52 protein-coding genes and 1 pseudogene (1 of these 53 running past the window's edge) are annotated in these 57,671 nt (G+C 44.8%); 32 read left to right on the top strand and 21 right to left on the bottom strand.

Going from position 1 to position 57,671, the window contains the following annotated elements; all coding sequences use genetic code 11:
* Positions 1-134 carry the 3' portion of a hypothetical protein gene (locus VJL_RS30180; protein WP_095760458.1) on the top strand. The gene continues 1 nt to the left of window position 1, outside the view, so 134 of the gene's 135 nt are visible here — the last part of the coding sequence; only part of the start codon is in view: it crosses the left edge, with 2 bases visible at positions 1-2; its stop codon occupies positions 132-134.
* A 71-nt stretch (positions 135-205) separates the two neighbouring features.
* Here VJL_RS30180 and VJL_RS02475 read toward each other — a convergent pair whose 3' ends face one another.
* The 3 genes from VJL_RS02475 to VJL_RS02465 all read right to left on the bottom strand — a co-directional run bounded on the left by VJL_RS02475 (position 206) and on the right by VJL_RS02465 (position 3,089).
* Positions 206-820, bottom strand: coding sequence for a glutaredoxin family protein (locus VJL_RS02475; protein WP_038875429.1), 615 nt, complete (start codon positions 818-820; stop codon positions 206-208).
* Between the two features lie 62 nt (positions 821-882).
* The gene (locus VJL_RS02470; RefSeq protein WP_042600010.1) at positions 883-1,722 is read right to left on the bottom strand and encodes a DMT family transporter; all 840 of its coding nucleotides are present in this window, start codon (positions 1,720-1,722) and stop codon (positions 883-885) included.
* 398 nt (positions 1,723-2,120) lie between these two features.
* Positions 2,121-3,089 (bottom strand): porin, encoded by a 969-nt coding sequence (locus tag VJL_RS02465; RefSeq protein WP_038875426.1) that lies wholly within the window; start codon positions 3,087-3,089, stop codon positions 2,121-2,123.
* Between the two features lie 567 nt (positions 3,090-3,656).
* Between VJL_RS02465 and VJL_RS02460 the strand changes: the two genes are divergently transcribed.
* Both VJL_RS02460 and VJL_RS02455 read left to right on the top strand, forming a co-directional pair.
* On the top strand, positions 3,657-4,682 hold the full coding sequence (locus tag VJL_RS02460; protein WP_038865316.1) for a porin: 1,026 nt from the start codon (positions 3,657-3,659) through the stop codon (positions 4,680-4,682).
* 205 nt (positions 4,683-4,887) lie between these two features.
* A complete protein-coding gene (locus tag VJL_RS02455) occupies positions 4,888-5,502 on the top strand; it encodes a fumarylacetoacetate hydrolase family protein (RefSeq protein WP_038875423.1) in 615 nt (204 codons plus the stop codon).
* Positions 5,503-5,510: 8 nt separating this feature from the next.
* Here the strand turns inward: VJL_RS02455 and VJL_RS02450 are convergent, their stop codons facing one another.
* The 3 genes from VJL_RS02450 to VJL_RS02440 form a co-directional block, all read right to left on the bottom strand.
* Positions 5,511-5,822: an AzlD domain-containing protein gene (locus tag VJL_RS02450; RefSeq protein ID WP_005435565.1), complete on the bottom strand. Its 312-nt coding sequence runs from the start codon at positions 5,820-5,822 to the stop codon at positions 5,511-5,513.
* Complete coding sequence (locus tag VJL_RS02445; protein ID WP_038875421.1) at positions 5,819-6,562, bottom strand: AzlC family ABC transporter permease; 744 nt, start codon at positions 6,560-6,562, stop codon at positions 5,819-5,821. Before VJL_RS02445 ends, VJL_RS02450 begins: the two co-directional genes overlap by 4 nt.
* A gap of 71 nt (positions 6,563-6,633) precedes the next feature.
* On the bottom strand, positions 6,634-7,461 hold the full coding sequence (locus VJL_RS02440; RefSeq protein ID WP_038875418.1) for an AraC family transcriptional regulator: 828 nt from the start codon (positions 7,459-7,461) through the stop codon (positions 6,634-6,636).
* Between the two features lie 252 nt (positions 7,462-7,713).
* Between VJL_RS02440 and VJL_RS02435 the strand changes: the two genes are divergently transcribed.
* Complete coding sequence (locus VJL_RS02435; RefSeq protein WP_038875415.1) at positions 7,714-8,346, top strand: LysE family translocator; 633 nt, start codon at positions 7,714-7,716, stop codon at positions 8,344-8,346.
* 81 nt (positions 8,347-8,427) lie between these two features.
* Positions 8,428-8,847 (top strand): GNAT family N-acetyltransferase, encoded by a 420-nt coding sequence (locus VJL_RS02430; RefSeq protein ID WP_038875413.1) that lies wholly within the window; start codon positions 8,428-8,430, stop codon positions 8,845-8,847.
* A gap of 95 nt (positions 8,848-8,942) precedes the next feature.
* Here the strand turns inward: VJL_RS02430 and VJL_RS02425 are convergent, their stop codons facing one another.
* Positions 8,943-10,637, bottom strand: coding sequence for a phospho-sugar mutase (locus tag VJL_RS02425; RefSeq protein ID WP_038875411.1), 1,695 nt, complete (start codon positions 10,635-10,637; stop codon positions 8,943-8,945).
* Between the two features lie 329 nt (positions 10,638-10,966).
* Between VJL_RS02425 and coxB the strand changes: the two genes are divergently transcribed.
* Genes coxB through VJL_RS02405 form a run of 4 tightly spaced genes read left to right on the top strand, consistent with a single transcriptional unit; the run spans position 10,967 to position 15,290 of the window.
* Complete coding sequence (gene coxB, locus VJL_RS02420) at positions 10,967-12,130, top strand: cytochrome c oxidase subunit II (RefSeq protein WP_080869674.1); 1,164 nt, start codon at positions 10,967-10,969, stop codon at positions 12,128-12,130.
* Positions 12,127-13,767, top strand: coding sequence for a cytochrome c oxidase subunit I (gene ctaD / locus VJL_RS02415; RefSeq protein ID WP_038875408.1), 1,641 nt, complete (start codon positions 12,127-12,129; stop codon positions 13,765-13,767). Before coxB ends, ctaD begins: the two co-directional genes overlap by 4 nt.
* A 21-nt stretch (positions 13,768-13,788) precedes the next feature.
* Positions 13,789-14,394, top strand: a complete 606-nt coding sequence (locus VJL_RS02410) for a cytochrome c oxidase assembly protein (protein ID WP_038875406.1) — start codon at positions 13,789-13,791, stop codon at positions 14,392-14,394.
* A gap of 11 nt (positions 14,395-14,405) precedes the next feature.
* Complete coding sequence (locus VJL_RS02405) at positions 14,406-15,290, top strand: cytochrome c oxidase subunit 3 (protein WP_009706156.1); 885 nt, start codon at positions 14,406-14,408, stop codon at positions 15,288-15,290.
* 2 nt (positions 15,291-15,292) lie between these two features.
* On the opposite strand, the gene VJL_RS02400 is transcribed toward VJL_RS02405, so the two are convergent.
* Positions 15,293-15,529, bottom strand: coding sequence for a DUF2909 family protein (locus VJL_RS02400; protein ID WP_005425979.1), 237 nt, complete (start codon positions 15,527-15,529; stop codon positions 15,293-15,295).
* Between VJL_RS02400 and VJL_RS02395 the strand changes: the two genes are divergently transcribed.
* Genes VJL_RS02395 through cyoE form a run of 4 tightly spaced genes read left to right on the top strand, consistent with a single transcriptional unit; the run spans position 15,528 to position 18,763 of the window.
* Positions 15,528-16,295 (top strand): SURF1 family protein, encoded by a 768-nt coding sequence (locus VJL_RS02395; protein WP_038875403.1) that lies wholly within the window; start codon positions 15,528-15,530, stop codon positions 16,293-16,295. The two genes, VJL_RS02400 and VJL_RS02395, sit on opposite strands and share 2 nt — an antisense overlap.
* Complete coding sequence (locus tag VJL_RS02390; RefSeq protein ID WP_038875401.1) at positions 16,292-16,828, top strand: redox-active disulfide-containing membrane protein; 537 nt, start codon at positions 16,292-16,294, stop codon at positions 16,826-16,828. Before VJL_RS02395 ends, VJL_RS02390 begins: the two co-directional genes overlap by 4 nt.
* An 11-nt stretch (positions 16,829-16,839) precedes the next feature.
* Entirely contained in the window at positions 16,840-17,859 is a 1,020-nt protein-coding gene (locus tag VJL_RS02385) for a COX15/CtaA family protein (RefSeq protein WP_038875398.1), read from the top strand.
* A complete protein-coding gene (gene cyoE / locus VJL_RS02380) occupies positions 17,852-18,763 on the top strand; it encodes a heme o synthase (protein WP_038875395.1) in 912 nt (303 codons plus the stop codon). The genes VJL_RS02385 and cyoE overlap by 8 nt, the downstream gene beginning before the upstream one ends.
* 486 nt (positions 18,764-19,249) lie before the next feature.
* Here the strand turns inward: cyoE and VJL_RS02375 are convergent, their stop codons facing one another.
* Positions 19,250-20,230 (bottom strand): OmpA family protein, encoded by a 981-nt coding sequence (locus tag VJL_RS02375; RefSeq protein ID WP_038865343.1) that lies wholly within the window; start codon positions 20,228-20,230, stop codon positions 19,250-19,252.
* Positions 20,231-20,690: 460 nt separating this feature from the next.
* Between VJL_RS02375 and aroG the strand changes: the two genes are divergently transcribed.
* The 3 genes from aroG to VJL_RS02360 all read left to right on the top strand — a co-directional run bounded on the left by aroG (position 20,691) and on the right by VJL_RS02360 (position 24,881).
* On the top strand, positions 20,691-21,743 hold the full coding sequence (gene aroG / locus VJL_RS02370) for a 3-deoxy-7-phosphoheptulonate synthase AroG (RefSeq protein WP_038875393.1): 1,053 nt from the start codon (positions 20,691-20,693) through the stop codon (positions 21,741-21,743).
* A 184-nt stretch (positions 21,744-21,927) separates the two neighbouring features.
* Positions 21,928-23,100 (top strand): MFS transporter, encoded by a 1,173-nt coding sequence (locus VJL_RS02365; RefSeq protein WP_038875390.1) that lies wholly within the window; start codon positions 21,928-21,930, stop codon positions 23,098-23,100.
* 218 nt (positions 23,101-23,318) lie between these two features.
* Positions 23,319-24,881: a methyl-accepting chemotaxis protein gene (locus VJL_RS02360; protein ID WP_038865349.1), complete on the top strand. Its 1,563-nt coding sequence runs from the start codon at positions 23,319-23,321 to the stop codon at positions 24,879-24,881.
* 126 nt (positions 24,882-25,007) lie between these two features.
* Here the strand turns inward: VJL_RS02360 and tkt are convergent, their stop codons facing one another.
* Complete coding sequence (gene tkt / locus VJL_RS02355) at positions 25,008-26,999, bottom strand: transketolase (protein WP_038875387.1); 1,992 nt, start codon at positions 26,997-26,999, stop codon at positions 25,008-25,010.
* Between the two features lie 79 nt (positions 27,000-27,078).
* Positions 27,079-28,029, bottom strand: a complete 951-nt coding sequence (gene tal, locus VJL_RS02350; protein WP_038873776.1) for a transaldolase — start codon at positions 28,027-28,029, stop codon at positions 27,079-27,081.
* A 465-nt stretch (positions 28,030-28,494) separates the two neighbouring features.
* Here tal and VJL_RS02345 point away from each other — a divergent pair, with 465 nt between their 5' ends.
* A complete protein-coding gene (locus tag VJL_RS02345; RefSeq protein WP_038873779.1) occupies positions 28,495-29,496 on the top strand; it encodes a sugar-binding transcriptional regulator in 1,002 nt (333 codons plus the stop codon).
* Between the two features lie 126 nt (positions 29,497-29,622).
* Positions 29,623-30,918 (top strand): glycoside hydrolase family 18 protein, encoded by a 1,296-nt coding sequence (locus tag VJL_RS02340; RefSeq protein ID WP_038875383.1) that lies wholly within the window; start codon positions 29,623-29,625, stop codon positions 30,916-30,918.
* Between the two features lie 66 nt (positions 30,919-30,984).
* Here VJL_RS02340 and VJL_RS02335 read toward each other — a convergent pair whose 3' ends face one another.
* From VJL_RS02335 to VJL_RS02315, 5 genes are all read right to left on the bottom strand, one after another.
* Complete coding sequence (locus tag VJL_RS02335; RefSeq protein ID WP_038875379.1) at positions 30,985-33,276, bottom strand: bifunctional diguanylate cyclase/phosphodiesterase; 2,292 nt, start codon at positions 33,274-33,276, stop codon at positions 30,985-30,987.
* Between the two features lie 21 nt (positions 33,277-33,297).
* Positions 33,298-34,128 (bottom strand): sulfurtransferase, encoded by an 831-nt coding sequence (locus tag VJL_RS02330; RefSeq protein WP_038875377.1) that lies wholly within the window; start codon positions 34,126-34,128, stop codon positions 33,298-33,300.
* Positions 34,129-34,183: 55 nt separating this feature from the next.
* On the bottom strand, positions 34,184-34,483 hold the full coding sequence (locus VJL_RS02325) for a hypothetical protein (RefSeq protein WP_038875508.1): 300 nt from the start codon (positions 34,481-34,483) through the stop codon (positions 34,184-34,186).
* Between the two features lie 151 nt (positions 34,484-34,634).
* Positions 34,635-35,108 (bottom strand): hypothetical protein, encoded by a 474-nt coding sequence (locus tag VJL_RS02320; protein WP_038875374.1) that lies wholly within the window; start codon positions 35,106-35,108, stop codon positions 34,635-34,637.
* Between the two features lie 12 nt (positions 35,109-35,120).
* Positions 35,121-37,235 carry an LruC domain-containing protein gene (locus VJL_RS02315; protein ID WP_038875371.1) on the bottom strand — a complete coding sequence of 705 codons (2,115 nt, stop codon included), beginning with the start codon at positions 37,233-37,235 and terminating at the stop codon, positions 35,121-35,123.
* A gap of 653 nt (positions 37,236-37,888) precedes the next feature.
* Here VJL_RS02315 and luxC point away from each other — a divergent pair.
* The 7 genes from luxC (at position 37,889) to ribB (ending at position 45,000) form a co-directional block, all read left to right on the top strand.
* Positions 37,889-39,322, top strand: coding sequence for a long-chain-fatty-acyl-CoA reductase LuxC (gene luxC, locus VJL_RS02310; protein ID WP_038875368.1), 1,434 nt, complete (start codon positions 37,889-37,891; stop codon positions 39,320-39,322).
* 15 nt (positions 39,323-39,337) lie between these two features.
* A complete protein-coding gene (locus VJL_RS02305) occupies positions 39,338-40,255 on the top strand; it encodes an acyl transferase (RefSeq protein ID WP_038875365.1) in 918 nt (305 codons plus the stop codon).
* Positions 40,256-40,290: 35 nt separating this feature from the next.
* Positions 40,291-41,358 (top strand): luciferase subunit alpha, encoded by a 1,068-nt coding sequence (gene luxA / locus VJL_RS02300; RefSeq protein ID WP_038873080.1) that lies wholly within the window; start codon positions 40,291-40,293, stop codon positions 41,356-41,358.
* Positions 41,359-41,384: 26 nt separating this feature from the next.
* Complete coding sequence (gene luxB, locus VJL_RS02295; protein ID WP_038875363.1) at positions 41,385-42,359, top strand: luciferase subunit beta; 975 nt, start codon at positions 41,385-41,387, stop codon at positions 42,357-42,359.
* Between the two features lie 85 nt (positions 42,360-42,444).
* Entirely contained in the window at positions 42,445-43,578 is a 1,134-nt protein-coding gene (gene luxE, locus VJL_RS02290) for a long-chain-fatty-acid--protein ligase LuxE (protein ID WP_038875360.1), read from the top strand.
* 5 nt (positions 43,579-43,583) lie between these two features.
* Positions 43,584-44,285: a flavin mononucleotide reductase LuxG gene (gene luxG, locus VJL_RS02285; RefSeq protein WP_038873089.1), complete on the top strand. Its 702-nt coding sequence runs from the start codon at positions 43,584-43,586 to the stop codon at positions 44,283-44,285.
* Positions 44,286-44,307: 22 nt separating this feature from the next.
* A complete protein-coding gene (gene ribB, locus VJL_RS02280; protein WP_038875358.1) occupies positions 44,308-45,000 on the top strand; it encodes a 3,4-dihydroxy-2-butanone-4-phosphate synthase in 693 nt (230 codons plus the stop codon).
* A gap of 136 nt (positions 45,001-45,136) precedes the next feature.
* On the opposite strand, the gene moeB is transcribed toward ribB, so the two are convergent.
* Both moeB and moeA read right to left on the bottom strand, forming a co-directional pair.
* Positions 45,137-45,886 carry a molybdopterin-synthase adenylyltransferase MoeB gene (moeB, locus tag VJL_RS02275; RefSeq protein ID WP_038875355.1) on the bottom strand — a complete coding sequence of 250 codons (750 nt, stop codon included), beginning with the start codon at positions 45,884-45,886 and terminating at the stop codon, positions 45,137-45,139.
* Positions 45,887-45,895: 9 nt separating this feature from the next.
* Positions 45,896-47,131: a molybdopterin molybdotransferase MoeA gene (gene moeA, locus VJL_RS02270; protein ID WP_038875352.1), complete on the bottom strand. Its 1,236-nt coding sequence runs from the start codon at positions 47,129-47,131 to the stop codon at positions 45,896-45,898.
* A gap of 286 nt (positions 47,132-47,417) precedes the next feature.
* Between moeA and folE the strand changes: the two genes are divergently transcribed.
* Both folE and VJL_RS02255 read left to right on the top strand, forming a co-directional pair.
* Complete coding sequence (gene folE / locus VJL_RS02265) at positions 47,418-48,071, top strand: GTP cyclohydrolase I FolE (protein ID WP_005373478.1); 654 nt, start codon at positions 47,418-47,420, stop codon at positions 48,069-48,071.
* A gap of 277 nt (positions 48,072-48,348) precedes the next feature.
* Positions 48,349-49,597 (top strand): annotated as a pseudogene (locus VJL_RS02255) (NRAMP family divalent metal transporter).
* A gap of 93 nt (positions 49,598-49,690) precedes the next feature.
* Here the strand turns inward: VJL_RS02255 and VJL_RS02250 are convergent.
* Positions 49,691-50,656, bottom strand: coding sequence for a TDT family transporter (locus VJL_RS02250; RefSeq protein WP_152436610.1), 966 nt, complete (start codon positions 50,654-50,656; stop codon positions 49,691-49,693).
* Positions 50,657-50,950: 294 nt separating this feature from the next.
* Positions 50,951-52,357 (bottom strand): H(+)/Cl(-) exchange transporter ClcA, encoded by a 1,407-nt coding sequence (gene clcA, locus VJL_RS02245; protein WP_038875343.1) that lies wholly within the window; start codon positions 52,355-52,357, stop codon positions 50,951-50,953.
* Between the two features lie 785 nt (positions 52,358-53,142).
* Between clcA and VJL_RS02240 the strand changes: the two genes are divergently transcribed.
* Positions 53,143-53,583: a hypothetical protein gene (locus VJL_RS02240; RefSeq protein ID WP_146067534.1), complete on the top strand. Its 441-nt coding sequence runs from the start codon at positions 53,143-53,145 to the stop codon at positions 53,581-53,583.
* On the opposite strand, the gene VJL_RS02235 is transcribed toward VJL_RS02240, so the two are convergent.
* On the bottom strand, positions 53,570-53,977 hold the full coding sequence (locus VJL_RS02235) for a helix-turn-helix domain-containing protein (RefSeq protein ID WP_038875337.1): 408 nt from the start codon (positions 53,975-53,977) through the stop codon (positions 53,570-53,572). The genes VJL_RS02240 and VJL_RS02235 overlap by 14 nt on opposite strands.
* Before the next feature lie 96 nt (positions 53,978-54,073).
* Here VJL_RS02235 and VJL_RS02230 point away from each other — a divergent pair, with 96 nt between their 5' ends.
* The 4 genes from VJL_RS02230 to VJL_RS02215 all read left to right on the top strand — a co-directional run.
* Positions 54,074-54,982: an aldo/keto reductase gene (locus VJL_RS02230; protein ID WP_038875334.1), complete on the top strand. Its 909-nt coding sequence runs from the start codon at positions 54,074-54,076 to the stop codon at positions 54,980-54,982.
* A 309-nt stretch (positions 54,983-55,291) separates the two neighbouring features.
* The gene (locus VJL_RS02225; RefSeq protein ID WP_038875330.1) at positions 55,292-56,296 is read left to right on the top strand and encodes a response regulator; all 1,005 of its coding nucleotides are present in this window, start codon (positions 55,292-55,294) and stop codon (positions 56,294-56,296) included.
* A complete protein-coding gene (locus tag VJL_RS02220) occupies positions 56,296-56,736 on the top strand; it encodes a PAS domain-containing protein (protein ID WP_038875327.1) in 441 nt (146 codons plus the stop codon). The genes VJL_RS02225 and VJL_RS02220 overlap by 1 nt, the downstream gene beginning before the upstream one ends.
* 90 nt (positions 56,737-56,826) lie before the next feature.
* On the top strand, positions 56,827-57,671 hold an 845-nt coding region (locus VJL_RS02215), incomplete at its 3' end, for an NAD(P)H-hydrate epimerase (RefSeq protein ID WP_038875324.1).

Genomic DNA, 57,671 nt, shown 5'->3' with positions numbered 1-57,671 from the left:
TGGGTTACGAACTTGGTGGCGTTTACATTGGTCAAATGATCGCAAAAGACGCGATGCACAAAGCGCTTTACGGTAAAACAAAGAAGAAGAAACCTTCAATGTTTGCTCGAGTAATGAAAAAGCTAGCGAATTAATAGGAAAAGCCCTGATTTGATATCAGGGCTTTTTGCTTTGTTAGAGATGTCGTGTTTCTGCTAGGTGATAATTATGCGCTTTGACTTGGGATCTCAACAACGTTGTTAGGCACTTTATCTAATCCCTTTTCCGCTAACCACTTTTCCAAGTTGTCTGCGCCTCCTATGTACTCTCCATCTAACCAAATTTGCGGCACCGTTACAGGTGTTTTCTCGCCAATGATGGCTTTCACTTCAGGTATCATTCGGTAAAGGGCTGCACTGTCTTTGACGACGTCATAGTATGTGTATTCTATACCCGTCTCATCCAGCAACTTTTTGGCTTTAACGCAGTAAGGACACGTCGCTTTGCCGTAGACAATATTGCCTTTAAGTTGATCGCGTTTAGTCCACTCAGCAATAACTGATTGAACAAGCACGCCTCGGTTTAGCGCTTCCCCTTGGCTGACGACTTTTCCTTCAACAACTAGGATAGGGGCGTGCCAAGCACCAAGTTTTAGTGGTTCCCACCAATGGGACAACCAATCTTTAACTTCTAGCTCTACGGAGACACCCGCTAATTCGTTTTCAAAAGTATCGGCAAGAATGTCTTTAGTTAGGGTGCATTCGCCACATGGAATATTAACCTTGAATGGTCCCCAGCTGCCTGCCCAACGATAAAGTGTCATTTTGATTGGCTGTGTCATACGATAATCCTCATTTCCTTTCCTGAAAATATAGAACTCAAAACCAAAGAAATTCTTTCAATTTACTTTCTTTTTTTTGCTTCCCAATGAGTGATGAAAGCAATTGAGCCAACGATAATCGCGGCACCCAACCATAATCGACCTGGTGGAACCCAGCTGAACACTAACCAACCGGCAAAGACATTAAGTGGTAATTTCGCGTGGTCAAAAGGTTGAACGAAAGACGCATCTGCTACGGCATAAGCTTTTACGACCGCCCATTGCGCTAAGGCGGTTAACACGCCAGCCGCAATGAGAATACCCCAAACATCCCACCCTTCTGGCATCACGAATGTTGGCACCGCAAGTATGATATTAAATGGTGTGATCAATAACAGTAGATAAACCACCATTGTTGACGGTGGATCATTGACTGATAATTTTTTCACCATCAGAGAGTAAGAAGCCCAGAAAAAAGCAGCGCCAACTGGCAACAGTGTCGCCCAGGTAAAAGAGTCAGACCAAGGCTCAAGGATGATCATTGCGCCAATAAAGCCAGTTAAGGTAGCGATCCAACGCGCTACCCCAACTTTCTCTTTAAGTATCAGACCTGAGCCTATAGTAGCAAACAAAGGCGAGGTCATTAACAACGCAATACCTTGCCAAATTGGCACTGGATACGCGAGTGCCCACAGCCATAGTTGGATCCCGATAACGGCAAGGAAAATACGTAGAGCGTGCCAACCAAAGTGGTTTGTGCGCAGTGATTGACGAATGCCTAGGGTGCGTAAATAAGGCAATATCGCAAAAAAGGCGATCGCGTATTGGAATAACGCAAAGGTCGTGGACGACACTCCAAAGTGTATACTCGCAACTTGAGCAAAACTATTAACGACGGCGAATGCTAAACCCGCGGTGAGCATCCAAGATGCACCTTGGACAGGATGATGATTCAATTGGATATTTCCGTTTTTAAAGAATGGCCAGAATCATACGTTCTATTCATAGGGTAGCCAATAAAAAAATGCCTCCCAGAGGGAGGCGACATTACCAATTTAAAGGACGTGCCTACCGAAGTAGGTACAAAGAACGAGAAGCACAAACGCTGCCATGCATTTGCTCGATTTAGTTATTGCAGCTAGTGTGCCAACTTTTAATTGGTTGATTTTAAAGGCCTAGATGAACATAGCTTGAGAAAGCCTAGAGGGAATGCACTAACTTCGGGATTAGGTGCATTAAAAGAAGGCAGGTTAGTGAGTACGATCAAAAAAGCCGACACAAGAGTGCCGGCCAAAAGACTCGCTATTAGGACAAGTTTTTATTAGAAGTCGTAACGTACGCCTAGACGTAGTGTGTCTTCACCTTCAGTTACCTTGCCTTCTCCATTCTTTTCTTCATCCAGCTGGTTCATGTAGTAAGAAAGGTAAGTACGGAAGTTGCTGTTAAGTTTGTAGTAACCAACCAGCTCAAAACCATCAACCGCGTCATATTTTGCTGCGCCATTTGGATCGTTCTCTTGGAAAGTGTATAGGCCAGCAACAGTAAACTTACTTGCTAATTTGTAGCTTGCTACAAGCTCGTAAGCGGTAAAGTCTTCAGAGTCATCAATGGCACCTTGAGAGTAAGTTCCTGCAAGGTATAAGTTTTCAAGAGAGTAGGCGATACCACCAAGAATTTGGTCTTCTGAGTTATCTTTATCTACATCGCCACCAGAGTAAGCAAGACCTAGGTCTAGGCCCATTGGTAGAGAATAAAGGCCAGAGATGCCGTATTTGTCTTGGCTGTCACCAGAGTTGGCTTGGTAAGTTGCTTGAACTTGTAGAGCATCAAATTCGCCACGGTAAGCGAATACGCTGTCTTGCTTATCAGAGGATGAATCAATAACTTGTTGAACACCTGAGAACTCAGTGATATCCGTCATATCAGAGATGATAACAGCAGCCATGTCTTGGCGACCTACCGAAAAATCACCTGCATCAGCACTTACACCAGCGTACATGTAACGGTTTTTAAACTCGCTTTTACCTGTTTTTTGTTCAGCTTCGTAAACACCAAAAGCAGATAGGCCATTACCGATATCTGTTTTACCTTTTAGATTTAGACGTGCACGAGATGCATCTTCCATAGTACCGTCAACTTCTGCACCGTCAGAACCGATGAAGTCGCCACGAAACTCCACGCGACCGCCAACTTTCAATTCAGTCCCGTCGTCTTTATACACGGTTGCTGCAAATGATGGTGCTGATACCAATGCTGTTAGAATCGCGGTAGTTAGTGCTGCCTTTTTCATTTTCTTATTACCCTAGTTGTAATCGATGAGCTTTCTTGCTCGATTTGTGTCGATGACGCTTAAGGTAAACCGCGAAAATGAAAGATAGATTTCTGTTACGTGATGATTCTATTGCATTTTTATTTCAAATGAGTGACAGGGGAGATATTGATGAAACCTTATAGAAAACAGGTTTTAGGTTTTTTTATGTTTCTGCTCCTTTAAGTGGACAGCCTAATTTTAAAAAAGTTCCTAATCATAATTTTCTTTTTGAAATGTAACAAAAATCCTCGTTAAACTCTGCGTTAATCACACAATTACAATAGCTTAGATAGTGATTTAGGCTTAAATGTAACAAAGTGTTTCTATTTTTGGGTGTTGTTTTCTTAAATTGTTGTCTGCTTATGGGTAAACGTTTGCCATTTTTCTTTTTTATTACATCTTTTCACTCTGCTCTTGGGAACTTCTGAAATACAGTGAGCAACAGTTGTTAAGCAAAAGTGACGCGACATTGGTGGAAGAGATGCCCCGGTCCACTTTTGTATAAGACTGACTTATAAACTAATGAATAAATACATGGATTTTATAATGAACAAAAAATTCCTAGCAGCAGCGATTGTTGCAGCAACATTCGGTACACAAGCAGTAGCAGTGGAACTTTACAACAACGACGGCACTACTTTCGCTATCGGTGGTCACGTATCTGTTAACCTAAACGGTTCAGAGCAAGGCGACACAGATGTAGGTACTAACTCTCCACGTATCAACTTCACAGCAACTCAAGACCTAGGCAACGGCTTCACAGCTGACGCTCGCGGTGAGTGGGCTCTTAACTACCTAGATGGCGGTGAAGAGTCATTCACTACTCGTCTTGGCTACCTAGGTCTAACTCACGACGTATACGGCCGTGCAGTTGGTGGTACTCAATGGGCACCTTACTACGATGTAGCTGGCGTTGCTGATATGCCAATCGCATTTGCGAACGACTTTATCTACGATGACCACGGTGCTCTAGGTACTGGTCGTGCGGACAAGATGCTTTCTTACCGCAACGCAATCGAGCTAGGTGAAGCTGGTGCAATCAACTTCGGTCTAGGTTGGCAAGGTGCTAAGACTGACGGTGCAGAATACGATGACCGTATGCAAGTTGCACTTTCTTACGCAATCATGGGCGCGAAAATTGGTTACACTTACAACGGTGGTGATATCCAACAAGCTAACTTTGTAGGCAAGCAATCTGCTGAATCTCACCTAGTATCTGCATCTTACGGTTCATACGGTCAAGGCCTATACGTAGCAGCAGTATACGGTTCAAACGAGAACATGAACTTCGGCACAAACGGCGCTCGCCTTGTAGACAGTGATGCGTACGAAGCGCTACTAGCATACGCTCTACCAAGCAGTCTAAACCTAAGCATCAACTACGAAATGGTTGAAGGTAAAGAGTTTAACCGCAGCAAAACTGAAACTGCACGTGAAGAGATGGCTGTTCAAGCAGAATACAACTTCACTTCTAAGTTTGTTGGTTACGCTGGTTACCAGTTCGACCTAAACGATGCTAACGATCGTAAAACAGACGACAAATGGGCACTTGGTGCTCGTTACTACCTATAATAGTAACCTGTCCTAGTTACTATAAAAGCCAGCCTCGTGCTGGCTTTTTTCATCTCTAATGTTTGATAAATGAGAGAGTTTCGCCTTGAAGGCGAGAGAGCAAAACGGGCTGAATGTCTTGTTTTTAACATTCAAGAGTGGGAACTAGTGTGGGCAACTCAATCAGTTAGATTATCATGTGCGTTTTGTTTTGCAGGGAAGAGCAATGAGCGTCATTCAGGTTGAAGAGAAGAAAGTCAAAGTTGGTAAAGTTCTGTGTGTTGGGCGTAACTATGTTGAGCATATTCAAGAGCTCAATAATGCCATGCCAGAACAAATGGTCGTGTTTAATAAACCGGCGACTTCCGTTTCAACCAAACTCACCTCATTTCATCAAGAGCCTTTGCATTACGAAGCAGAAATCTGTTTTCTGATCAAAAATGGTCAATACAATGCGGTTGGGCTTGGCCTAGATCTGACCAAACGCGGCTTACAATCGACCCTCAAAGAAAAAGGATTACCTTGGGAACGTGCTAAAGCGTTTGACGGTTCAGCAGTATTCAGTCGATTCCACTCTCTTAACGGTGTCGATATAGACGATCTCAACTTAGAGCTTTTGATTAACTGTGTTCATGTTCAAAAAGGGCACGTTAAACAGATGCTTTACCCACCAGTTAGTATTCTCGATGAGCTGAAGAGCTATACAACTCTAGAAGATGGCGATGTCGTGATGACAGGCACACCAAAGGGCGTGGGAGAAGTGCATCAAGGCGATGTCTTCCTTGGGCGTTTGAAGTGTGGAGACTTCACCTTGTTAGAGATTGAGTGGGTAGCTACTTAGTCGTGAGCTTACAACCAAATTCGAAGCAATAAGAACGCGACCATACTTACTATGGTGGTGAGCAAGACATTCTTGGTGAGGTACGCAATCGCAGCGGCTAATAGAGCAGCCAATAGAAATGGATTTTGCCATGTGACGCTCAGTTCACCCTCTGGCATAAATACAATTGGAGCCCAAATTGCGGTGAGTACTGCAGGGCTTGCGTAGCTCAACACTTTCTGAGTTCTTACGCCTAACCTAAGCGGTAACTTAGGTTCTAAGAACAGATAACGGCTGGTGAACACCAAGGCTGTCATGGCTAAGATAGACAAAAAGATCATTGGCGTTCCTCCTGTGTACTCTCAAGGTTTGGTGCTTTCGTCGTAAATTGTTCCACAAAATAGCCCGTCAACATGGCGAGAATGCTCGCGAACATCAAGCTTCCTTCTACTTGGTAGTAGTTCAGCGCCACTGAGCTAACTAATGCCACCAAGACACTGCATAACACGGGAATGCTTTTTATCGTTGGCACCACAATCGCGATAAAAGTGGCAGCAACGGCAAATTCCAATCCGAGCTCATTCAATTCAGGTATCAAACTGCCGGCAACGATGCCGGCAAGCGTTGCGAAGTTCCAGAAGAGATAAAAGCTTAACCCAGCGCCAAGGGCGTACCATCGATCAAATTGTTTATCGGATTGGTGCCCGACGATGGCAAATAGCTCGTCAGTGAGTAAGAAGCCAAGTGAAAGACGCCACTTTGCTGGCAAAGGCGAAATCTTACTGCGCATTGAAACGCTATAGAGAAAATGGCGAGAGGTAATGAAAAAAGTAGTCAGCAGCATCGTAGTCAAGCCAGCGCCTGCTTTAATCATCCCCATGGCTACAAGTTGGGCGGAGCCTGCAAACAGAATAGCGGAAAGCGCCTGACCTTCCAGAGGGTGTAAGCCAGTATCAATGGCAAATGAGCCGGCTAATAACCCCCAGGGCAACACAGCGATGCTCAATGGCATCATAGCGATGGTGCCTTGTAAAAAGAGCGAGGATTTTGAATTTTGATGAGTTGGCAAAGTAGTATCCATAACTTCAACTTAAATAGAAAAACATGCTGTTAAGGTAGACTGACCTCAGCACGCTGCCTTGTACAAAATTGCTAACAATGCTTGATGTACTGCCCAGGCGTTACGCCCATGGCTTTTTTAAAGTGACGATGCAAATGGCTTTGATCGTGAAAGCCACACTCTTGAGCAACATCAGAAGTCTTTTGTCCTAACTTGAGCAGTTTTTTCGCCATTCGGAGTCTCTGCTGAATTTGAAACGCGTGCGGCGGAAAGCCGAATTGTTTTTGAAACTCGCGCAACAAATGAAAAGGGCTTAATCCCGCCAATTTCGCAAGTTCTTCTAAAGAGACATCGGCTTGAGGGAAGTCTTCAAGAAACTCTTTGACCAGATGTACTTGCTTTTGCGCTTTGGTCGCATCTTGAAGAGAGGCTCGATGTGTACTGTGCTTGCTGGCAAGTTTGACCAACGTACCGTAGACAAGTGTCTCTCTTAGTAAGCGGTTATCGGATTTCTCTAGCGTATCGAATACCAACCGCAGTTGATTAGCGAGTTCTGGATCATAAACAACGGGTTGGGGGAAGTAGGGCTGTGCGACATTGGGTGCGCCGAGTTCTTCCCCGAGCGTTTGAAACTGCTCAGGTACGGGATACATGGCTTTGTATTCCCAACCGCCTTCTGACGCTGAGTGACCGTTATGCACCTCGTCGGCGTTGACAAGAATGATGCTGTCTTGCGGTGCAATATGATTTCCGCCAGTACGAAAGAACTGTTGCGCACCTTTTTCAATCACGCCAATGGTGTAGCCTTCATGGCTATGGCGAGAGAAATTTTGTTTTTCGTACTTTGCGTCGAGCAGCTCCAAGCCGCCCAGTTCTTGAGCAATCTTAAAAGTCGCGATTTCCTTATTCTTTTCTTTCATTTTCGTTCTGAATTGCTCAAGCGTAAATGGAGGGACAATGTCAACAGGAGTCTACCGGAACCATCCTGAGTATTTTTGTACAAAATTGCTATCAGTATTAAAAATAAATTCCAAAAAGGTTAATTGTTTTTAAAGTGAGCATTAAACCTTCTTTATTTTCTGATTTTAATATTCAATGGAGGTATTTGGTCTGGTCGTTGTTCAATCATTGGTATAAGATTCGCCGCCTGTTTTAAAAATCTAGTCCCAATCATGATCGATTTATCTGTACTCCCCGTTTATCTCACTGCTGTTGTTGCTCTCCTTTTATTACCCGGCCCAGACATGCTGCTGATTGCCAGTTCTAGTATGAGCTATGGCAAAAAAGTTGGTCTGTTTGCGAGCTTAGGCAACGCGACGTCCGGCGTGATCTTAACGCTGTTAGCGGCAATGGGCGTGTCGACCTTGATTGCAATGAGTCCAATCGCATTAAAAGTGCTCCATCTACTGGGGGGCGCGTACTTGCTCAAAATGGGCTGGGATTGTCTACGAGCGGACGTATCTGCTGCACCGGAGCTTGACCAGAAAAACAAAATGGCATCGACTTACTATCAGCGTGCCTTAATGAGCAATTTACTGAACCCCAAGGCGTTGGTGTTTTTCGTGATGTTTTTGCCACAGTTTGTATCTAGTAATATCACGGCATCTTCTGGTGAACAGATGTTGGCGCTAGGCTTAGTGCTGAATGTATTAGGCCTATTATTCAACATTTTACTGGTTGCTCTTGCTGGAACATTGGGGAAAGGTTTGGTTGAAAACGCTAAGTTCCGTATGTACCAAGGCAAGCTGATGGGATTAGTGTTTATTATTTTGGCAGTTTGGATGCTTAGTAGCTTCGCGATGTAAGAACAATCAGATTTTTATACAAAAGCCAGCACTCGCTGGCTTTTTGTTTTAGTATCACTCTGATTTCCAAGGAGTGGCAGTATGAAACTTGAATTTAAACTCAACCCAGAACAAAGCGATCTCGATTTTATCCGTGATGGCATCCGAGCGTATAACCGCATGCATTTACCGGATGGTGATGTAAATGCCATTGGCTGTTTTGCCCGTAATGACGAGGGTAAAGTGATTGGTGGACTCACGGGAGAGATATTCAATAACAACGTGTTCGTTGAATATCTTTGGGTAGATGCAGAGGCACGCACTTCGGGATTGGGAAGCAAACTGATTTCTCTACTGGAAGAACAAGCGAAATCACATGGGGTGACGCACTTGTATCTCGATACTTATAGCTTTCAAGCACTCGATTTTTACTTGAAATTGGGTTTTGAAAAAGTAGGGCAGTATTCAGGTTACCCAGCAGCAGGCATTGATAAACATTTCCTGCAAAAACAGATTGCTTGATTTGGTTTGAATTGAACAAAAAAAGAGGCGCTCGATGCGCCTCTTTTACTATTTACTATTTGCTGTTGTCACAGAGTCAATGTTTCAAACCTGAATTACAAGCTTTGTTGATGTGCTTCGATCAATGCGTTCATCTTCGCTTCCGCTGCTTGGTTAGCTTGCGCGTAATTCATCTCTGCTGGGAAGTCGCTGATCACTTCGTAATAACACTTCAACTTCGGTTCAGTACCTGAAGGGCGAACAATCACGCGTGATTTGTCTTCTAGGTGGTAAACCAATACGTCACTTGCAGGCAAGTCAATCGCTTCTGTTGGACAATCGGTCACAAATCGAAGTGATGACTTCAGATCTTCAATGACTTCAATGCGTTTACCCGCGATCTCTTTCGGTGGGTTCGCGCGAAGTTTGTCACCGATTGGTGGTGATTTAGGGTCAAGCGCAATGCTGCGTTGCGCGTTGAAGTAGAAACCGTGTTGGCGGTATAACTCTTCTAACTTATCCCACAGCGTTTTGCCTTGTGCTTTCAACTTACCTGTTAATTGAGAGAAAGCGACCAGTGCTGACAAGCCATCTTTATCCCAAACCTTGTTGCCTACCGTGTAGCCTAGTGCTTCTTCGTAAGCGAATAGGAACGGATTTGCATCTGTCTCTTGTGTCATTGCTACGTTGGTTAGCCATTTAAAGCCAGTTAACGTTTGGTAGTATTCTGCGCCATGTGCTTTCGCAATACTGCTCAATAGACGAGAAGACACAATGGTATTCCCAACAAGCGCGTTTGGTTGATCTTGCAGTAAGTAGTCACCAAACAATGAACCCACTTGGTCACCCGTTAGCATTTGGTATTCGCCATCTGGGCGTTTTACTGCCACGGCAAAGCGGTCTGCGTCAGGATCGTTCGCGCAAGCTATGTCGGCATTAACAGATTTACCCAGTGCCATCACCATGTCCATTGCACCTGCTTCTTCAGGGTTTGGGAAGTTTACGGTAGGGAACGTGCCGTCCGGTTCGCGCTGCTCTGGAACACTTGCCACTTTTTTAAAGCCAGCGTCTGCGAGCAACGTTTCTGCCATGTCCGCACCGACACCGTGCATTGCCGTGTAAACAATCGAGATGTCTGTGTTGCTGTTTGGTGTAAGCAGCGCGTTGTCGTTCATTGTCTTACGGTACGTTTGGTAGTACTCGTCTTCAAGCCAAACTAATAGACCTTTTTGCTTCGCGTCGTCGAGTGACATTAGAGGAAGCGGTTTTGTTGTCGCATCATCAATCTTGGCTGCAATACCAGAATCGTGTGGTGGAATGATTTGCGCGCCATTTTCCCAGTAGACTTTAAATCCATTGTACTCAGGTGGGTTATGGCTTGCGGTAACGACGACAGCCGCTGCTGCATTCAATTCACGCACACCAAAAGCAACAATTGGTGTTGCCGCTACTTTATAGGTTAGATAAACCTTGATACCTAAAGCAGTAAGAACGGAGGCTGTATCGTGTGCGAACTGCTTGGAATCTGGACGACCATCATAGCCAATCACGACTCCGCGAGAAGCGGCGTCTTTTACTTGTTCAATCAGGTAGTGACCGAGACCAGTTGCCGTTTCTTGAATCACTAAGCGGTTCATGCGGTTTGGACCAGCACCAACTTTACCGCGCAGACCTGCCGTACCAAATGCTAAGCGTGAGCCAAATCGATCTGTCAGTTCTTGTTCATTATTTGTATCGACTAGGTGCTGGAGCTCTTCGCGGGTTTTAGGGTCAGGGTCTCGTGCTAGCCACTGAGTAATTTGTGTTGTCATATTCATCTTTCCTTAGCAGGGGGAACCTACTTGTTTAGACACTTTAATTCGGAAAGTGTCCCAATGTTTTCTTTTTACTAATGTAAATGGTTCTCAATTACATTTCAAAGAGGGCAATCGATAAACCGAATTTATTTTTCTCTCTACACGAAATTTATTCACGGTTAATTTCTTGAAGAACTATTGAACTATAACTAGCCTTTTAACATAAATATAACAAAGAGTGCTGAAATCGTAGTTTTTATGATTTTTTGTAAATTTGTTCGATATTTGCATCGGGAAGCAAGGAAGCTCGCGCAAGCGCAGCGGCTGAGCAGAGGAGAGATCTTTTGAAAAGATTAGCAACTACTCTAGCCTTATTAGCGAATGTGATTTTTATCACATTTTCTTCGTCCAGTTGGTCAGAGCAAAATGATTACAACATGACACGGGGTGTTACGGGGATCAGTGAGCAAGTGTATGAATTACATATGCTGATCTTCTACATTTGCTGTGCCATCGCCTTCGTTGTGTTTGGCGTAATGTTCTACTCCATCTTCCGGCACCGAAAGTCAAAAGGAGCAGTTGCGGCAAATTTCCATGAAAGCACCAAAGTGGAGATTATCTGGACCATCATCCCCGTCATCATACTCATTGCGATGGCAATTCCGGCGACCAAAACGCTGGTGGCCATGGAAGACACCAGCCAATCTGACCTCACGATTAAGATAACCGGCTCACAATGGAAATGGCACTACAGCTACTTCGGCGAGGACGTCGAATTCTTCAGCCTTCTTGCTACCAGTCAGAAAGAAATTGATGGCATCGAAGCGAAAGGTGCACACTACTTACTCGAAGTGGATAACCCGCTCGTTTTACCAATCAACCGTAAAGTTCGTTTCTTAATGACGTCTGATGACGTAATCCACTCCTGGTGGGTGCCTGATTTCGCAGTTAAGAAAGATACGATTCCAGGCTTTATCAATGAAGCGTGGACCAAGATTGATGAGCCGGGTGTTTATCGTGGTCAGTGCGCAGAACTTTGTGGCCGAGCACATGGGTTTATGCCAGTTGTCGTACACGCGATGGCGGAAGATGATTTCGAACAGTGGATGACAGACAAGAAACAAGAAATTGCTCTGCAGAAAGCTGTTGCACAAGAGGCATTGACGCAAGACCTTTCAATAGAAGATTTGATGGGACAAGGTGAGTCGATTTACACCGCGCGCTGTGCCGTATGTCATCAAGCTAACGGTGAAGGTATTCCGGGGGCGTTCCCTGCGATTAAAGGCAGCGAGATCGCCAAAGGTCCGGTCATTGCTCACATCGACGTACTGGTAAATGGTCGCGCAGGGACAGCGATGCAAGCTTTTGCTAACCAACTTAGCGACCAAGAAATTGCTGCTGTTATTACCTATCAACGGAATGCTTGGGGAAATGATACCGGCGATACCGTTCAAGCATCCGATGTTAACGCCTTTAAGGCACAAGAAAGTGCCAAGGAGGAAATATGAGTAAGCCAATTGAAAAAGCGGTGAAGTCTGCTCCTGCAGAAGCGCAAACTACTGCAAACACCACCATTGCGATTGAAGACGACCACGATCATCATCACGCACCAAAAGGGCTAGCGCGTTGGCTTTATTCCACCAGTCATAAAGACATCGGTACGCTTTATTTATGGTTTAGTTTTGCCATGTTCCTCACTGGCGGTGCGATGGCGATGGTCATTCGCGCTGAGTTGTTCCAACCGGGTTTGCAATTGGTTGACCCTCAGTTCTTTAACCAAATGACGACGGTGCATGGTTTGGTGATGGTATTTGGTGCCGTCATGCCTGCGTTTACCGGCTTAGCTAACTGGATGATCCCAATGATGATTGGCGCTCCAGATATGGCGTTACCGCGAATGAACAACTTGAGCTTTTGGATCTTACCTTTTGCTTTCCTCATTTTGATCGGCTCTTTGTTCTTACCGGGTGGTGGTCCTGATTTCGGGTGGACTTTCTACGCGCCACTTTCTACAACCTACGGCCCTGACAGTACGGCGTTGTTTGTTTTCTCAGTCCATATCATGGGTATCAGTTCCATCATGGGTGCCATCAACGTCATCGTGACCATTGTAAATATGCGAGCACCGGGCATGACATGGTTCAAGTTGCCAATGTTCGTCTGGACTTGGCTGATCACGGCGTTCTTGTTGATCGCGGTGATGCCCGTACTAGCCGGTGCGGTGACCATGGTACTGACCGACAAATACTTCGGTACCAGCTTCTTTGATGCCGCTGGTGGCGGTGACCCAGTGATGTTCCAGCACATCTTTTGGTTCTTCGGTCACCCAGAGGTGTACATCATGATCTTGCCTTCGTTTGGTATTGTTTCGGCAATCATCCCTGCGTTTAGTGGCAAGAAGTTGTTCGGTTACCATTCGATGGTTTACGCAACTTGTAGTATCGCGCTGCTTTCATTCCTAGTGTGGGCGCATCATATGTTTACCACAGGGATGCCAGTATTCGCCGAACTTTTCTTCATGTACTGCACCATGTTAATAGCCGTGCCAACCGGGGTGAAAGTGTTTAACTGGGTAGCGACCATGTGGAGAGGTGCAATGACGTTCGAGACACCGATGTTATTTGCCATCGCCTTTATTGTTCTTTTCACAATAGGTGGTTTCTCAGGCTTGATGCTGGCAATTGTGCCTGCGGACTTCCAATACCACGATACGTACTTTGTCGTAGCACACTTCCACTATGTATTGGTGTCAGGTGCGGTGTTCTCGATTATGGCGGCAGCGTATTACTGGCTACCGAAGTGGACGGGCAATATGTATGACCACAAGCTGAGTCTGTGGCATTTCTGGTGCTCAATTATCTCGGTTAACGTACTGTTCTTCCCAATGCATTTCTTGGGCTTAGCTGGGATGCCACGACGTATTCCCGATTACGCCATCCAGTTTGCTGACATAAACCAAATCGTGTCGATAGGTGGCTTTGCCTTTGGTCTTTCCCAACTGATCTTCCTCTGGCTAGTGATTAAATGCATCCGTGGCGGTGAAAAAGCGCCAGCCAAGCCATGGGAGAGGGCGGAAGGTCTAGAGTGGACAGTACCAAGTCCAGCGCCACACCACACGTTCACAACGCCGCCAAACGTCGATTAAGAAAAGAGTGAGGTGAGCGAGATGCAAGCTAATTCATCCAATAAGAAACTCACTATCAAGTTGCTGTTAGCGACAGCAATGATGTTCGGCTTCGGTTTTGCCCTCGTACCGCTCTACGACATTATGTGCGATGCATTGGGTATTAACGGTAAAACCAGTGAGGTCGCAGCGATTCAACCCACAGGAATGCAAGCGGATATCAGTAGAACGATTCGTGTGGAATTTATGGCGCACGTCAGTCCAGACATGCCTTGGGAGTTCAAACCAAAAGTTGTATCCATGGATGTTCATCCTGGTGAAGTGATTCAAACTGAATATCTTGCTTTTAATCAAAGCGGTGAAGATTTAGTAGGACAAGCTGTGCCCTCCGTATCGCCGGGTACTGGTGCGGCTTACTTCAATAAGATCGAGTGTTTTTGCTTTAATCAACAACCATTGGAAGGTAAGCAACAAGCGAGTATGCCTTTGATTTTCTACATCGAGCCGGACGTGCCGGATTCAATTCATACATTGACCTTGTCTTACACACTCTACAAATTTCCTCCTCAATCGGGCGAGTCTTCGACAGCTAGCCTCTCAGGGAGTGAGAAACAGACCTTAACGCCTCAAACCAAAGCGCGTCTGTAAGGAGAGAACTCATGAGTAACAAGCCTGATACCTATTATGTTCCCGCACAAAGCAGTTGGCCTATTGTAGGTGCATTTGCGTTATTCCTTGTCGCTGTCGGTGCTGGAATGACCGTTCAAGGCACTCAAAGTGACGGTGCGGTTGGGACGCTAGGCGGCATTATTCTTGCGGTTGGTATGCTGTTTTTGCTTTACATGTTGGCCGGGTGGTTCAGTAACGTCATCACCGAATCCCTTACCGGAAAGTACAGCGCGCAAATTACACGTTCATTTCGACAAGGGATGAGCTGGTTCATCTTTTCAGAAATCATGTTCTTTGGTGCGTTCTTTGGTGCTCTGTTCTACGCAAGAATGATTTCCGTGCCTTGGTTAGGTGGCGCAGATAACAATGCCATGACTCATGAAGTGCTGTGGCCAGCTTTCGAGGCGATATGGCCGCTCACTACCACGCCGGGTGGTGATACGACTCAAGCAATGCCGTGGCAAGGCATTCCATTAACCAATACGATTTTGCTGCTATTGTCTTCGATTACGTTACATATGGCACACATCAGCTTAGAACAAGATAAGCGAACGGCGCTGATTGTCTGGTTGGAGATCACCATCGTCTTAGCGGGTTTCTTCCTCTATTACCAAGCGGTCGAGTATGCCCACGCCTATCAAGATATTGGTCTGACACTGCAATCGGGCGTTTATGGCAATACCTTCTTTATGCTCACGGGCTTCCATGGTTTGCACGTGTGCCTCGGTACCATTTTCCTCATCGTATTGCTGTTTCGCATCGCCAAGGACCACTTTTCACCTAAAAACCATTTTGCGTTCCAAGCGGGCAGCTGGTATTGGCACTTTGTAGATGTGGTTTGGCTGTGTTTATTTGTTTTTGTTTATGTCCTGTAAAACTAGTAAGGACGAGGGTTAGGGGCGATCCAGCCTGCCCCTAGAGCAATCAGAAGGAGTATCACGACTAACGCAGAAAACATGACACGACGACCGAGATAATGGCTCATTGGTTTGCCTTTTTTCGATGAATCCTCTGGGTCTTCGCGAACCATTTCGATAAGCGCTTTTGCGAGGTTAAAGATGATGAAAAGCAGCAAAAGGACAAGCGTTAATTTGAACAGAAATACGGTGGACATGGCACCTCCGGTTTCGTTTTTGATGTTATCGAAATGGGTTTGGATTGCTGTTTGTTTAACTGTGGTCGTGTTTTCTCTATTGGTCAAACTGGGCTTCTGGCAGCTCGAACGTGGTAACGAAAAGCAGCTTTTAGAGCAAGCTATTTTGGCAAGAGCGAATGCACCTTATCAGGATATGCGCACTGTACTGGAGAACAATGATTGGCGTGAGGAGAGTGTGATTGGCATTAAGGTGAAAGCCAATGTGACTCCGGAGGCACTTCCGGTCATCCTTTTAGATAACCAGACGTATGAAGGGGCAGTGGGGTATTTAGCGTTTCAAGTCGTTTCCTTGACCCAAGACCCAACCACATTGACCCTCCTAGAGTTAGGGTTTGTCAAAGGGGAAGCTTCACGCTCTGTGCTACCTAAAGTGGAAACTTTACAAGCCCCTTACGAGGTTACTGGACGTTTATATCGCAAATCGATGAACCCTTTGAGTTCCGACTTAATGGCAGAAGTTGGCGATACGATACGCGTCCAAAATCTCAACATCAATCAACTGAGCCAGTTGCTCAATGTCGAATTAATGCCAACCGTCGTACAGCCAAACAATTTAGTCCGATGGTCGTATTCTTTCCCATGGAATCCTTTGCCATTAACCAGTGCTAAGCATTTTGGTTACTCCTTTCAATGGTTTGTTATGGCGGGTGTATTTCTGCTTATCACTGTAATGATCTTCATTCGATGGTTCAAAAGTTCACGCTCACAAGGAGGTGAGGTATGACATCAGCGGTCACGAGAGGAAGAATTGTACTGTTGTCGCTAATTGTCCTTTTTGCTCTCCCGGCAATTATTGCCAAAGTAGTGCTTAGTCAAGGCTGGTATGAAACGGGTGTGACTAATAGAGGTGAGCTGGTGGAGCCCTATACCACATTTGAACAATTGGGGCAGACATCGCCTCTGAGTGAAAAAGGGTGGCAATTGGCTTATGTGTTGCCTTCTGATTGCCAAGAACAGTGTCAGCAACAACTTCACCTCATGCAGCAGAGTCATATTGCGTTGGGCAAGTACCAAGAGCGAGTCGTCCCAGTTATCTGGACATCAAAGCAGTCAGCAAGTGCGAGCGAAACGATGATAGTGATGCAAATGAATGATTCGTTGTCGGAAAAAGTCCAAGCAGGGCAAATGTTGATCGTTGATCCATTAGGGCAACTTGTGATGGCTTATACACCTGAGGCCAATGAGGATTTGGTGCGGTTAAGTAAGGACGTCTTGGCGGACTTACGAAAACTATTGAAGTTGTCACGTGTAGGCTAGGGAGGGGCAATATGACGTTAAATGGTTTGGTTAGGTTCAGCCTGTGTCTTACTCTTGTGGTCATCATGTTAGGCGCATATACGCGACTGGCTGATGCAGGTTTGGGGTGCCCAGATTGGCCGGGATGTTACGGTCAACTACTCGTTCCTCAAACCGATGCTGAAGTTTCTCGAGCGAATGCGTTATTTCCAGAACGTGCAGTGGAGCACGGAAAGGCTTGGCTGGAGATGATTCATCGTTATTTTGCGGGCACCTTAGGGCTCGTAATTTTGATGATGGCGATTGTTGCCGTTAGGGCTGAACGTGTTGATGCGACGATTCCGATTCTACTCTGCGTCTTAGTTATTGGTCAGGCAGCATTGGGAATGTGGACCGTAACTTTAAAACTCATGCCAGTGATTGTTATGTTGCACCTACTGGGCGGATTTACATTGCTTGCTCTCCAAGCGGTGTTCTATTGTCAGATTAAATCTCAGAACAGCCTCTACTTTTCGCCATCTTCAAAAAACGTGAGAACCTTTTCCTTGATCGCTTTTGGCGTAGTGTTAACACAGGTCCTGCTTGGTGGTTGGACATCATCCAACTACGCTGCTCTTATGTGCACCGCTTTACCGATTTGTGAGGGGAACTGGACCAGTTACTTATCTTGGAAAGAGGCGTTTTCTTTCTGGCAAACAGGGTTTGATAACTATGAGTTTGGTGTTCTAGATTACCCAGCACGAATGACAATTCATGTCAGCCATCGTATTGGTGCCATCATTACCGCATGTGTTGTGCTGATTTACTGCGTATTACTATTAAAACAAGACTCACACCATTCTCAACGCTTGGGTGTATGGATTGGCTTAGCTTTGTTTTGCCAAATCCTATTGGGCGTAAGCAATGTTGTGTTCCAACTTCCTATCTATGTGGCAGTAGCACACAACCTAGGAGCGGCTATTATGCTAACGCTTATTTGTGTCAGTCAGTTCTATCTATGGCAAGGGAAATCTCGTTGGAGTCATCAAGCGAAAGGAGTTCGCTATGAGTAAAGAAATCACATTACCTCTTGAAAGCGGTAAGAAGATTGGTTCAACCTACCTAAAGCTTACTAAACCTAAGGTTGTCGCACTAATGTTAATCACTGCGATAGTCGGAATGATCCTCGCGCCAGTGGTTAACTTCCCATGGATGCAAGCGATGGTTGGGTTGATAGGAATTGGTTTGATGGCAGGTTCTGCAGCGGCGTTTAATCACCTCATTGATCGACGTATCGATGCTCGTATGGCGAGAACACATAAGCGTCCATTGCCCTCTGGTGACACGAATCCTTTGTCCGTTGCCATGTTTGCTAGCGCTTTAGGTTTGATTGGGTTTGTTCTTTTATATGCGTTAATTAATCCGCTCACTGCTTGGATGACGTTTTTAAGTTTGTTGGGTTATGCGGTGGTTTACACCATGTATCTCAAACGCGCTACTCCACAGAACATAGTGATTGCGGGGATTGCGGGCGCAATGCCGCCTTTGTTAGGGTGGACAGCGGTTACTGGCGAATTACATGCCAACGCGTGGCTGCTTGTGATGATCATTTTTATATGGACTCCACCCCATTTTTGGGCATTGGCAATACATCGGGTAGAAGATTATCGAAAAGTGGATATCCCGATGTTGCCTGTCACTCATGGTATTGAATACACCAAAACTTCGATCCTTCTGTATACTGTGTTGTTGACGTTAGTTTGTATATTACCGGTCCTAGTCGGCATGGCCGGCTTTGTCTATCTATTCTCCTCTTTATTACTCAATGCGGGCTTTGTGTACCACGCGTGGAAGCTGAAGTTTTCTCCACAGCCTAATAGTGCGATGGAAACGTTCAAATTCTCTATCTACCATTTGCTTGCTCTGTTCGTTGCACTATTAGCTGACCATTACTTAGGCTCATTGTTCTCTGTGTAAAACTCTTCTTCTAACGACTGACTGACCGCACCAATCTTCGGTGCGGCGGTACTTCTACTACGTTGTTGACTTCTTATGTAGGCCAGCTACATAAGAAGTCTCTGTCTTGTATAAACAGCAAACCATTCTCTGCAAAAAATTAGCTCGAAAGGTCAATAGAACCTAAAAAAAGAATATCGAAAAGAGAGCTCTAGGCCATCTTGACAGTATAAGTTCGTTTGGAATCGAGGTGAGAGATAAAGAGTGTTGAGGGTTGTTTAAGTCTTGAGTTGTTCAGACGACAAAGCTGTTCAAGAAGAAGGTTTTAAAATGGTTTGAGTGTGTCGATTGGATAAGATCTAAGCGTTAAGTTGTGGAAATGGTTAAGGCTAGAGAGCTATGTGGTGCCTGATTAGCGTCGTTAACATGAGACGCATAAAGCGAGGAATTGAAGCAAGTAAAAAGGGATGCCGAAGCATCCCTTAGACTAAATCAGAGTAGGAACTCTTATTCAGGTTGAGACAGTTCTTCGTATTGGAACTCAGGTACATGTACCACAACACGACGGTTCTGTTCGCGACCTTCATGAGTACTGTTGTCAGCTACTGGATCTTCTTCACCCATACCAGTTACTGTGAAGCGATCTGCATCGATACCTGCTGCGATTAGGTAATCAGCAACCGCTTGAGCACGACGCTCAGACAGTTTTTGGTTGTAAGCTGCTGGACCAGAGCTATCTGTGTAACCAGTAATTTCAACTTGAGCTTGTGGGTATTCGTTCAAGAAATTAACGAAGTTATCTAGACGCTCAGACACTGAATCAGTCAGTGTTGCACTGTCGAATTCAAACGTACCTGTACCGTACTCTTCTTGGTGCGTCTTCGTCATCATTACTGGTTCTTCTTCCATCACCTCTTCTGTTACTACTGCCGCTACAACTGGTGCTGCTGCGAATTTGTAGTTAACACCGATGCCGAAGAAGTTAGCATCCATATCATCTAGAACGTCGTCTGAGATGTCTTGGTAGCGTTGGTATTCCGCACGAACGCTCCAGTTACGGTCAATGGTGTATTCCGCACCAAGTGAACCTGTAGGCACGATGTCTTTTTCGTCACCAGAAATCATGTAAGCACCACCAACTTTCGCGAATAGGTTCCACGTGTCGTTTAGATGCCAGTTGAATTTAGGTGCAAGTGTTAGTGCCCATAGATCGCCGTCGATAGTATCTACAGCATTAGCCCCTGACTTGAAGTTAGCTTTGTAGTCACCCAAGTAATCAACGCCATACTCAAGTGCAATGATATCGGTGAAATCGTAACCGATGTGCATTCCGGCGCCGAAAGCATCATCATCACAAGGGCTGTTTAGATAACAAGCATCATCTAAAGTAGTCATGCCTACTTTGCCCCCGATATACATCTCAGCATGAGCAGAGCTCATTAAACCACCAGCTACCACTGCTGCTACTGCAATTGCTACTTTGTTCATAATGTTTCCTTGTATTGATTGCATATTAACTTCTACTTTGTTTTAACAATTTGAGTAAAACTAGGTAGTTATAAGAAATTAGTTTAATAGTCATTTAATTTAACATCAAGCAACAATATCTTAGATCTTGCTACACTTTTAGTCGCGAACTCCCTCACAAACTTCTGATATTTCTTACATTGTAGACAAGATTTTTAAATTTTTAAGAAAATAACTAATTTTATTGAACTTTTTTCGTAAACTTAAATGTACGCTGTGTTTTGAAATGAACGTTAGGTGTTAATTTGCATTTTTTTAGAAAAAGTGATTGCAAGTCTACTGTGAAGTCGATAAGTTACTTCCATCGACACAATTAAATGAGCCTACAGCCCTTGTTATTGCTTGCTTTGTGAACAATGTTGCACTGAGTAAAGTTGGGTCAAAATAGTGGGTCAGGGATAGTAACTAGGAAGTAGAAGTAATGTTTCAAACTGATGATGTAAGAATTAATAAAGTAAAAGAGCTATTGCCACCCGTTGCAGTATTAGAAAAATTTCCGGCAACTGAAACTGCTTCTTCGACTACTTTTGAATGCCGAAATGCCATTCACAACATTCTGGAAGGCAAAGACGACCGTTTACTTGTCATTGTTGGCCCTTGTTCAATTCATGACCCAGAAGCGGCGGTAGAGTACGGTAAAAAGTTAAAAGTGTTGCGTGATGAACTCGGCGACCAACTAGAAATCGTGATGCGTGTTTACTTTGAGAAACCACGTACAACGGTAGGTTGGAAAGGACTTATTAACGACCCGTACTTAGACGACACATTTAAGTTAAATGACGGATTACGCATTGGCCGTAAGCTTCTTCTTGATCTGACCGATATGGGCTTACCGACCGCGAGCGAATTCCTTGATATGATCACGCCACAATACGTTGCGGATCTTATCAGCTGGGGTGCGATTGGTGCGCGAACGACAGAGTCTCAGGTTCACCGCGAACTTGCTTCTGGCCTGTCTTGCCCTGTTGGCTTTAAGAATGGTACAGATGGCAACATTAAGATCGCGAGCGATGCGATTCGCTCAGCAAGCGCTTCTCACCACTTCTTATCTGTTACTAAATACGGCCATTCTGCAATCGTAGAAACAGCAGGTAACCCAGACTGTCATATCATCCTCCGTGGTGGTAAAGAGCCGAATTATAGCGCGGCGCACGTTGCTCAAATTAAGGATGAACTGGATGCTGCGGGTCTACCTAAGAAAGTGATGATTGATTTTAGCCACGCCAACAGCTCTAAGCAGTTCAAACGTCAGATGTTGGTTTCTGATGATGTATCAGAACAGATCGCTGGTGGTGAAGACGCGATCTTCGGTGTGATGATTGAATCGCATCTTGTTGAAGGTCGTCAGGATCTTGTGGATGGTAAGGTCGCAAATTATGGCCAATCGCTTACCGATGCTTGTATTGGTTGGGAAGATACTGAGACGGTTCTACGCCAGCTATCAGACTCTATTAAAGCTCGTCGAGCAAAATAAGCCAATAAGCTTGAAATGAATGAAAGCCAGCACAGCGCTGGCTTTTTTCATTTCTGAGCGCTTTGGAGTTATTGGTTGTCATAATTGCGCGTTCATTGTACTTAACCGTATGCAACTATCTCATGTATTTATGGACCAAATCCGCTAATGTATTTGCATAGATTAGAATTACTCAAGGAATGAGATGAACAGAAACGTCTGGTTGCTGTCACTTTGCCAAGCTTTGCTCATGACAGGAAACATCTTACTGATTTCAGTTATTGCCCTGATCGGTAAACAAATTGCCCCGTCATCAAGCATGATTACTCTACCTGTCGCGTTGCAATTTTTAGGGTTAATGTCAGCAACGATTCCCGCTTCTTTAATTATGGGGAAACTGGGACGACGACTGGGCTTTAGCCTCGGTAACGTCATTGGTATTCTTGGTGCTTCGTTGGCGACTTACGCATTGTCACAACAAAACTTCACTCTTTTTTGTACTGCTACCTTTTTGTTGGGTATTGGCATCGGTTTTGGCACTTTATATCGGTTCGCTGCCATTGAAGTATGTGATGAATCTGCAAGGCATAGAGCAATTTCTATATCTATGGCTGGTGGCGTATTGGCGGCTGTATTAGGACCAAACTTAGCGGTTTATTCACAACAATGGTCGGATGGCGGGCTCTATATCAGTGCTTTTGCTGTTTTGATTGTGCTCTATGTTACGGCCTTAATATTGCTACAAACTATTCAGTTCCCTCCGGCTCACGCACAGTCAATTGATACTAAGCCAGATTCGATTACTGCGATCATTAGAAAGCCAAACTTCATGATTGCCGTGATGGCAGCCATGGTGGCTTATGCAGTAATGAACATTCTTATGACCGCGACACCACTTGCGATGATTGGTTGTGGTTTCGATTTCACGAGAGCGGCAGGTGTTATTGAATGGCACGTATTAGGCATGTTTGTGCCGGCTTTCTTCACCGGAAGTTTGATTGAGAAGTTTGGGGCTAAGAAGTTGATATTAGCTGGTGGCGTTTTGTTTATTGCGTGTATTGCGATCAACATGCATGGCCTTTCAATCTGGCACTTCAGCACGGCGTTGATTTTACTTGGGGTTGGCTGGAATTTTATGTTTATCGCCGCAACAAGCTTATTTAGCCAAAGTTATGAGGCTAAGAACAAAAGCAAAGCTCAGGCATTCAATGAGTTCTTTGTATTCAGTTGCGTGACGATTACTGCATTGCTCTCTGGTTGGTTGGAGTCGACGGTGGGATGGCAAAATCTAAACCTATATGTACTTCCGTTTGTTATTTTCGTGATGGTGGTGTTCGTGCTTAAAGCGAATAACGATACTCAGTCTCAAGCTGCGTAACCGTTAATAGAAATTTATAAGACCCGGTCATTATAACCGGGTCTTTTTTGTCTAGAAGTTCACATTGTTTAGATTTGCTGGTTAATTATTGTTATCTAAGTAAGTTTTTTAGGCTTGAAATGTCGCATCGGTAAGATTTTTTCTCTAGCATTTTGTAATAAAAACAACATTCGTGTATACAACCTGTCGCAATTAATAATAATTATAGAAGTCTATCTATGTCAGCCCAATCTTCTCTCAAAGCTCAAGAAACGCTCTTCTCAGAAACCGATGAATTGGTTTCTACCACAAACTTAAAAGGTGTGATCACTTATTGCAACGATGCGTTTTGCCGAATTGCTGAATACACCTCTGAAGAATTACTCGGTCAAAACCATAACATTGTACGCCATAGTGATATGCCTAAAGCGGCATTCGGCGATATGTGGACACGTTTGAAACAAGGAAAAGCTTGGCGAGGTATTGTGAAAAACAAAACTAAGTCAGGCGGTTATTATTGGGTGGATGCCTATGTAACGCCAATCTATGAAGGACACGAAGTTGTAGGTTACCAATCGGTTCGAGTGAAACCTAAGCGAGAATGGGTAGATATTGCGGCTAAAGCGTATCAGGGACTGTTGAAAGCAGAGAAGTCTGGCAGAACTTGGTCGTTAAAGCTCAATGAAACATTGCGTTATGGCATTCTTTTAGGTGCACTTGTTGCGCCAATGACGAGCTTCGCTTTAGCTCTAGATGGTCCTCTAGCTTGGCTGGCGTCATTACTGCCTGCAGGGGTTCTGGCATTGCTTTTCCGTCAAGAACTCATTGATACGCCACAACAGTTTAAGAAACTTCAGTTGCAATATGACAGTGTAAGTCGTTTAGTGTATTCAGGTAATAAGCCGTTTTCTATCGCTGATTTTCATATCAAAATGCTGTCGGCTCGTATTCGTACGGTACTTGGTCGAATGACCGATTCAGCAATGCCATTACAAAATTGCGCAGAAGAGCTTAGTCATACTACGGCAGAAGTACTCACAGCATTGACACAGCAAAATAAAGACATTCATGAAGTTCGCGATGCGGCGGATTCGATGGAAGCGTCTGCCAATTCAGTGTCATCGAGCACCCATGACGCGCATCTATTGATCGATGACACACTGAAGTCTTGTCTAATGGCGAAAGAAACCATCGATCAAACTCATATCAATTTGTCACAGTTGAGCTTACAAGCAGAAAAAGCCACGGAGACCACTTATCAGTTGAGTGACCAAGCTCAGAAGGTAAGCCAATTGATGGAAGAGATTGGCGGGATTGCTGACCAAACTAACTTACTTGCGTTGAATGCTGCCATTGAAGCAGCAAGAGCGGGTGAGCAAGGACGTGGATTTGCCGTCGTTGCTGACGAGGTGAGAGCCCTTTCCGGACGGACTTCCAATGCGACGGATCAAATTCAAGCTTCCATTGAAGCGATGCTGGCAACGATTCAAAGCTGGCAAAAAGACATTATCGCCAATAAAGATCAAACGGACACGTGCTCACAGGTCGCTGAACAGAGCGCATTACGCCTGTCTGAAGTTGAGCAAATGATGCAGAGCATGAGCGGATTAATGGTCAACGTTGCTGATTCCGCGAATAAGCAGCTCCAGTTATCTAGCGATGTGAATCAGCACATTCATTCGATTGCTTCTACCGCAGAGCAGAACTTAGCAGCGACGCACTCCGTTGAGCAAAACAGCCAACAATTGAAAGAGCAAGTACAAGACTTCTATCGAATTGCGATTCAGTTTGAAGAGAAGTAACTTGGATTAGATGCTTTAGGATTCGTTATCGATAGATAATCGATAGATAAAATAAAGCCCCGCTGCAGAGAGCGGGGCTTTTCAGTTTTCACATTCGCAATAGAGAAAACTGATAATACTAAGCGATTAAGCTAGCAGTTCTTTTGCTGTGTTTACTGCGTTTTCTACAGTAAAGCCAAACATTTCGAACAGCTGGTCAGCTGGTGCAGATTCACCGAAGCTTGTCATACCGATGATACGACCATCGAAGCCAACGTACTTGTACCAGAAGTCAGCAATGCCCGCTTCAATAGCGATACGTGCTGTTACGTCTGATGGCAATACTGATTCACGGTAAGCCGCGTCTTGCTTGTCGAAGGTGTCTGTCGCAGGCATTGATACAACACGTACTTTCTTACCTTCAGCCGTTAGTTGCTCAGCTGCTTTCACTGCTAGTTCAACTTCAGAACCTGTCGCAATAAGAATCAGCTCAGGTTTGCCATCGCTGTCTTTCAGGATGTAACCACCTTTCGCGATATCTGCAACTTGCTCAGCTGTACGTTCTTGTTGCGCTAGGTTTTGACGAGAGAAAATAAGAGCCGACGGACCATCTTTACGTTCAATCGCAAGTTTCCAAGCTACCGCAGACTCAACTTGGTCACATGGACGCCATGTGCTCATGTTTGGCGTTAGGCGTAGAGATGCAATTTGTTCAACTGGTTGGTGAGTTGGACCATCTTCGCCAAGACCGATAGAGTCGTGCGTGTAAACTTGGATGTTCTGAATTTTCATCAGAGCAGCCATACGCATTGCGTTACGAGCGTATTCCATAAACATTAGGAACGTTGCGCCGTAAGGAACAAAACCGCCGTGTAGTGCGATACCGTTCATGATCGCTGTCATACCGAATTCACGTACACCGTAGTGAATGTAGTTACCAGAGAAGTCGCTTGCTTCTAGAGATTTAGAACCTGACCACATGGTTAGGTTAGAAGGCGCTAGGTCAGCTGAGCCACCCATGAATTCTGGAAGCATTTGACCAAACGCTTCTAGTGCGTTTTGAGATGCTTTACGTGATGCGATGTTCGCTGGGTTAGCTTGAAGATCAGCAATGATTGCGTTTGCTTTCTCTTCCCATTCCGCTGGTAGGTCGCCGTTTACTCGTCTCTTAAACTCAGCCGCCAACTCGGGGTATGCTGCTTCATAAGCAGAAAGTTTCTCGTTCCACGCTGCTTCCTTAGCTGCGCCTGCTTCTTTCGCATCCCACTCTGCGTAGACTTCCGACGGAATTTCAAAAGGACCGTGCTCCCAACCAAGTTGTTTACGTGTCGCTGCAATTTCTTCAGCGCCTAGTGGTGCACCATGACAGTCGTGCGAACCAGATTTATTTGGTGAACCAAAACCGATGATGGTTTTAGTACAGATCAGCGTAGGGCGTGGGTCCGCTTTAGCAGCTTCAATAGAAGCATTGATTGCTTCAGCATCGTGACCATCTACTGCTGGGATAACGTGCCAGCCGTAAGATTCAAAACGCTTAGGCGTGTCGTCAGAGAACCAACCTTCAACGTGACCGTCGATAGAGATGCCGTTGTCATCCCAGAATGCGATCAGTTTACCTAGGCCTAGCGTACCAGCAAGAGAACATGCCTCATGCGAGATACCTTCCATTAGACAGCCGTCGCCCATGAACACGTAAGTGAAGTGATCAACGATGTCGTGGCCTTCTTTATTAAACTGTGCCGCTAGCGCTTTCTCAGCCATCGCCATACCAACTGCGTTAGTGATGCCTTGACCTAGAGGACCAGTTGTTGTCTCGATACCTGGTGCGTAGCCGTACTCTGGGTGACCAGGAGTTTTAGAGTGAAGCTGACGGAAGTTCTTAAGATCATCGATAGACAACTCGTAGCCTGCGAGGTGCAGTAGAGAGTAGATCAGCATAGAGCCGTGACCGTTAGATAGCACGAAACGGTCACGATCAGCCCACTCTGGGTTCGATGGGTTGTGGTTCAGGTGAGAGCGCCAAAGTACTTCAGCGATGTCAGCCATACCCATAGGTGCGCCTGGGTGGCCAGAGTTTGCTTGTTGTACACCATCCATGCTTAGTGCACGAATAGCATTAGCTAGATTTTTACGGTCCATAATAACTACCAGTCTTTCAATATTGGAATTGGAAATTGAAAGGGGAACGCAAACGTTCCCCTTTTTTAATTCTGTGTGATTACAGCTTAGCTGCGATCATGTCTTCTAGTTTGCCTTGGTCAACGGCGAAGTTGCGGATACCTTCTGCTACTTTCTCAACTGCCATAGCGTCTAGGTTGTGCTCCCATAGGAACTCGGCATGAGTCATTGGCGCTGGGCGCTCTTTCGAGCCCTTAGAGTCAACCAACTTCTCAACTACTTCACCTTCAGCCGCTTCTAGTTCAGCTAGAAGAGCAGGAGCGATAGTTAGACGGTCACAACCAGCAAGTTCTAGGATCTCGCCGATGTTACGGAAACTTGCGCCCATAACAACCGTGTTGTAGCCGTGCTCTTTGTAGTAGTTGTAGATGTCAGTTACTGAAATTACGCCTGGATCTTCAGATGCTTCGAAGTCACGACCTTCTTTCGCTTTGTACCAGTCCATGATACGACCAACGAATGGAGAGATTAGGAATACGCCAGCTTCAGCACATGCGCGAGCTTGTGCGAATGAGAATAGAAGTGTTAGGTTACAGTTGATGCCTTCTTTCTCTAGGATTTCAGCAGCACGGATACCTTCCCAAGTAGAAGCTAGTTTGATTAGGATGCGATCGTTAGTGATGCCAGCATCGTTGTACATTTTCACAAGCTGGCGAGCTTTAGCCACGCTGCCTTCTGTATCGTAAGAAAGACGAGCGTCTACTTCTGTTGAGATTCGACCTGGAATCGTTGTCAGAATTTCTTTACCGATGTTTACAGCAAGCATGTCACAAGTGTCTTGAACTTGTTGTGCTTTATCATTGCTTTGCGCTTTTGCGTACTCGATAGAAGCATCGATCAGAGGCGCGTACTCTTCGATTTGAGCCGCTTTTAGGATAAGAGATGGGTTAGTTGTCGCATCTTCTGGTTGGTACTTTTTGATTGCGTCAATTTCACCAGTGTCCGCTACTACAGTCGTTAGTTTACGAAGTTGCTCTAACTTGTTGCTCATAATCGATCATCCTATATAAATGGGCTTAAGTGTGGTTATCTGAACCACAGCTTGTGCATTTGCAAGCGAGTCGGCCAATCGTCTCATCATAATTAACGAGACATCTGCTCAACCAACTACGGAAAATTTCGGTACCGAACATTTGCCCTGAACATATGATCGGTAGCTGAGTAAATGATGTGTCCATATTTATCCTATCCATGCCGAAAGTCAATTGGGGAAGCTGACTTATAGTGAACTTCATCAACGTTTTTTTCTTGGATGTTTAGTCGTTGAACGAATTAAACGTTTGCCCTTATTGTTCAAGGCTTGAACAGTCATCTAAAAGTGATAAATCGCCACTGAGAAAATGTTATTGCAGTGAGCAAATGTAACGTTAAAATTGCTAGGTAACATATGATAAGTCAATGAGCAGATGCTCACTACCGCATACAATGTCGATCCTCTAAAAGGGCGAGAAAAACCATGAGCAGTTCTAACCAAGATATTTCTATTGAAAGCACAGACTTGTTGACGGAGATCTCCGTTGCTTATTATCAGGATGGTGCGACGCAAGAAGAAATATCAAAAAAATTCGCGATTTCACGTGCCAAAGTTGGCCGAATGCTAAAACAGGCACGTGATGAAGGCATTGTCGAAATTACCGTAAAGTATCACCCAGTATTTAGCGCCAAAATTGAACAACGTCTAATTGAACGATTTGGTGTTAAGCGAGCATTGGTTGCGCTCGACCAGCCGAATGAAGAAGCACAGCGGTTGCAGGTTTCGGGCTTGGTTTCTAACTATTTAACCAGCACGCTCAAAAATGGCATGGTGGTGTCTGTAGGGCAGGGGCGAAACGTATCTTCTGTCGCACATCACGTTGGTGTAATTACCCCGCGAGATTGTAAATTCGTGTGTGGCATCGGTGGTATTCACCCGCGTGGTGGTATGTTTAACGCCGACCATATTTGCCGACAGTTTGCGAAGAAATACGGTGGCACTTCTGAAACCTTGTACGCCCCAGCTTATGCAGAAAACCGAGAGCAAAAAGTTGCATTTATGCAAAACGCGACGGTCAAACAAACGCTAGATCTTGCACGTAAAGCTGATGTCGCTTTGGTAGGCATCGGCGATATGAGTGAAAACAGTTACATGGTTGACCTTGGTTGGTTTACTCCAGATGAAGTCGTGCAATCACGATTGATGCAAGGTGTTGTCGGAGACTTTGCTGGATATGATTTCTTTGATATTCATGGGAACGTAGCAAACACTGTCATGAGCGATCGAGTGATAGGTTTAGGGATTGATGAATTCCGCCCCATTGCTGAAGTCATCGCCATTGCCGCAGAAAACAGTAAACCTCTTGCGCTACTAGGAGCATTGAGAACTGGAGTTATTGATGTTATCGCGACGAGTGTGAGTAACGCACTTACCGTTTTGAACTTAGATGAGCAAATGCACGATAGCGAAGCATCAGAGGTTTAGCACAAATAATATGCAACTTATGTAATCAGGCTGCGAGGATTTATAGATCACTCGCAGCCTGATTTCGTTTGCAAGTTAAAAATATTCCTCAGGAGTAATTTGGAATTGATTACTCTGGAGGAAACCATGAAAAAAACACTTCTCGCAGCTGCACTATTTACGGGGTTAACTGGGGTTGCTCAAGCTGAGCAAAAGGTCGTTGCAGGCTACTTCGCTGATTGGCAATACGCGAATGCTGAAAACCCATACACAGTGAAAGACATCCCAGCGGACAACCTTACCCATATTATTTACGCATTTTTAAGCATGTGTGGTCCTCATACTGGTGCGTCGGAAACGGTTCAAAAGCTCGTTGCCAAACAATGCGAAGGCAAAGAACCTTACACCGCGATTCTTGTTGATACCGAAGCCGCGCTTGAGAAAGATTTTGGCCCAGTTTCTGTCAAAGTGCCTTACAAGGGGCATTTTGCTCAACTCGCCGAGCTTAAGAAGCAATATCCTGATTTAACAATTCTGCCTTCTTTTGGTGGCTGGACCATGTCTGAACCGTTTCACGCAATGGCGAAGAACAAGCAAGCGATGGATCAGTTCTCAAAAACGGCCGTCGAGTTAATTGCTCAATACGATTTCTTCGATGGGATCGATCTTGACTGGGAATACCCAGGTGGCGGCGGTTTAACCACATCGCCTTGGAACCCTGATACCAAACTGACCGATGAGCAGAAAGCGTTAGAACGTGATGCATTCACTTATCTTGTAAAAACCATGCGTGGTGACTTAGATGCATTAGCGAAACAAACAAAACGCGAATATGAGCTTTCTACGGCAGTGGGCGTTGGTTCAAAAGCGGCAGGCATTGATTGGAAAGCGGCACAACCTTACCTAACGAATATGTTCGCAATGACTTACGACTTCCTAGGTGGTTGGGGTCAGCAAACTGGACATACGACTAACTTGCACGCTACCGAACGCAGCTGGTGGGGCATGGGCGCAGATGTTTTCATTAACCAGATGATTGAACTGGGTATCCCTAGTGAGAAGTTGGTGATTGGCGCTGCTTTCTATGGACGCGGCTGGCAAGGGACTAAAGACTTCTCAGGTGATTTGCCGACACAGGATTTGGTTTCAGAACAAGGTGCGCAGTTTGGTACTGGTGAGAATGGCTATTTCATGTTCTGGGATTTGATGAAGAACTACAGTGCTAAGCAAGGTTACGAATACAAATATGACGAGCAATCACAAGCTCCTTATTTGTGGAATCCAGATAAGAAAGTTTTTATTTCGTTTGAAGATCAGCGTTCAATTAAAGCCAAAGCAGATTGGGCTAAACAAGCAAAACTCGGCGGTATTTTTACTTGGGAGCTGTCTGGCGATCCGAAAGGTGAGCTCGTCGAAGTGATGTATAAAGAAATGCAGAAGTAAGCATTCGAAGGCATCTTTTTCGCTGGTTTACGATGACACTAGGGGAATAATGAAAACAAGCCGTTGTTATTCTGCGACGGCTTTTTCATTGCTGCTTTGTTGTGCAAATTCTATCAACGCCTCAAAAAGCAGTGGTTTGGAATAGAAGTAGCCTTGGATTAGGTCGCAACCACAAACAGCAAGCTGATCACGTTGTTGCTTTGTTTCTACACCTTCCGCTAAGACCTTCATACCAAAATTCTTACCAATGGCGATGATGTTTTGCACCATGTTGAGGGCTTTTTCATCCTCTTCGATGTTATCGACAAAGCTTTTATCAATCTTTACCTCATCAATTGGAAGGGCTTTCAGCATACTCAAAGAAGAGTAACCTGTACCGAAGTCATCCAGTGAAATTTTAAAGCCTAATTGGTGTAAGCGTTCGCAAATCGGTGCGAACTTGTCTAAATCCTCAATGAACAAGTTTTCGGTTATCTCCAACGTAATTCGATTTTGGTCAACACCATGTTTTTCAATCGATGCAAGGAGATTGTCGACGAAGTTCACCTGAATAAATTGCTTGACCGATATGTTGATCGACATTTGAATCGGTTGGTGTGAAGTTGCCATCAACCTTGCCATATCAATAAGGCTTTTTTCTATTATCAACTCTCCCAGACGAACCATTAAACCAGAGCTTTCGGCCAAAGGAATAAATTCATTGGGTGGTACAAAACCAAGCTCTTCGTCTTGCCAGCGAATCAACGCTTCCACGCCATAAACCTGTCCATTTACGTTCAGTTGAGGCTGATAAACCATAAACAGGCTTTGTCTCTCGATGGCTAGCCTTAAACGCTGTTCGATGCGCATTTTGTGCAAGTGCTTTACATGCATCTGTTGGTCAAACAAGCTGTAGGTGTTTCGCTCTTTTTTCGCTTGGTACATCGCAATATCGGCTGAGCGAAGCAGTGCATCTAGGTTGTTGCCATGGGATGGGTAAAGTGCAATACCAATGCTGCAACTGAGTAAGAATTGGTTGTCTTTAACAATGTAAGGTTCGGATAAATAAGCGATGAGATCGCTAGCAAGCGTATTGATGCTGGCTTTATCTACGAGATTGACAAGAAGGATGAACTCATCACTGGCTTCTCGGATAATCAATCGTCCTTCCGCTTCAAACGTTTTTAGGCGCTGAGCGATTTGTTTTAACACTTCGTCGCCAAATTCATGGCCGTGTGTGTCGTTGACCGATTTAAAGTTATCGACATCAATAAACATCAGAGTAAAAGGGTTGGAAGCCCCTCCTAGCCAGCGACCGATGTGGGTTCGCAAATATTCACGATTGGGCAGGAGAGTGAGGTGGTCATGGTGCGCTTGATATAAGAGTTTCTCTCGCGTCGCCAATTCGTTGTTCGCAATGGAGCGGACGAGCGCATAAAAACCAGCTTGAATGAAAATGAATACGATGGAATAAAGAGCGAATTGCTCAAAGAATCCACTTTGGATATATCTGAGATCAGTAGATGAAGAAGCCCAAAGTTTATAGTCAGGCAAATACTTTAACGTCACGAGTTGATTGATTCTAGGGTCATCTGCAACAATATTTACCGCGCTCGCTAGTGACTTGACAGTATCTCGGCTCCAGCCATATTTTTTGTCTACTTGCTCAAAAACGATTGATTTTTTATGGCCATCAGCAGGATGGTTATAACTGTAAACCGTCGCCTGCTCTGCGGATGTAAACGTTAAGTAGCCATCTTCACGTACTAGGGAAACGCGATTGTGCTCGTTGGCATGAATATCATTTCTAAAGACCAAGGAAGAATTCATTTTGAAGCCTGCCGTCATTACAGCAGTGACTCGTCCCTGTTTATCACGAATTGCTTTTCTAATTGGGATCACCAATGAATCGAGAGCAGGCATAAAATACGTGCGTCCAACGACCATATGATTAGATTCAAGTGCGGCAATGAATGTGTCTTTGGTTTGCGGATTTTGATTGAGGTTCTTTAGTTTTTGCAAATCTAAGTTGGAGCTTATTGCAAGATAATCTCCTTGAGGGTTTGTTAAACCAAATGCAGCGATTGCTGGGTGGATACTCATAAGATTGTCTAGCAGCGGACGCATCTGAAGAGAGGCGGTGCGCGTGAAGTCATTTTGCTCAATAAGCTGATGACCGACAACTTCAAGAAGGGTTTCTTGTGCTTTAAAGAGTGAATCGACCGATGAAGCAAACAGCTCCAATTGTAAGAGCTGCTTGTCTTTGTATTTATCGAGGGTGGATTCGTAGTGATAATGACCAAATAAAGAAAACAAACCGACGCTAATTGCGAAAAGCGTTATGTACAGCGTCCAAATGTTCTTCTTTAATCCGATCATATTATTTTGATAGCTCCTAAATTAGCACTCGATAGGTAGGGATTGGTCTGCGCCCCATTCTGTCCATGACCCGTCATAAACCGATAGTTTTTGCATGCCTAGTTGATACGCTGCTAGTAACAAAATGCACGCAGTGACACCAGAACCACAACTGAAAATGATTGATTTATCATTATTTATTGTTAGTTCGCTAAATATCTGTTGCAACTCTGAATTTGGCTTAATGTGACCGTCCGTTAATAGTTCTTGAAACGGCAAGCAAACCGCATGCGGAATGTGCCCACTGCGTAGACCTTCTCGAGGTTCTGGCACTTCACCTAAAAAACGAGCCTTGGAACGAGCATCAATAATATTTGCACTTTGGTGATTTGAGTGGCCAAGAACCGCTTGGGCATCCAAAAATGCCTTTTCATCCAATTTGCCAGAAAAATCACCTAGCTCTTTGGGTTGTACAAGTGTGTCTACGACGGGGAAACCCGCGTCAATCCAAGCGGGTAAACCGCCATTCAAAACACGAACATTGTTATGCCCCATTGCTTTTAACATCCACCATGCTCTTGGTGCTGCTAGCGTACCTGAGTTGTCATAGATCACGATGAGATCATCGTTATTCAGCCCCAACTGTTGTGCGCGGTTATTGAAGTCAGCTTCCGTTGGCATCATGTGGGGAAGGGGGGAATTCGGTAAACAAAAGTTATTGTCATAATCAAAACGCTGCGTACCAGAAATCCATTGGTTCTGAATTTTCTTTGTTTCGGATGGAATTTGAAAAGCAATGCTCGCATCTAAGAGCTTAAGGTTTGGTTTACCTAAGAGTGGTTGTAATTCATTGACAGTAATCAGTGCTTGCATGTTTTGTGCTTCCTTACCATGGCATGAAGCCGTTGTATAAATGAGCAGAATAGGCTTATTCGCATTTCAAAAATGTGAGCGGCTGCTCGAAGAGAGAACCTGTGGTTTGGTTGAATGTCACCGTTGAACCTACTGGGCAATTTACCGTTACAGGGACCGAGATAGGTGCTTGACCTTGTTCAGGTAAATCGATGGTTAAGTATCGGCGTTGTCCGTCAAGCGATTGAGTTAATGTATTACTTATCACCGTTGTAGTGACGGTTTGGTTTTTCTCTGATGATGTTAACCAAAGCGCAAAAACTAACAGCAGTATGGTACCTGAAAAGACAAAAATGTAGGTTTTGGGGTTGTCCAACGTGTTTTCCCGCATCTTCAGTAATCCTTCTGTTTTACAATAAAAAAATCGCATGTTCAAAAGAACGATGCGATTTTTAAGTTAAAGTATGGACAATTTTGCGGTAAAGCTTGTTGTTCGTACCGTTATTACCTTTCGGTTTGGTCAGAGACTACAACGTTAAGCTCGTATCACTGGTGGAAATAACTCGTCGAATTGGGTCAGTGCCATCGTAAAACCAAATCTCGACCAGTAAATCACCTTGGCTGTCAGAGATATTGAAATCAAAATCTGCTTGGCCATTGCTCAAGGGTATAGAAGCCACTTTGCTGGGGTAATTGGCTTTGTAGTTACCTGCGCCGTCTTCTTGGAAGTCCTTATACAAGCTTAAATGCGCACGTTGAGAAGAGAAACCACTGATATCGACACTAAGTGTGCCTTCTTTCACTGGGTTGTAGTTGAAGCCTTCTGGTACCACTAAATCCTGCATGGTGGTCTCTTCTTCCGGAACCGTCACTGTTGTTGGAGGTGGTGCTGGTGGTGGTGTTGAACTATCATCGTCGCTGCTACTGCCGCCTCCACCACCGCCGCCACCGCCACATGCCGTTAGTGCTAATCCCATAATGATTGTGGTTAAGTATTTCATAATATTATCTCCCTATGGACGGTTGTAGCACTTGTCGGCTGTTGGTGATTGGTGCCAGGTTTCGCTCTCTGTACCTCCAGACTCAGCCCAAGTTTGGAATGCAGGGTAGGCTTCAACCATGTCAATTCGTTCTAAAGGCCACTCCCAGTCTTCTACAATAAGTAGAGCCCAAGGAAGGTAAGTGGCTGTTTTGAAGTAGTTGTTTGAGCCATTCAAACTTGCATCGACACCTCGGCCATATAAGGATGTATCGAATTGCTCAGTTGGTGCTTGTCCGGGTAAGTGCACTTCCCATTTACGACCTGGTTGGAAAGTGATGCCGTCGCCATGGTAAGTATTTGGTGTTGCAAAGATGAACGGGTCGTATGGCATATCGGTTATCGCAGAGCGATCAGAACCTTCTGTAAAGTAGATGTTGAGGGTAAAATCCAACAGTGCAGTATTGGTATCACAGTCAGATTCGGTTCTAAAGAAAGTACATCCACCGCTGCTGGCGGCGTGAACACTCATGTCTTCACCAATGATAAATATTGCTTCATCAGAGATGCTTTCCAGTCCGTTTGACGCTTGCTCAACACCATCAAATGTCAGTGTTGTCAATGAGGTTTCGATACTGCTTCGTGATACACCAGGTAATCGAATAGCAAAGCCATTTTTATAGGTGGCACCGTAAGCGACCAATTTGCCCGAGATTTTGATGTTTTCGACATGACCAGCCAACGTGGTTTCTGTGATTTGTAGGTCAACAACGACATCATTCATGTCATAGTCCGCTGTATATGGCCAGTTGTCTTCATAAGCAACGGATGCGTAATCGTCTACTGCTGGGAAGTGCTCCACAGCGTAACCATTAGCCGTTATTGTGATTGGGTGATCTTCCACCTCGCCTGATGTTGAACCACCATCATAGTTAAGGTCAGTTTGTTGACTAAAACGGAAACGACTCCAGCTTGAACCGGCGGTCGCAGCGGTAGAAACAACAAATGGAAGGGAGTTGCTACCCGCAGCGAGAAGCTCATTGGTGAAGACTTGCTCGCCATCATCATCAAAGTCACCATCGCGGTTCCAGTCAAACCAAGCGGATAGATAGCCTGTTGTTGATGCAGTTACTTCGACAACGGAGCTCAAACCAGGATCGAGTGCAGCAACAAAACCAACGCCATCTTCATCGGCAGCACCAACTGCGTTGTCGTCTGCTTGCCCATCAGAATCACCGTCTGGACCAACAGACCCCAGCCAAGTAACGTCATCGACTTCGTGACGCGGACCATTTGAAGCAAGCGTTGTGCTGTAAGTGTCCGGTGCGTCACCAAAATCGATCGGATCGTCTTCGTCAATCACAGGCGCATTGGCACATCGAGCACCGTCATTTTGGCTTGAACTTGGGCCGTTAGAAACAAACTCGACCGCAGGAACAATGCCCGCTGCGATATTGGCTGCGTTGCCTTCCGAAAGGTCAACACGATAGATTTTGCCATCTTGGTTACGTGACACGTAGTAGTTGCCGTTTACATCAAAGTAGCCAGCACCAAATGTGCCTAACTCGCCTGTATCACCTATCGCAGTCGTATTACCATTCGATGGGTTGAACTGGTACAGCACTCCAGAATTATTGTCGATGCCGTAAAGGGAACCGTCGCTTGGATGGAATGCAAAGTCGGTTAGGTTCACCGTCGCTGTTGAACTAATTTTCACGATGCTCAATGTCGCATTTGGATCAGAATCGAGTGGAGAAAGGTCAATGGAGAAAAGTCCTTTGCCTTTGCGGTACAAGTAGTAGACGTGGTTGTAAACGTCACCTACGTAAAACGTGTGGTCGGCAGGAAGACCAGAAACATCAAGCGTCTCTGCTTGGAAGTCTTGACCAAGACGAACAATCTCTTTATTTGTGGTGTCGTAGCCGTAGATATAACGGTCAGTGAAGTTAAAGCCTACGCCGTTAATGCCCGAAGCCAAACCTGTGTCGTCCTCTAAAAGAGTCGTAGAACCTGTAACCAAATTGACGCCATAGATTTGAACCGGGGTTGATTGGAATAGGTACGCTTTGCTTGGGCATGTGTCAAATGGCGCCGCTTGTGCATAAGCGCTCGCTATTAGAGACCCAAGTAGTAGTGATGTCCTTTTCATAATTCGCCCTCTCATTGGTTCGTGATATATGCAATGAAAGGAATGTGCCAACTTTTAAGTTGTTGATACATAAGAATTAAGTTTTCCTCTTTCTGCAATTTCTAATCTGAAAGTCAAAATGAAAATTTAATTGATGTCGATTTCTGAAAATTTAAAACCACTCTAGGGCAATCGTTAAATGTAGCGATGCTTAAGTTTAGGTTTTAATGCGGGGCGGGGTAATTTTGAACAAACTTACCACCTAAACCCCTTTTTAATACATGGTCTTTGTGGTGTATATGGTGTGACTAATTTTATAGATTATGCATTGTTTTGCATATTTTCCATATGTGCTTTTGTTTAAGCGCCTGAGCTAACTTGGCTTAGATTGCCTTACAAGAAAAGGTTCTAATTAAAGTATGTTGTATTTATGCATAAGTTAATGGTTATCACTATCAAACATTTGATGAGTCTAACAATAGAAATAACTGAAATTTATAACCTATTTAAATGTTATGAATAACTATAATCAATATAAACTATAATGCCATCAGTTTATATAAAACCTAATTAGTTTGATTGATGTAATATTATTTGTATTTTGACATGAAATTTCTTTCAATCTCAAATTCTAAGAACTAATGTTTTTCCAAATTAGAAGGAGAGCTTTTGATATGGAAAAACACTTGCCATTGATTATAAATGGTCAAATAGTTTCTACTGAAGGAAAAGGTTATGAGATCACTTTTGAAGAAAAAAAAGTAAAGATAGATTCTCTGAACCATGAAATTTTGTCACAAATACTTCATTATGACTTTTTGAGTGATCTAAATGTAAATAATATTATCAATTTTCTTTATACAGTAGGTCAACGTTGGAAGAATGAAGAATATTCAAGAAGAAGGGCATATATTAGGACTCTAATTACTTATTTAGGTTACTCACCACAAATGGCGAAGTTAGAGGCAAATTGGATCGCGATGATTCTCTGCTCTAAAAGTGCCTTGTACGACATTATTAATACAGAACTTGGGTCTGCTCATATTCAGGATGAATGGTTGCCTCAAGGAGAGTGCTATGTAAAAGCCTTTCCGAAAGGACGAGTCATGCATTTGCTTGCGGGTAATGTCCCTCTCTCTGGTGTGACATCGATATTGCGCGGCATCTTGACCAAGAATCAATGTATCGTTCGAATGTCGGCTTCTGATCCGTTTACTGCCCATGCGCTAGCAATGAGCTTCATTGATGTGAACCCAGAACACCCGATTTCCAAGTCACTCTCCGTCGTCTATTGGCCCCATAAGGCAGATACGACAATTGCGGAAGAGCTAATTAGTCATATGGATGCAGTTGTTGCTTGGGGCGGGCAGGATGCAATTGATTGGGCCGTTAAGCATTCGCCTTCACACATTGATGTTTTGAAGTTTGGTCCTAAAAAAAGTTTTACCATTTTAGATGAGCCGACCAACTTAGATGAGGCCGCTTCCGGCGTCGCTCATGATATTTGCTTTTATGACCAAAATGCTTGCTTCTCTACTCAAAATATATATTTTTGTGGGAATAACTACGAAGCTTTTAAAGATAAGTTAGTAGAAAAACTATGTCTTTATGAAAATATACTCCCTAAGTCCAAGCAAAGCTTTGATGAAGAGGCTTTATTTTCCTTTACTCGGCTAGAGTGTCAATTCTCAGGTCTCAATGTTATATCAGAACCAGATAATAAGTGGATGATTATAGAATCAGAAGCTGGTGTTGAATATAACCATCCTTTAAGTCGTTGTGTTTATATTCACAAAATAAACAAGGTTGAAGATGTTGTTGATTATATCGCTAAGCATAAAACTCAAACAATTTCTTTTTACCCTTGGGATGCATCAATTAAATACCGAGATATATTTGCTCAAAAAGGTGTTGAGCGAATAGTTGAATCCGGAATGAACAATATATTTAGAGCAGGCGGCGCACATGATGCGATGCGACCACTACAACGTTTAGTTCGATTTGTGTCTCATGAAAGGCCATATAGTTTCACCACCAAGGATGTATCTGTAGAAATAGAGCAAACCCGATTTCTTGAAGAAGATAAGTTCTTGGTTTTCGTCCCTTAAATAAGGAAATTTATAATGAAAAACCAATGCAAGACTATTTCTCACGTGCTGAGCGTGAATTGTGGTCAGGAAATTCATGTCTGGGAAACACTACCGAATGAAAGTGTGCCCCAAAAAAATAATACCATTCTTATTGCTTCTGGGTTTGCCAGAAGAATGGATCATTTCGCAGGTCTCGCTGAATACTTGTCTGAAAATGGGTTCCATGTTTTCCGTTATGACTCACTTCACCATGTCGGTTTGAGTTCAGGTACCATCGATGAGTTTACGATGACCACCGGAAAAAACAGTTTATGCACGGTCTATCACTGGCTGCAACAAAAGGGCATGTCGAACATCGGCCTCATTGCGGCAAGTTTGTCAGCTCGTGTGGCGTATGAGGTCATTGCTGATCTTGAACTGTCTTTCCTCATTACTGCTGTTGGTGTCGTTAATCTGCGTGACACGCTGGAAAAAGCACTTGGGTTTGATTATCTCAGCTTACCTATCGATGAGCTGCCAAACGATCTTGATTTCGAAGGGCACAAACTTGGCTCTGAAGTGTTTGTTCGAGATTGTTTTGAACATCACTGGGATACATTGGAATCTACGCTTGCCAAGGTGGCCAATACGTCCGTTCCGTTAATTGCTTTTACTGCCAACAACGATGATTGGGTAGAGCAAGAGGAAGTGTACGGTATGCTCGGAAAGATCAGTAGTGGCAATTGCAAACTGTACTCCCTGCTTGGGAGCTCCCACGACTTAGGTGAGAACTTAGTCGTCCTCCGCAACTTTTATCAATCCGTGACGAAAGCCGCGATCGCGATGGATGGCGGTCGTTTAGAAATCGATGTTGATTTTGTCGAGCCTGACTTCGAGCAGCTCACCATCGCGACGGTCAATGAGCGCCGTCTAAAAGCAGAAATCGAAAGTCGCTCGCCAGAAATGGCTTAACGCTTACCCGTAACACCAATAAATAAGGAAACGTTATGAAATTTGGAAATTTCCTTCTCACTTACCAACCACCTGAGTTAGATCAGACAGAAGTGATGAAGCGATTGGTTAATCTTGGCAAAGCCTCTGAAGGTTGTGGTTTCGATACCGTTTGGCTACTAGAGCATCATTTTACCGAGTTCGGGTTATTAGGTAACCCATATGTGGCTGCCGCGCACTTACTTGGTGCGACTCAAAACCTTAATGTTGGTACCGCTGCGATTGTATTACCAACGGCACATCCTGTTCGACAAGCTGAAGACGTGAACTTGCTTGATCAAATGTCGAAAGGGCGATTCCGCTTTGGTATTTGTCGCGGGTTGTACGATAAAGACTTTCGTGTATTTGGTACTGACATGGATAACAGCCGTGCGTTGATGGATTGTTGGTATGACTTGATGAAGGAAGGTTTTAACGAAGGCTACATGGCGGCAGACAACGAGCATATCAAGTTTCCCAGAGTCCAACTGAATCCAGCAGCACATACTAAAGGCGGAGCTCCAGTTTATGTGGTAGCAGAGTCAGCATCGACAACGGAATGGGCAGCACAACGCGGTCTACCGATGATTTTAAGTTGGATCATCAACACGCATGAAAAGAAAGCCCAGCTCGATCTTTACAATGAAATCGCGGCGGAGCATGGCTACGATGTTACCCAAATTGACCACTGCCTGTCTTACATTACTTCGGTTGATCATGACTCAGAGAAAGCCAAAGACATTTGCCGAAACTTCCTTGGCCATTGGTATGACTCTTATGTGAATGCCACCACCATTTTTGACGACTCCAATCAGACCAAAGGGTACGACTTTAACAAAGGCCAATGGCGCGATTTTGTTTTGAAAGGTCATAAAGACACGAATCGTCGTATTGATTACAGCTACGAAATCAATCCAGTAGGCACACCTGAAGAATGCATCGCAATTATCCAGCAGGATATTGATGCTACGGGCATCAACAACATTTGCTGCGGCTTTGAAGCTAACGGTTCAGAAGAAGAAATCATCGCATCTATGAAGCTCTTTCAATCTGATGTGATGCCATACCTCAAAGAGAAACAGTAATAATTATTTTCGATAAGGAAAGGGACATGAAATTTGGATTATTCTTCCTCAATTTTTTGAACTCAAAACGCTCTTCAGACCAAGTCATTGAAGAGATGTTAGATACCGCTCATTACGCCGACCAACTTAGCTTTGATACTGTTGCTGTGTATGAAAATCATTTTTCGAACTATGGAGCCGTTGGGGCACCGTTGACGGTTGCGGGTTTTTTACTTGGTATGACTCAACATCTCAAAGTCGCTTCTTTGAATCATGTCATCACCACTCATCATCCTGTTCGCGTTGCCGAAGAGGCTTGCTTGCTTGATCAAATGAGTGAAGGGCGCTTTGTTTTTGGATTTAGTGATTGCGAAAAAAGTACTGATATGCGTTTCTTCAATCGTCCGACCGATGCGCAATTTAAGGTGTTTGAAGCATGTTATGAAATCATCAATGATGCTTTTTCAACGGGTTATTGCCACCCAGACAACGATTTTTTCAGTTTTCCAAAAATTTCTGTAAATCCGCATGCTTATACCGAAGGCGGTCCCGCTCAGTTTGTGAATGCCACAAGTAAAGAAGTGGTTGAATGGGCAGCGAAGCGAGGTCTCGCCCTTGTGTTTAAGTGGGATGACTCCAATGCACTACGCCAAGAATACGCGATGCTTTACAACGATATTGCAAACGAACACGGTGTAGATATTGCGAGCGTACGTCATAAGCTGACTCTTTTAGTCAACCAGAATCCTGATGGTGACAAAGCAAGAGCAGAAACGCATGAGTACTTAGCAGAGTATGTTCGCGAATCTTACCCAAATAGTGACTTCTCCACAAAAATGTCCGAATTGTTGTCTGAAAATGCAATTGGTACTTATGAAGAAAGTACACAAGCAGCACGTATCGCAATCGAATGCTGTGGTGCTTCTGATGTATTGATGTCATTTGAGTCAATCGCAGATAAGACGCAGCAAAGAGCGGTCATCGATGTTGTGAATGCCAATATAGTGAAATACCACGCTTAAGATCATACCAACGCATAAAGGGGCTACATTGACGCCCCTTTCTCCATCTCTATGCGCAATCGCGCTTATTTATATAGGCATTTATATGGACGTACTTTTAGCGGTCAAGCAGGAAAATATCGCGGCAAGCACAGAAATCGATGACTTGATTTTTATGGGTACACCGCAGCAGTGGTCTTTGCAGCAACAAAAGCAATTGACTTCTCGCCTCGTCACAGAGGCGTACCGACATCATTACCAGAATAACGAGGAATATCGCCATTTTTGTCAATCATTAGGCGTGACAAGCGATATCTCTGACCTTAATGATATTCCCGTTTTCCCAACTTCAATTTTTAAACTAAGAACGTTGCTTACGATTGATGACACTGACGTTGAAAATCGATTCACAAGCAGTGGTACCAGTGGAATAAAAAGTGTGGTTGCTAGAGACCGACTGAGCATAGAGCGCCTGCTTGGTTCGGTCAATTTCGGTATGAACTATGTCGGTGACTGGTTCGATCATCAAATGGAACTGGTCAACTTAGGCCCTGACCGTTTTAACGCCAATAATATTTGGTTTAAATACGTGATGAGCTTGGTGGAGCTGCTCTATCCGACGGCTTTTACGATGAGCGAAGATGAAATCGATTTCGAAGCCACGTTAGCAAATATGGCGCGGATTAAAGAAAAGGGTAAGACAATCTGTCTTATTGGTCCTCCTTATTTTATCTACTTGCTTTGCCACTTCATGCGTGAACAAGGGCAGGATTTCAATGGTGGCAGTGAGCTCTATATTATTACCGGTGGGGGCTGGAAGAAGCACCAAGACCAATCACTCGACCGAGAGGCCTTTAATCAGCTTCTGCTAGACACTTTTGGCTTAGATAGCGCGCAGCAGATCCGAGATACCTTCAACCAAGTGGAGCTAAATACCTGCTTTTTTGAAGACAACGAACATAAAAAGAGAGTGCCTCCTTGGGTGTTCGCTAGAGCGTTGAACCCTATTACGCTCAAACCCGTGCCTAATGGAGAGCCGGGCCTAATGAGTTATATGGATGCATCAGCGGTGAGCTACCCTTGTTTTTTGGTCACTGATGATATCGGAATTGTGAGAGAAGAGCAGGGTGACAGGCCTGGCACAACGGTTGAGATCGTCAGACGAGTTAATACGAGAGGGCTAAAGGGATGCGCACTTAGCCTGTCTCAAGCCATTACAGTGAAGGACGGGAAGGAATAAATGTCATGTTATGTACGATAGAAAAGATAGAACCACTGACTAGCTGTATCTTCCGTGTGGTTTTAAAACCAGACCAACCTTTTGATTTTAAAGCAGGCCAATACATTAACGTCAGCTTAAGCTTCGGCAGCCTACCGTTTTCTATCGCCTCTTGCCCGTCTGAAGGTGGGTTTCTGGAACTTCATATTGGAGGCTCAGAACTGCGCAATAAAAATATTCTCGTGATGGAAGAGCTGACTAATGCTTGGTTCAGCGGTAAAAAGTTAGAAGTGAGTGAAGCAAGAGGCGAAGCTTGGCTGCGAAGCCAAAGTGTAAAACCACTGTTACTTGTGGCTGGTGGGACGGGCATGTCATACACGCTGAGCATTTTAAGAAACAGTCTGCAGCGCGGGTTTACCCAACCGATCTATGTCTATTGGGGAGCAAAGGACATGGACAATCTCTACGTGCATGATGAGCTCGTTGATATTGCGCTAGAAAACAAAAATGTCAGCTATGTCCCTATTACTGAAGTTTCAAATTCACCTCAATATGCAAAGCATGGACAAGTGCTCGATTGCGTGATGAATGATTTTCGCAATCTATCTGAGTTCGATATCTACTTATGTGGTCCTGGGAAGATGGTGGAAGTCGCTCGAAATTGGTTTTGTAAGGAAAGAGGCGCGGAACTCGACCAACTTTACGCTGACGCATTCGCTTACTTATAACAAGTTTCAAGGAGAAGAAATCATGAGTTCTACATCACTTTTAGAAGAGTTTGGTAATCCGCTGCAAAGAGTCGAAAGGGCGATTGAGGCATTGAAAAATGGAAACGGTGTTTTGTTAATGGATGATGAGAACCGAGAAAACGAAGGTGACCTGATTTTTTCAGCGCAGCACCTTACTGATCAACAAATGGCGTTAATGATAAGAGAGTGCAGTGGTATTGTGTGTCTATGCTTAACTCAAGAACGAGCGAACTGGCTGGAATTGCCTCCTATGGTCGAAGATAACCGAAGTAAAAACCAAACAGCTTTTACGGTGTCTATTGAGGCGAAACAAGGTGTGACAACCGGTGTATCAGCAAAAGACCGTGTGACAACGGTAAAAACAGCGATCTACTTTGACGCTCAACCAGATGATCTTGCAAGGCCAGGGCACGTGTTTCCTTTGGTTGCCAAAACCAATGGTGTATTGACTCGTCGAGGCCATACTGAAGGGACGATTGACTTAATGTATCTTGCTAACCTTGTTCCATCCGGTGTGCTATGCGAACTGACCAACTCAGACGGCACTATGGCAAAGCTTCCTGAAACCATTGCTTTTGCAAAACGTCATGAGATGCCAGTTTTGACAATAGAAGACATTGTTGAATATCGGACTGGGATAGACCTACGAAATGAATATGAAAGCAGCCCAATGAATGAGGTGAGCTTAACGTAGTCAAATTTAATCCTTAACGCTCCTTTTGTTCAGTGCCTACGCTGACTTTTCCGCCCTTCCTCGGGCGGCTTTTTCGTTTTAGGGCGATAAAAATTAACCCGCAATGAGCGGGCTAATCAATGTTGTATTGAATGGTTTAGCTACATACAGGGCAGCTCGGCATTTTCATCAGATTCATTTCTCGCCAAGACATGCTGAGCGCGTCCAAAATCAGAATTTTGCCTTTCTTTGGTTGGCCGTAATCAGCAATCACTTTGAGCGCCTCCATCGCTTGTACTGCGCCAACAATACCAACAACAGGAGCCATGACTCCGGCTTCGACACAACTTAACGCACCGCTGCCGAAGAGGGCACTTAAGCACTGGTAACATGGTTGTGCTGGATCATCGTAAGTAAACACACTCACTTGGCCTTCCATACGAATGGCCGCGCCTGAAATTAGCGGTGTTTTGGTAGCAAAACATAGGCGATTAAGTTGATTACGCGTCTCGACGTTATCTGATGCATCGACAACAATAGTGTGCTGCTTAATCCGGCTCTTTAACGCTTTATCATCAAGACGTTTTGCAATGGTATCTACGATAATGTGCGGGTTAAGCTCACGTAGTGCATCGGCCGCTGAGTCTACCTTCTTACGACCAATATCCGAATCGTGGTGCAGAACTTGGCGCTGAAGGTTAGACAGCTCGACGATGTCATCATCAATCAGCGTGATTTTACCGACACCAGCAGTCGCCAAATATTGGCTTGATGCGCAACCTAAACCCCCAGCACCAAGCATCAGTACCGATGCTTGTTTGAGTGCTTCTTGTCCATCAAAGTCAAACTGACGAAGAATGATTTGGCGGTTGTAACGTAGCATTTCCTGATCGGAAAGAATATCCACAACGACTTCCTAGTAAAGGGTTGAGTTGAATAGTTGAATCTGAACCGTTTCGCCCACTTCAACTCGGCCGCGTTCACGTTCCAACACAACAAAACAGTTGGCTAGGCTCATTGAGCGGAATGCGCCAGAGCTTTGGTTGCCCGTTGTTTCAACCACAAACTTGCCATCTTCCAGCGTGTAGATACCGCGTTGGTAATCGGTGCGACCAGGCGCTTTCTTAAAGGCGGTTTTGGTTGTTGCCGGAATAGACTCGGGTGCTTTCCATTCTGTATGGCCTGCAAGTTTTGCCAGCATTGGTTGAACAAGCACATACATGGTGAGTACGGCAGAAACCGGGTTGCCCGGCAGACCACAGAACCAAGCTGTACTTAGCTTACCAAATGCGAAAGGTTTACCCGGCTTGATTGCTAGCTTCCAGAAACCAATTTCCCCAAGTTCTTCAAGAATGTCTTTGGTGTAATCCGCTTCGCCCACACTTACACCGCCTGAGGTCACGACCACATCTGCCAATGTTTGCGCTTGTTCAAAGGTCGCTTTTAGAGTCTCTGGGCAGTCTGGAATGATACCAAGATCAACGGCTTCACAACCGAAGTTCTCGATAAGCGGTTTAATACCGTAGCGGTTGCTGTCGTAGATTTGACCTTCGTCTAGCGGTTCGCCCAGTGGTTTAAGTTCATCACCAGTAGAGAAGAAAGCAACTTTTGGCTTACGTACTACTGTTATATGGCTAACACCAAGAGACGCAATCATCGGAATATCGCGAGGTGTTAAACGCGCACCTTTTGCCAATACGATGTCGCCTTGCTTGATGTCGTCACCTGTTGGGCGGATGTTGTTTTGTGGCTTCACGTCAGTTTGGTTGAACTGAATGCCAGCATCCGTTATTTCTGTGTTTTCTTGCATGATAACGGCATCACAACCCTGTGGGATTTTTGCGCCAGTCATGATGCGAACACAGGTACCTTGAGGCCATTCACCTTCAAAAGGTTGTCCTGCAAATGATTTACCTGCCAGAGGCAATACGGAAGACGACTCAAGATCTTGAATGCGAATAGCGTAGCCATCCATTGCTGAGTTATCGAATGGCGGTACGTGAATAGGTGACAAGATGTCTTCTGCCAGTACAAAACCGAGTGCTTCAGCAAGTGGAAGAGAAAGCGTTGTTTGGATAGGTTTGATTCGCGATAGCATTTTGTCCATCGCGTCTTCAATTGGCATCAAGCCAGGTGCGTCGCAGCAGCCCATTGAGAAAATCCTGTGTTCTTTTGTTTTGTGGCAACTTTACCATAAAAAGGGGACTGAGTAAGAATGTCCACCTATAAAATATGGGTGTAATTATTCAAAAATCCGAGTATCCTTGTCAGCCATCCAAAAGGGGTAAAATCCTTGTGGAGGTCAATAAAATCAGCTCAGTAACTTCATTTGATGTGCCTTAGTGTAAAGACACGAACTGAGCAGCTCAAAGCGAAAAATATGAATGCAATTTTGATTGGGTTTGTATGAAAGCGGAAGTAACAAAAGAGGAAGTGGAATGTCAGGTCTTAGCGAGTCAGCGAAGTTAGTAAAAGAAGCGCTAGAGCAACGCGGTTTGGAAACGCCAATGCGTCCAAACAACGTAAGTCGTGAAGAGAAGAAAGAGAAGATCGAACACCACATGCGTGAGATCTTAGGTCTGCTTCAACTTGACCTTACCGACGATAGCCTAGAAGAAACCCCACACCGCATTGCTAAGATGTACGTTGACGAAATCTTCTCCGGTCTGGATTACTCCAACTTTCCTAAAATCACGGTGATTGAGAACAAGATGAACGTGAGCGAGATGGTTCGCGTGAAGGACATCACAGTGACCAGTACTTGTGAACACCACCTTGTGACCATTGATGGCAAGGCTGCAGTGGCTTACATTCCACGTGGCAAGATCATTGGCCTATCAAAGATCAACCGTATCGTTCGCTTCTTTGCGCAGCGTCCACAAGTACAAGAGCGTATGACACAGCAGATTCTTGTTGCACTTCAAACGTTGCTTGAGTCTGATGATGTGGCAGTGACGATTGACGCAACACACTACTGTGTGAAATCTCGCGGTGTGATGGATGCAACCAGCGAAACGACGACAACAGCATTGGGTGGCATCTTCAAAAGCAACCCAGCAACGCGTGCCGAGTTTCTGCACGGTTTACGCTAAGTAACTAAGCACTATTCTAAGAGGATGGCAAACGCCATCCTTTTTTGTATCTGTCTGAAATGAATAATGATTTGAGAATGAAAACGACAAAAATCATTTATCGATTTCTGTGTTGACAGTCACATGCGATAGACTTAATATCCGCGCCCAGCAAACGGTTGCGAAGGCTTCACTTCTCTTTTCGTTCTGCCCAATTTGATTCTTCAAGCTCAGCTGATCTCGGTCAGTTGTCTTTCTGTTTTCTAATAATAGAAAGGCAACAAAATTGAGATTTGGCATGACCACACAAACCACCATCAACTCGACTGCTCCAGCTTCTATTCAAGCATCGGAGAACAGTTGGCAAAAGAAAGCAATTCTTAGTGTCGCGTTTTTAATGGCGACCACGTCTGTTGGACCTGGCTTTTTAACCCAAACAGCGGTCTTCACCAATATCTACAAAATCGACATGGCATTCCCTGTGTTTGCATCCATGTTTATCACTTTTGGTATTGTGATGAACCTGTGGCGTATCGTAGGTGTGTCTGGTATGCGCATTCAAGATATTGCCAACAAAGTCGCACCGGGGATGGGCTACGTGGTGGGTATTCTGCTGGCACTTGGTGCGGTTGCATTTAACTTCGGTAACGTAAGTGGTTCTGCGCTCGGTATTAATGTACTAACGGGTGTAGATACGACTTGGGGCGCTCTCTTTACAGGTGTAGTAGGTTGTTTGCTGTTTGCTGTTTGTGGTGCACAACGCGTCTAAACGCATGGATCAAATGGCACGCTATCTCGGCTTGTTTATGATCATTTTAATTGCGTATGTTGCGATGACCAGTTTGCCTCCAAGGGGGGAGACCTTGAGCGCAGCAGTAATGCCTACTGATATTGGCAGCCTGCTATTACCGACGCTGACTATCGTTGGTGGCGCAGTAGGTGGCTATTACACAGGCGCACAGCGATTGGTTGATATCGGCTTACAAGGTAAAGAGAACGTCCCCGCTATTAAAACAGCAGCTTGGGCAGGTATTTCCATTGCTGTGGTGATTCGCATCCTGTTGTTTATGGCAGTGTTCGGTGTGATTGCAACAGGCGCGACTTTGGATTCTGCAAACCCAGCCGCAGACGCGTTCCGTCAAGGTGCAGGTGAGGTAGGTTATTTTATCTTTGGTTTGGTGCTGTTTGTTGCTTCGATTACCTCGGTTGTGGGTAACTCCTACATGGCGATTTCCCTTATCAAAACGCTGTTCCCAGTTGTGGCTCGCAACGAGAAAGCATGGTGTGTTGGTTTTATTATTATCACATCGCTTGGCACTGTGACGATGAACATGCCGATTCTGCTGCTAATGCTGGCTGGCCTTGTTAACAGTATTATTCTGCCAATCGTATTGGGTATGGTGCTGGTGGCGACACGTAGAAAAGACATCGTAGGTGACTACAAACACCCAGCCTATTTAACGCTGACGGGCGTTGCAATTGTCGTGGTTATGGCGGCATCAAGCATGACCAATATCAGCAACTTTATGGCCAAGTTTATCGGCTAACTCAATGCATCGGCCAATGTGAATTGAGTAATGTTTATCGAGCATGAGCTTGCAAAGAACAAAAGAAAACGACCTCGCAATGAGGTCGTTTTTTTATGTCTGTTTTGAGGGCGTTCTTACCAGTTCTGGCCAGTACATTTTTACATAACCAGCAGAAACCCAAACGACAAGTACCGTGGCAATGCTTAACTCTAGGAATCCAAAATCGTGCAGCCAATGCCAATGGGGGTGAGACTCTGCAAAAAAAGTGGTGAGGCGATGCATCGCAATAGCACTAATAACGGAAGGGAAGGTCACGGCCGCAATAGATGGCTGGAATTTAAGACGCAATAAACGGAAGTAACACAGATAAATCAGCAAGGTCATGGTGATCGCGATGCCTGCCAATGCGCCTGTGAGAATCGGGTCTGGCTCGCCAAAGTTGACCAAATACGCCGCTAAAGACAAGTTCACCGGAGCTGCCATGATCGCAAGGGTTGGACGTGCTCTACGGGGGAGAGAGCCAAAGAAAACGAGGCGATACAACACTAATGGCAGCATAAAGAAGTAAATGCCAATGCACATCATTGCCAAGGTTTCAGAAAAGACATTGTGACCAAACTGAGACCCAGCAAGTGAAGAACTGATCAACCCCACCGGATATAAGAACCAACTCGGGACGATATTCGACATTTTGAAGTTCATTATCTGAAAACCGAAGAACATTACCATCATGGTAAAATGCAACGCAACGGCCATGAACCACAGTGGGTAAGCAATAATCGGTTCGACGGCAGCGAGATAGTCGCACAGCATCAATAATGCCATGCTCATTGGCGCCATCAAACTGCCGCTAAGAGGATGCTTGATGTCTGCCATAAACAAACGTGGGCTGGTTGCGTATTTCAATAGAACCGGAGTGAGAAGAAGCGCGCCTAGTGCAGCGAGGAAAGGGCGTATAGGTTCACCTATATCTGGTACATAGAGCGCCCAAGCTTGGCCAAGTCCGATCATGCCCAGTGCTAATGCCGCTTGTGAGGGCGGAACACTGTAAAACTGCACAAGTCTTTTCCAGTTCAAATCTACTCCGAATTGATATTGTATGAATCCAGTGAATGGATGTTGCCCTAGGACTATCCGATATTTGGATGAATTGCTCTATTTCTGTTCGAAGATAGTATCAAGTTTCACGCATCGATACCCTTAAATGTGCTGGGTAAATATCAACGAATGGGAGTTTTGTGAGTTTGGTAGCGAAATGAGTTCGAGAGTTGCAAAAACGCAAAATTACTGACTCCAAATGAATCTTCTATATGAAAGATTATTTGGAGCCTTTATACCCAAGCACCTTGCCGTCAATTGGGGGATGTAACGTTAGCCCTGATTTTCAGGTAGGTCCTGTTGGCGTAACTTGTCATTTTTAAGCGTACGATGTAGTAACTGGCTGTAAATTGGTTGTCCGCCAAGTAATTGAGCCACAATTACGGCACCTAAACTTGTAATAATGAGAGGTAGGATCAAATAGTAGTTATTAGTCATCTCGATAACGAGCAAGATACCAGTGATTGGCGCACGTACAGTTGCTGCAAACAACGCACCCATACCAGCAATAGCAAACACCCCCGGCTCGATAGTGAGAGACGGCAACAACATATCTGCACTTGCCCCAAACGCATAGCCGAATAAAGTACCCAACGCCAACATCGGTGCGAAGATACCACCAGGCGCGCCAGAACCAAAACAAAGTAGGGTGGTGATGACACGGCCAACAAACAACATCACTAAAATAGAGATAGAGTAGTTGCCATTCGTGATATCAGGGATTAACCCAATACCGCCGCCGGTTAATTGAGGTACGTAAAGCAGTAATAAGCCAAATACGCCGCCGAGGATGGTCCCCGTGATTAAGTAGCGTTTACGGTCATTCTTGTGAAGTGCAACAAAGCTGTCTTGTGCAATGGTGATCAGTTTATTGAAGACCACTCCGAACACGCCAAAGAGCGAACCCAGTAATAAGAACAACCATAATGATTGCAGCTCTGGTGATTGATACTGCGGCATGGTAATCACCGCTTCTTGGCCATTAATCGCCCGGAAGACAATGTTCGCCATGATCGCAGAGATGATCACTGCGCGAATAGAAATTAATGAGTAGCGAAATTGAGGACGCATTTCCTCAACCACAAACATAATACCAGCCAACGGTGCGTTGAACGCTGCGGCCAAGCCGCCTGCCGCTCCGGATGCTAAAAGCGAGTGTCGAGTATCGTCATCCTTAATTCTGAAAATGTCAGTGACCATACGGCCAACCGCACCGCCCATCTGCACGGTAGGACCTTCGCGGCCTAATACCATACCTGAGCCTAAAGCACCCATGCCGCCAAAGAATTTTACGGGAATGACTCGCCACCAACGCACGGGGCGAATATTGTCCATCGCGCCTTCGATCTCAGGGATGCCTGAGCCGGAGGCTTCTGGGGCAAAGCGGTGTACAAGGTAGTAACCAATGAAGGCGAGCGTTGCACTGATCAAAATAGCGGCAAGCCAAAGCGGTAACACGCTGCCAATTTCACTTTTAAGCCACTCGGTACGAGTCTCTGATACAAAGTGAACGGCGATTTCAAAATAAGTACCAACAAGGCCGGCTAACGTGCCAACGACTGCAGCCATAACGAGAACGGAGAATGATGTTGGCGTTGACCCTCGAGAGACAAACTGGTTAATCGCATCTTTCGGTACGTGCGCTAACACAGATTTAACAATTCTCTCGCGTTTGGTCATTAACAGATTCTCCTGAAAATAAAGTTGGAAGGGACGAAAGAAATTATACGCTGACGAGAGTCTAGACCTAATCAATAAAGATGCAATTTAGCTTTCCACTATTGAGCGGTTCAAGTCTCCTTTGTCCAAATATTGATAAATATTGTGCTATTGATCCCATATATGACGACATTTTTTTATTGGGTCGCCTTGTTTTCTGAGCAAAATGAACCATGCTTTAAGTGTAAAGCAACATGACTGCTTCAGAAGGAGGGATGTGAGGTTTTACACACAATTTGGATGGATTCAAACCCTACAGAAATTCCTCGTTATTTGTTCGGGATGCATCAATAGACTTCCCGATTCGCATACTCACGATTGAGTCACGAGGCAGAGGCGCACGCAAAAGTGCGCCTTTTTAATGCCTGCGACTAAATTTCTGTATTGTCTAAAATACAGTATGGGGTGTTGATTAATGTGAAAGGTGTGATATCTTGTATTTTGTAATGGTTCTCAGCGTGAGGGATTACGCTATTCAGGCTTTATACAAGATTGATGCGGGCTAGAAGGTCCGCTTTTTTGTTGCCAAACTTCGACCTCTGACCTTGTCATTTTTCTTTCAAACCGTAATGATCTTCGAGTCTCAACCTCACTGAAGAACAGAAAACTCAATCATGTCGCGTCTTTCCTTATCTGCTGTCACTTGCTTTTCACTCATTGTTTTTTTCCACACTCATGTTTCATTTGCGAACGGCTTTTGGTGGCAGGCATTGTTGTCCGATAAGCCGTTGACAGAGGTAAGAGAAGTGATAAAGCAAGGTGGTGAATGGTATGAATGTGATGCCTTCAATCAAATGACGGTCATGTGTTTAGATGAGTTTTATTATTACAATATAGCGCTTTATGGTGAGCTAACCTTAAGAAATCAGAGCATGACTTTATCGTTTTTAGCGGCATATGACGCGCAAACGTTGAGTGATCTTATTCTGAATTTGAGAAAAGACGGTTTTGTGGTAAGTGCGCTTGGTATAGGGGACGAGCATTATGATGTACGTGAAGCACTGCAACAGCAATCGCCTGAATCGGTAGATAGGGACGTCGTATTGCTTATGAATCAATATCCTCAAGACGCACCTAGAACACTCGATTGGCTACGGGCTCAAGAATTTGAAGCATCGTTGCCAAAAGTTAAGGCTAATTTAACGAGTGATGGTGAGATGCTAGAGTTAACCATCACTCGCCTTTAGATTCATTATGTAGGGCAAGAAACGTCGCCATCGCGGATTCATCCAAAAATCCATCTGACTTTTTGTGTGCGCGTAGGTACTGATAACCCGCTACCAGCTTGCGGTGCTTGGCTTCTTCCTCTTCTGATATCGTTCCATTCATCACGTGCTGGAAGGCCAGTTTATAGGCCCCCATGTCCACGACTTCCGCTTGACGGTAAAAATAGCCGCAACCAGTGGCTAACCATTCCAATGAACAGTTGGCTCGCATGGCGATTTGATTCGCTTTGGCTAAGCTGGGTTCGCTGCCTTTGAGGTATTTGCGAATCAAAGCTTCAGAAACGTCCACGCGTCGCGCAAAACCACTGATGCTTTCTTCGCCAATTAATGTCGCGAGTCGTTGGGCAAAAGACATATTTCGTACTCCAGTTCGAATTGCGAAAGTTTACCCGTTGAGCGAGCGGTAAAACAAGACTAGGATGAAAGCAGATTAAGAAAAGGAGATAAACCCATGGTTGCAAAAGTAGCGACTGCACCAAACGGTCCAGAGTTTTCTGAACTGGTACAAGGTTATTGGCGTGCGGTAGATTGGGGCATGACAGCGCAAGAGCGTTTGTCGTTCCTAAAGCAACATATTGAGTTAGGCATTACCACCGTCGATCACGCTGATATCTACGGTAACTACGAATGTGAAGCGCTGTTTGGTGAAGCACTCGCACTGGACAAAAGCGTTCGTGAGCAAATTCAGATCGTGACGAAGTGCGACATCAATTTGTGTGGTGATAAAACGCCAGAACGTAAGATCAACCACTACGACACCAGCGCTGCACACATCTATCAATCCGTGAACAACTCGCTTGAGCGACTAAAAGTCGATGAGATTGATGTTCTTCTTATCCATCGTCCAGACGTGTTAATGGATGCTGACGAGGTAGCAGAAGCGTTCTCTGAGCTACATAAAGTGGGTAAAGTTAAGCACTTTGGTGTTTCTAACTTCACGCCTCGTCAATTCGAGCTTCTTCAATCTCGTTTAAGCAAACCTCTTGTGACTAACCAAGTGGAAATCAACCCTCTGAACTTTGAAGTGGCACACGATGGTACGCTAGATCTACTCCAAACGCATCGTGTTCGTCCAATGGCATGGTCATGTTTAGGTGGCGGTTCAATTTTCACTGGGGATACGGAGCAAGCGGTTCGTGTTCGTAACGAGCTAGAAGCTATCCGAGAAGAAGTGGGTGCAAACAGCATCGACGAAGTGATTTACGCTTGGGTACGTCGCTTGCCTTCTAAGCCGATGCCAATTATTGGTTCTGGTAAAATCGAGCGTGTGCATAGTGCAGTTAACGCGCTAAGCATTGAGCTAACTCGTGAGCAATGGTACCGAGTTTGGGTTGCATCAAAAGGTCACGGTGTGCCATAGAAAGCGATCAGTGAGCAAAAGACTGAGGCACTCCAAAGAGGGTGCCTTTTTTATTTCTGTTTATCTTAAATGGCAGCAACTTTATAAACGCAACCCCTTGCGTATCAAGCCTTGTAGAACTTTTAATCATTCCTGACTGATGTCACTAAATGTACAGGGAATCGAACTTTTTCTTAGTTCATTGGTTCACTCAACTATTCATATTGCGTATGCTTACCCAGTAAACAAAAAACGAAGACTCTTAGTCTGTGTAGCAGTAACAATCTGGTAGAATCCCGCGCAGATTGTTGAATATTTAAAGGTGGTAGCATGTCTTTTCCTGTACTCATCTGTGATGATTCTGCGTTAGCACGCAAACAGATGGCAAGATCACTGCCAGCAACATTGAATGCAGACGTGACATTTGCCATCCATGGTAAAAATGCGCTTGAAGAGTTAGCGCAAAAAGAATTTAAACTGATGTTTCTCGACCTCACCATGCCAGAGATGGACGGTTTTGAAACATTAGAAAACATGAAACGCTTGGGCATTCAAACGCCCGTCGTGGTTGTGTCTGGCGATATTCAGCCAAAAGCAAAAGAGCGCGTGTTTGCTCTCGGTGCGAAAGCATTTATTCAAAAGCCGATTGGTAAGGACGAGCTTAAAGCGACGTTAAAAGAGCTTGTCGAACCTGATCAACGCCCTCAGGTGATCACTCCTATCACGCTTGAGCTGCCGATTTTACGTCGCCGCGATATTTATATGGAAGTGGCGAACGTTTCTATTGGCCGGGCAGCGGATGCCCTAGCACGTCATTTCGATGTGTTTGTTCAACTTCCATTACCGAACGTAAACATCTTCGAAGTCAGCGAGCTTCACATGGCTTTACGTGATTTGGCATCACAAGACAACGTCTCTGGTGTGTGCCAAGGTTTTTGTGGTGAAGGGATCGCGGGTGAAGCTCTCGTACTCTTGAGTGACTCCAGTGTTTCTGATCTTAAGAAACTGATGAAGGTGCCAGCAGACAGTGAAGAGTTAGAAGAGCTCGAGCTGTTGATGGATATCTCCAACATTCTGGTTGGTTCTTTCTTGAATGGTTTAGGCGAGCAATCTGAAGTCCGATTTTTCCAAAGTCCTCCAGTTTTGCTCGGCCAGCATATCTCGATTGACTCTATTATCGAATCAACCACGGGCGCGTTCAGTCGTACCATGACCTTTGAAGTGAGCTACAACATCGAAGGCACTTCAATTCGTTGTGATCTTCTGTTTATGTTCGTGGATGAGTCATTACCGTTGCTGGATAACAAACTGTCGTACTTGATGGAGGACTTCTAATGCTGAATCTACCTGCAGAATTTGAACAATTCCATTGGATGGTCGACATGGTGCAGAATGTCGATATGGGCTTGGTCGTTATAGATAAAGAATATAACGTGCAAGTGTGGAACGGGTTTATGACTCATCACAGTGGTTTACAATCACATGAGGCGATTGGCCGCTCTATCTTCGATATTTTCCCTGAAATCCCACAAGAGTGGTTTAAGCTTAAGACGAAACCTGTCTACGATTTGGGTTGTCGCAGTTTTATTACTTGGCGTCAGCGTCCGTATTTGTTCCGATGTCGCAACGTTCGTCCTGTCACTCAACAGGCCGAGTTTATGTACCAAAACGTGACGCTAAATCCAATGCGTACCCCAACAGGGAAAATCAATTCGTTGTTCCTGTCGATTCAAGATGCGACCGCAGAAGCCTTGATGGTGAAAGACCAAAAGTAAGCTTGAAAAAATAAGCATGGTAAAAGCCGAGGTTCGCCTCGGCTTTTTTGTATACTTAAATCGTGTTCCCCCAATACGTAGAAGATCAAAATGGACTTTAATCTCGCTCTTAAACTCTACACTGCAGAACAAGTCAGAAAAGGAGAGGTCATCGCAGCTCAAATGGTGGGCGTCTCTATGTATAGCCTGATGCAACGCGCAGGTATGGCAGTATATGAACGATTTCTTCATTTGTACCCCAGAGCAAGAACAGTCTTGGTTGTTTGTGGTAAAGGCAACAACGGGGGCGATGGCTATGTCTTTGCTACATTGGCAAAACAAGCACAGCTCAAAGTACGAGTATTTCAATTCGATAATGTTACAGCCTTAAAAGGCGATGCCTTAAGAGCGTTTGAAGACTGGCAGACGGTTGATGGTGAAATCAGCAGTTGGGATGATTGGCACACCGCGTTATTGGAAGCCGATGTGATTATAGACGCCATGTTAGGAACGGGGTTAAATGGAGAAGTGAGACACGAATATCGTCGTTATATCGATCAGATAAACCAAATCCACTGTCCAGTCATCTCCATCGATATTCCTTCTGGTTTAAGTGCGGACACCGGTGCTGTGCTCGGAGATGCCATACAAGCGGATCATACGGTGACCTTTATTGGTGTGAAGCAAGGTTTATGCTCCGGGCAGGCAAGAGACTACGTCGGTGAGCTGCATTTTTCTGGCTTGGGTGTAAACGTTGAGTTTGAGTCGATTGAAGAAGAAAGTGCGTTGGGCATTGACCATCAAATCATCAAAAGGCTATTACCAAAAAGAAAAGCCACAGCCCACAAAGGGAATAATGGCAAGCTCTTATGTATAGGCGGCAATCAAGGGATGTCCGGTGCTATTCGTTTATGTGCCTCCGCCGCGGTAAGAATAGGGGCTGGGTTAACCGCCTC

It is taken from the genome of Vibrio jasicida CAIM 1864 = LMG 25398, assembly GCF_000400365.1.
GTDB classification, from domain to species: domain Bacteria; phylum Pseudomonadota; class Gammaproteobacteria; order Enterobacterales; family Vibrionaceae; genus Vibrio; species Vibrio jasicida.
Note: the sequence above shows the minus strand (reverse complement) of the source record. Positions and strands in the feature narration are given on the sequence as shown.

Excerpts from the sequence above, each read along its gene's own strand:
- luxE (WP_038875360.1), top strand. The coding sequence starts at position 42,445 with ATGGACGTACTTTTAGCGGTCAAGCAGGAAAATATCGCGGCAAGCACA.
- VJL_RS02330 (WP_038875377.1), bottom strand. The coding sequence starts at position 34,128 with ATGCAAGCACTGATTACTGTCAATGAATTACAACCACTCTTAGGTAAA.
- VJL_RS02335 (WP_038875379.1), bottom strand. The coding sequence starts at position 33,276 with ATGATCGGATTAAAGAAGAACATTTGGACGCTGTACATAACGCTTTTC.
- VJL_RS02450 (WP_005435565.1), bottom strand. The coding sequence starts at position 5,822 with ATGATCTTTTTGTCTATCTTAGCCATGACAGCCTTGGTGTTCACCAGC.
- VJL_RS02320 (WP_038875374.1), bottom strand. The coding sequence starts at position 35,108 with ATGAAATACTTAACCACAATCATTATGGGATTAGCACTAACGGCATGT.
- VJL_RS02360 (WP_038865349.1), top strand. The coding sequence starts at position 23,319 with ATGTCAGCCCAATCTTCTCTCAAAGCTCAAGAAACGCTCTTCTCAGAA.
- VJL_RS02465 (WP_038875426.1), bottom strand. The coding sequence starts at position 3,089 with ATGAAAAAGGCAGCACTAACTACCGCGATTCTAACAGCATTGGTATCA.
- VJL_RS02440 (WP_038875418.1), bottom strand. The coding sequence starts at position 7,461 with ATGAAAGAAAAGAATAAGGAAATCGCGACTTTTAAGATTGCTCAAGAA.
- VJL_RS02235 (WP_038875337.1), bottom strand. The coding sequence starts at position 53,977 with ATGTCTTTTGCCCAACGACTCGCGACATTAATTGGCGAAGAAAGCATC.
- VJL_RS02470 (WP_042600010.1), bottom strand. The coding sequence starts at position 1,722 with ATGCTCACCGCGGGTTTAGCATTCGCCGTCGTTAATAGTTTTGCTCAA.
- VJL_RS02230 (WP_038875334.1), top strand. The coding sequence starts at position 54,074 with ATGGTTGCAAAAGTAGCGACTGCACCAAACGGTCCAGAGTTTTCTGAA.
- VJL_RS02375 (WP_038865343.1), bottom strand. The coding sequence starts at position 20,230 with ATGAACAAAGTAGCAATTGCAGTAGCAGCAGTGGTAGCTGGTGGTTTA.
- ctaD (WP_038875408.1), top strand. The coding sequence starts at position 12,127 with ATGAGTAAGCCAATTGAAAAAGCGGTGAAGTCTGCTCCTGCAGAAGCG.
- VJL_RS02435 (WP_038875415.1), top strand. The coding sequence starts at position 7,714 with ATGATCGATTTATCTGTACTCCCCGTTTATCTCACTGCTGTTGTTGCT.
- luxG (WP_038873089.1), top strand. The coding sequence starts at position 43,584 with ATGTTATGTACGATAGAAAAGATAGAACCACTGACTAGCTGTATCTTC.
- VJL_RS02315 (WP_038875371.1), bottom strand. The coding sequence starts at position 37,235 with ATGAAAAGGACATCACTACTACTTGGGTCTCTAATAGCGAGCGCTTAT.
- VJL_RS02445 (WP_038875421.1), bottom strand. The coding sequence starts at position 6,562 with ATGGATACTACTTTGCCAACTCATCAAAATTCAAAATCCTCGCTCTTT.
- cyoE (WP_038875395.1), top strand. The coding sequence starts at position 17,852 with ATGAGTAAAGAAATCACATTACCTCTTGAAAGCGGTAAGAAGATTGGT.
- VJL_RS02365 (WP_038875390.1), top strand. The coding sequence starts at position 21,928 with ATGAACAGAAACGTCTGGTTGCTGTCACTTTGCCAAGCTTTGCTCATG.
- VJL_RS02305 (WP_038875365.1), top strand. The coding sequence starts at position 39,338 with ATGAAAAACCAATGCAAGACTATTTCTCACGTGCTGAGCGTGAATTGT.
- VJL_RS02220 (WP_038875327.1), top strand. The coding sequence starts at position 56,296 with ATGCTGAATCTACCTGCAGAATTTGAACAATTCCATTGGATGGTCGAC.
- VJL_RS02475 (WP_038875429.1), bottom strand. The coding sequence starts at position 820 with ATGACACAGCCAATCAAAATGACACTTTATCGTTGGGCAGGCAGCTGG.
- VJL_RS02385 (WP_038875398.1), top strand. The coding sequence starts at position 16,840 with ATGACGTTAAATGGTTTGGTTAGGTTCAGCCTGTGTCTTACTCTTGTG.
- VJL_RS02430 (WP_038875413.1), top strand. The coding sequence starts at position 8,428 with ATGAAACTTGAATTTAAACTCAACCCAGAACAAAGCGATCTCGATTTT.
- tkt (WP_038875387.1), bottom strand. The coding sequence starts at position 26,999 with ATGGACCGTAAAAATCTAGCTAATGCTATTCGTGCACTAAGCATGGAT.
- ribB (WP_038875358.1), top strand. The coding sequence starts at position 44,308 with ATGAGTTCTACATCACTTTTAGAAGAGTTTGGTAATCCGCTGCAAAGA.
- luxB (WP_038875363.1), top strand. The coding sequence starts at position 41,385 with ATGAAATTTGGATTATTCTTCCTCAATTTTTTGAACTCAAAACGCTCT.
- VJL_RS02400 (WP_005425979.1), bottom strand. The coding sequence starts at position 15,529 with ATGTCCACCGTATTTCTGTTCAAATTAACGCTTGTCCTTTTGCTGCTT.
- VJL_RS02395 (WP_038875403.1), top strand. The coding sequence starts at position 15,528 with ATGGCACCTCCGGTTTCGTTTTTGATGTTATCGAAATGGGTTTGGATT.
- VJL_RS02455 (WP_038875423.1), top strand. The coding sequence starts at position 4,888 with ATGAGCGTCATTCAGGTTGAAGAGAAGAAAGTCAAAGTTGGTAAAGTT.
- VJL_RS02425 (WP_038875411.1), bottom strand. The coding sequence starts at position 10,637 with ATGACAACACAAATTACTCAGTGGCTAGCACGAGACCCTGACCCTAAA.
- VJL_RS02225 (WP_038875330.1), top strand. The coding sequence starts at position 55,292 with ATGTCTTTTCCTGTACTCATCTGTGATGATTCTGCGTTAGCACGCAAA.
- tal (WP_038873776.1), bottom strand. The coding sequence starts at position 28,029 with ATGAGCAACAAGTTAGAGCAACTTCGTAAACTAACGACTGTAGTAGCG.
- moeA (WP_038875352.1), bottom strand. The coding sequence starts at position 47,131 with ATGGGCTGCTGCGACGCACCTGGCTTGATGCCAATTGAAGACGCGATG.
- VJL_RS02460 (WP_038865316.1), top strand. The coding sequence starts at position 3,657 with ATGAACAAAAAATTCCTAGCAGCAGCGATTGTTGCAGCAACATTCGGT.
- luxC (WP_038875368.1), top strand. The coding sequence starts at position 37,889 with ATGGAAAAACACTTGCCATTGATTATAAATGGTCAAATAGTTTCTACT.
- luxA (WP_038873080.1), top strand. The coding sequence starts at position 40,291 with ATGAAATTTGGAAATTTCCTTCTCACTTACCAACCACCTGAGTTAGAT.
- clcA (WP_038875343.1), bottom strand. The coding sequence starts at position 52,357 with ATGACCAAACGCGAGAGAATTGTTAAATCTGTGTTAGCGCACGTACCG.
- VJL_RS02340 (WP_038875383.1), top strand. The coding sequence starts at position 29,623 with ATGAAAAAAACACTTCTCGCAGCTGCACTATTTACGGGGTTAACTGGG.
- VJL_RS02345 (WP_038873779.1), top strand. The coding sequence starts at position 28,495 with ATGAGCAGTTCTAACCAAGATATTTCTATTGAAAGCACAGACTTGTTG.
- VJL_RS02390 (WP_038875401.1), top strand. The coding sequence starts at position 16,292 with ATGACATCAGCGGTCACGAGAGGAAGAATTGTACTGTTGTCGCTAATT.
- VJL_RS02410 (WP_038875406.1), top strand. The coding sequence starts at position 13,789 with ATGCAAGCTAATTCATCCAATAAGAAACTCACTATCAAGTTGCTGTTA.
- aroG (WP_038875393.1), top strand. The coding sequence starts at position 20,691 with ATGTTTCAAACTGATGATGTAAGAATTAATAAAGTAAAAGAGCTATTG.
- VJL_RS02405 (WP_009706156.1), top strand. The coding sequence starts at position 14,406 with ATGAGTAACAAGCCTGATACCTATTATGTTCCCGCACAAAGCAGTTGG.
- folE (WP_005373478.1), top strand. The coding sequence starts at position 47,418 with ATGTCAGGTCTTAGCGAGTCAGCGAAGTTAGTAAAAGAAGCGCTAGAG.